Below are 55139 nucleotides of genomic sequence, written 5' to 3'. Positions count from 1 at the left end.
CGAGTGGTCTGCAGGATCCGCAGATCGCGATCTTCACCACCACGTCGGGCAAGCACGTCGACGTGGAGGTGTTCGTCACCACCGCCGTCGCCTACGAGGTGCGCACCGAGGTCGTCGCCGAGAAGGGCAGCGCGATGATCGGCCTCGACGTCGGGTTGATCCGCAAGACCGCACCGGGTGTCTCCGGTGGGCGCATCACGGCGGATTTCCGCGAGCGCTTCGGTACTGCCTACGACCTCGAAGTACAGCGCTGGGTCGACGCGGTGCGCGCCGGCGTCAACGTCGACGGGCCAACCGCGTGGGACGGCTACGCAGCCGCTGCCGTGTGCGCCGCGGGCGTCGAGTCGCTCAAGAGCGGGCTACCCACCGACGTCACGATGGTGGACCGAGCCTCGGTCCCGGGTGCCTGACGCCAAGAATCCAAGACCATGACCGACCGCATCTCGAAGCACGGAAAGTGATATGACCCAGACAATTTCGCATTGGCTCGACAACGCCCCGTTCGCCGGCACCGGCACTGCCACCGCGCCGGTGACCAACCCGGCCACCGGTGCGGTCACCGGTCAGGTCGCGCTGGCCACCGTGGAGGATGCCCGCGCGGTCATCGACGCCGCCGCCGTGGCGTTCCCGGCCTGGCGTGACACCTCGCTGGCCAAGCGCACCCAGGTGCTGTTCAAGTTTCGTGAGCTGCTCAACGAACGTAAGGGCGAGCTGGCCGAGATCATCACCAGCGAGCACGGCAAGGTCGTCTCCGACGCTTTGGGTGAAGTGTCTCGCGGCCAGGAAGTCGTCGAATTCGCCTGCGGCATCCCCCACCTGCTCAAGGGCGGATTCACCGAGAACGCCTCCACCAAGGTCGACGTCTACTCGGTGCGCCAGCCGCTGGGGGTGGTCGGGGTGATCTGCCCGTTCAACTTCCCGGCCATGGTGCCGATGTGGTTCTTCCCCATCGCCATCGCCACCGGCAACACCGTGATCCTCAAGCCGTGGGAGAAGGACCCGTCGGCGTCGCTGTGGATCGCCGCGCTGTGGGCTGAAGCCGGCCTCCCGCCCGGTGTTTTCAACGTGCTGCAGGGCGACAAGACCGCCGTCGACGAACTACTGACCAACCCCACCGTCAAGTCGGTGTGCTTCGTCGGGTCCACCCCGATCGCCCGCTACGTCTACGCCACCGCCACCGCGCACGACAAACGCGTCCAAGCCCTCGGCGGTGCCAAGAACCACGCGGTGATCCTGCCCGACGCCGACCTCGACCTCGCCGCCGACGCCATGGTCAACGCCGGCTTCGGTTCCGCAGGCGAACGCTGCATGGCCATCAGCGCGTGCGTCGCGGTCGGGCCGATCGCCGACGACCTCGTCGCCAAGATCGCCGAACGCACCACCCCGCTCAAGATCGGCGACGGCACCAAGGATTCCGACATGGGCCCACTGGTCACCAAGGCCCACCGCGACAAGGTCGCCTCCTACATCGACGCCGGCGAAGCCGACGGCGCCAAGATCGTCGTCGACGGCCGCCACGTCCAAGCCAACGGCGGCGCCGAAGGGTTCTGGCTGGGCCCCACCCTGATCGACCACGTGACGCCCGAGATGAGCGTCTACACCGACGAGATCTTCGGGCCGGTGCTGTCCATCATCCGCGTCGAGACCTACGACGAGGCCCTAGAATTGATCAATGCCAACCCGTACGGCAACGGCACCGCGATCTTCACCAACGACGGCGGCGCCGCCCGGCGCTTCCAAAACGAAGTGCAGGTCGGCATGATCGGCATCAACGTGCCCATCCCCGTCCCCATGGCCTACTACAGCTTCGGCGGCTGGAAGGCCTCATTGTTCGGCGACAGCCACGCCCACGGCATGGACGGCGTCCAATTCTTCACCCGCCAAAAGGCCATCACCAGCCGCTGGCTCGACCCCAGCCACGGCGGCATCGAACTCGGCTTCCCGCAGAACCAGTAGATCAGGACAGGATCAGACGTGACGACTACTGATATCGCCCAAGAGGTTTCGACTGATTTGGCAGCGAAGGCCGCCCGTCACCTGTGGGGACACTTCGCGAAGCACGGTGAAGGCATCACACCGCCCATCATCACCCGCGGCGAAGGTGTGACCATTTGGGACGACAAGGGCAAGAGTTACATCGACGGCCTTGCAGGGCTTTTCGTCGTTCAGGTGGGCCATGGCCGCAAGGAGCTCGCCGAGGCCGCCGCCAAACAGGCCGAGACGCTGGCGTTCTTCCCACTGTGGTCCTACGCCACGCCCAGTGCGATCGAATTGTCCGAGCGCGTCGCAGGCTATGCGCCCGGTGATCTGAACCGGGTGTTCTTCACCACGGGCGGCGGCGAGGCCGTCGAGTCGGCGTGGAAGCTGGCCAAGAACTACTTCAAGCTGGTCGGCAAACCCGGTAAGCACAAGGTGATTTCGCGCAAGACCGCCTACCACGGCACCCCGCAGGGCGCACTGGCGATCACCGGCCTGCCGATCTTCAAGCAGCAGTTCGAACCGCTGACCCCCGGTGGCTTCCGCGTGCCGAACACCAACTTCTACCGCGCACCCGAACCGTACGCACACGACATCAAGGCGTTCGGCCGGTACTGCGCCGACCGCGTCGCCGAGGCCATCGAGTTCGAGGGCCCCGATACCGTGGCGGCCGTGTTCCTGGAGCCGGTGCAGAACGCGGGTGGATCGATCCCGCCGCCGCCGGGGTACTTCGAGCGGGTCCGCGAGATCTGCGACGAGTACGACGTGCTGCTGGTATCCGATGAGGTGATCTGTGCCTACGGCCGCATCGGCTCGATGTTCGCGTGTGATGACTTCGGCTACGTGCCCGACATCATCACCTGCGCAAAGGGATTGACGTCGGGTTACTCCCCGATCGGCGCGATGATCGCCAGTGACCGCTTGTTCGAGCCGTTCAACGACGGCAAGACGACCTTCGCCCACGGCTACACGTTCGGCGGGCACCCGGTGTCGTCGGCGGTGGCGCTGGCCAACCTCGACATCTTCGAACGCGAAGGCCTCAACGACCACGTCAAGGAGACCGCACCGGCGTTCCGCGCGACGCTGGAGAAGCTTCTCAGCCTGCCCATCGTCGGTGACGTCCGCGGCGAAGGCTTCTTCTACGGCATCGAACTCGTCAAGGACCAAGCCACCAAGGAAACGTTCAGCAACGACGAGTGCACTCGCCTGCTCCCCTGGCTCACCACCGAACTCCTCGAGGCCGGGCTGTATTGCCGCGCCGACAACCGCGGCGACCCAGTGGTCCAGGTGGCGCCACCGCTGATCAGTGGGCAAAAGGAGTTCGACGCCATCTACGAAATCCTGCACGGGGTCCTCAAGGAGGCAGGCCGACTGCTCTAGAGCGTCGATCGTGTCTTAGTTCGCCGGAGCTAGGACGAACACGCGGCTCGTCCAACCCTGCTTCGGCTCGGAGACCTCACGACGATCTGTTGACAACACGAACGTACGCACACGCCGATACCGCTCCGGCGGGTCGTGGAGGGGCAACAGATCATCTCGACGCGGGTCGGAGGTGCCGTGGGCGAGGAAGTTGGCGCGGCCCTGGGTCAGGCTCACGTCGGAGTTGGGGCCGCCGTAGACCTTGTCAGCGTCGTCGTTGTCCGTGCCGTCATCCTCCCACCAGCAGACGTGGCAGATGTTGTAGGCGCCGCGCTCATCCAGGGTCGCATAGCCGCAACACGGGCACACCTGGGCGGCTGGCTCCTCCCCCACGACCTCGTCGACTTCGATTCCGAGCGCTCGCGCGCGGTCGCGGAGGAAGTCGTTGACCGTGAGCCGGTAGCGGGTGCGAAGCCACATCAGCAGCACGGCATCGTACCGAGGCGAGGAGGCCGGATGTTGGAGCTCACGATCTTCAAGCTCGCGGCGAACGTCGCGGGTCAGCGACAACCACGCCGGGTGCTCGCTCCAGTTCTCGCGGCACATGACCTCGAGCTGCCGTTGGCGTTCGGCGGCGGTGACACCGCCGAGCTCGATCTGCGTGATGTGTTCGACGATCTCATCCCGCGCAACGGTTCTCATGTCTAGGCGACCTCGGTCTCAGGTGATCCCCCAGGAAAGGTGCGCTCACTTCGCATCACCCGAGAGCCGTCCACAACTTCTGATCATTGCTCCTCGTCGCTCGCTACGCGGGCACATTCCACACATGCCCTTGGCTGCCGACAGCGCCCGTCGCGCGACTATCCTTCGGGCCGTGCTTGATTCGTTGTGGTCCGCCGCTACCCGTAATCCGTTCCTCGAAGCGGTCCGCGACGGGACGATCACCGACTCCGCGTTCGACCGGTGGCTGGTGCAGGACGCGCTGTTCGTCAGTGATCTGCTGACGTTCCAGGCTCGGCTGCTGGCACGAGCGCCGCGTACCGCTCAGGCGGTACTCGCCGGTGGCTGCGTGGCGCTGGTCGCGGAGCTGGACTGGTTCGAAGAACAGGCCGCGCGGCGGGGCATGGACCTGGAGCAGCCAGCGCTACCGGCAACACTCGGCTACCGCGAACTGCTGGCGCGACTGGACGCCGCGCCGTACGAGGCGGCGGTGACGGCTCTGTGGGTGCTCGAACGGGTGTATCTGCTTGCCTGGGGCTTTGCCGCGTCAGCCACCTCCCCGTTCGGTGAGTTCGTCGAGCACTGGACCGTGCCAGCCTTCGCCGACTACGTCGACGCGCTCGGCGCCCTGGCCATCCCGGACCGGCACGACGAGCTAGTCGCGGACGTGCTGGCACAAGAGGTGGCGTTCTGGGACATGGCGCTGGCCTGACGCTGCCCTCGCGCAGCGCCCGCCGCTCAATCGGCGGCGGGCACCGAGTGTGAGTTGGTCGTCGGCTCGGTCGGAGCCGTATCGCCGGAGCGGCTGGCGAGCATGGCAGGCAGGTCGATGCCGGAGGACTTGAGGGCCTCCACCGTCTTCGACACCGCCAGCGGACTGATGCCGAGCAGACCGCCGAGTGCGCCCTGGGCATCGTCGGGTCCGCCGATGATCGAGAGTCGCTCGATCTCGGCCAGCGGCATCGCCGCGGCCTCGGTGGCCTTGACCATGGCGGCGAGCACGTCGGGCAGTGTCTGCAGCCGGGCCGCTTCCGCGGTGTAGCTGTTCAATGCGACGGCGATCTCCGTCTTACCGGCGGCCTCGGCGACCAGCTTGGCCTTGATGCCGTCGGCCTCGGCCTGTTGTTCGACGCGCAGCGCGTCTGCGGCGGCCTTGCGTGCGTCGGCGGCGGCCTGCCCGGATACACGGGCTGCTTCGGCTTCGGCCTGAGCGGCCAGGATCGCGGCCTGGCGCATGCCTTCGGCGCGGGCGATATCGGCCTGACGCTGCGCCTCCGCGGGGGCGATGACGTCGGCCTGCAACGCGGCCTGGGCCTGTTCACTGCGCCGCTGCTCCACCTCGGTGCGGGCCTGCACCCGCGCGGCCTCGGCCTGCTCGGTGGCGATGCCGACGTCCTTCTGCGCGCGGGCATTCGCCAGCGGCCCGGCCTGGTCGGCCTGTGCGTTCTCGGCCTCGGTCTGCGCGCGCAGCCGGGCCAGCTCCACGTCGCGCTTCTGGTTCGCGGTCGCGATCGCCGTGTCGGCTTCGGCCTGGGCGATGGACCCCTCCTGGCGGGCCTTGGCCGACTGCACCTGGGCGTCGCGTTCGGCCTGGGCGGTGCCGACCGCGGCGTCGCGCCTGACCTCGGCGATGCGGCGCTGACCGAGCGACTCCAGGTATCCGTTGCGGTCGGAGATGCCGGCGATCTTGAGGACGTCGACCTCCATGCCGATGCGGGCAAGGTCGCTGCCGGCTTCCTCGACCACGCTGCGGGCCAGGGTGTCGCGGTTGGAGTTGAGGTCCTCGACGGTCATGGTGGCGGTGATGCCGCGCAGGCTGCCGGCCAGGATGTCGTTGATCTGGTTCTGCAGGGCTTGCAGGTCGGAGGTGAGGAATCGCTGCACGGCCGTCTGCACGGCTTCGTCGGCCGAGCCGATGCGGACCAACCCGACCGCCTCGACGTTGACGGGTACGCCGTTGTTGGACAACGCATTCTGCAGATTGATGCTGACGTTGAACGGTTCCAGGCTCATGATGTCGACCCGTTCGAGCCCAGGCATACGGAACCGCGCACCGCCTCGGACCACCTTGGGCTGACCGCGGCCGGTGAACACGGCCACCTCGTTGGGCGGCACCTTGATGTAGTTCTTGACGTAGACGAGGGGCAGCACGACGAGCAGCAGCAACGCCGCGACGACGGCGATGATGACGATGAGCAGTGTGGACACGACGTTGCCTTTCAGTGGGTTTCGAGCGAGGGAATCAGAGGTCGGGTACGGCCACGACGTGGATGTAGTCGGCGTCGACGTCGGCGATGTAGACCGGGGTCGCCTTCGGAAGCGGGTCGGTCTCGGTGCTCTTGGCGCGGGCACGGACCCGGTTGCCGCCGGTGTCGACGAAGCTGACCTCACCCCAGCCGCCGGCGGGTAGCTCGAGAGTGACGGTGCCGAGCAGTCCGATGTAGGACGCGCGTCCCTGGTGTGAGTTGGCTTGCTGGCGGCGGATATACGGCATCACGACGGCGTGCAGTACGGCGATCAGCGCCACCGCGCTGAGGGCTGCAACGACGCCGGAGCCAACGTCGCCCAGACCGGACCAGTCGGCCACCAGCCCGCCGGTGCCCGCGCCGAGCAGCGCCGCGGACATCGAGGTGAGGCTGAGGAACGGTAGACCGTCGCCGTGCCCGAAGTCGAAGAACAGCGCCGAGAGGACGCCAAGGGCGCCGACGGCGAACGCCGCGAGAAACAGGACGGTCATCGCCGATCCTCGCGTTCGGGTTCGATGCGCGCGACCGCAGTGGCCGGATGGTGAGGTTGCTGCAGTTGCACGATCCCGACCTTAGAGGGTTTCGGCTGGGTCGTTTGACACTTTTATCCGGGCAATTCGGTCCGACACGTCGCGTTCGGATGCTCGCAACCAGATCGGCTCCACCCCAACGCGATGGCGCACGCCGACGGTCGGTGAGGTGGCGCGGGTCGACTATCCGCCCACTCCGTTGTCGAGATTCAGGTGAGTGCCGAAGTACCACGGGACGCCGACGGTTGTCGCCATGGCGACGATCGCGAAAGCGAGTACGGCGATGAGCAATCCGACGGTCCGCGTCCTGGCCTTGATCGGCACGAGGACGAGAACGAGAAACAGCACGCCGAAACCCGCGAGCACCCACACGAGGATCCGCAGCGGCACACTGACGGCCTTGTCGTAGTCGGTGAGGTGCCCATCGGGAAAGCCCGCCATCGACACGTCCATGTGCGTCGTGAAAGCCAGCACCAGCGCGGCGACGGCACAGACCAGGCCGACGATCGTTGCCGCGGTCCTCATCGGCGCGGTACGCGCTGTCACTGCATGCCATTGATGCCGGAGACCATTGCGGATCCCCCATCTCGGAAAAACGCTGGCGCCGAAGCTATTTCGGTCGACATCCCTGTGTGCACCCGACCTGAAGGTCAACCCGTCATTTCGCCAACTCCGGCGGCGTGTTGACGAAGCGCCACGTGTGGCTCCCGTCGAACATGTGTTCTAATGGACTAGCCCGCTCACTGCGGGCGATATTCAGAAGGAGATCGCCGCAACGATGACTGTAGACACTCTGGCACCAGAAGCGCCGGCCACCGACTCCGACACTCCAGATATGTTCGTTTCCCCTGCCGAGTCCTCCACCCCGGAGAGCACCCCGGCGCCCGCCGCGCCCGCCGCGCCCGCCGCGCCCGCCGCCGAGCCTTCCGCCGAAGAGAAGCCCAAGAAGGCTCCGGCCAGGAAGTCACCCGGCAAGAAGGCCAAGACGCTGGAACTGACCCTCACCGTCACCGGTACCGCCGACGGCGAATGGACCGCTGAGCTCAAGCAGGGCACCACCTTCCTCGCCCGCGACCTCGCGGTTGCCGCCGCCGCAGTCTCTCGCGCGGCCAAGGAACTGCACGAGGACCTCTCGACGCCCATCGACGAGGTGATCGAAGCGGCGCGCGCGCAGCAGGCCGCGAAGGTCGCCGCGCTCGAAGCCGAACTGGAAGCCGCGCGCAAGGCCCTCGCCGAACTCGATTCAGGTCCCGATAGCGCAAGCTGATCGTCGACACGGCGACCTAGGTTCGCCTCATCACTCTCGAGAGCGAGTGCCGATGACTCAGTTCGCCGGTAAGCGTCAGAAGTGGTTCGTCGACAAGCCCGACGGATCGAGGATCATCGTGCGCGCCGCATACGATCCACGGAATTTCGCCTTCCCCGCTCGCGAGTTGGAGCACTTCGACCACATTCGCAGCAACAGCGGGACTTACGGCGGTTCCGAAGACGTCCTCGACGTATACGACGGAGCGCTGAGCTACTACCGCCAGATTCGCCGCTTCGAGCGCGACGGCAAGCGCTGGATTCTGCTGCAGCACTCCAGTGAGTGCGCCGTGGAAGTGGAGCTCACCCGCCAGCAGCTGGGCGAAATCCGACCGCTCCCACCGGAGGAGGCCTGGCGGCTTGCCCGGGATCTGGATCAGCAGGAGACGCGCTATCCCATAGAAGTCGAACCGGGTTCGCCGTTGCCATGACGGTGAGGGGCGTCGGTCGTCACCGAGTGCGAGCCTCGGCGGGGCCCGCCGGACTGAGGGTTAAGGGTGGTCCCGGCTGGTATCGAACCAGCGACCTTCCGCGTGTGAGGCGGACGCTCTCCCACTGAGCTACGAGACCTGGGAGACGCACCGATCAACGATCGATGGGACGTCAGAGATTAACACGGACGGCGTCGCGGCCGAGAATCGCGACGACCGACCCCGACCGACATCGCGACGGTATGGTCACCGCCATGACGCTGCGGGCTGGCCTTATCCTCCTCGGCCTCGGCGCGAGCCTGCTCGCCGGTTGCGGTGACGCAGCCACGGTCACCGCGTCATCGACCTCCTCGATGCGACCGGCGACCACCGCCGACGTTGCGCCGGTCGAGTCGTCGACCGGCTCCACCGCCAAGGAGGCGCCGGGCACCACCGAACCCGAGGAGGACGAGTCCGAACTCATCGGATTCACGTCGCCCAGCGGCAACGTCGGCTGCTTCATCGACGCGCACTACGCACGCTGTGACGTCTTGGAGCGTGACTGGACTCCCCCGCCCCGGCCGGCCGACTGCGAGTTCGACTACGGACAAGGCATCGGGCTCTCCCCCGGCGAAGAGCCGGAATTCGTGTGCGCCGGCGACACTGCGCTGGGCGGCGGCGAGCCCCTTGCCTACGGCGAGTCGATCTCTGCCGGGGTGCTGCGGTGCGATAGCGCGGAATCGGGCATCACGTGCCGCGACACCAAGTCCGGGCACGGCTTCGCGATCGCGCGCGAGGCGTATCGGGTGTTTTGATCGCGATCGCCCGGAGCGTGGAGGTGATTTGTGCGGCCACACTCGGGTGGACTATCGTTTCGGTTCGCGACGGGCGACGATCTCGCCCGTGGCATTGCGGATGTAGCGCAGTTGGTAGCGCATCACCTTGCCAAGGTGAGGGTCGCGGGTTCGAATCCCGTCATCCGCTCGAAGGTGCAGTGGCATCAAAACCCCAGCGGTGGAGTGGCCGAGTGGTGAGGCAACGGCCTGCAAAGCCGTGCACACGGGTTCGATTCCCGTCTCCACCTCCGAGAATGTCCCGGCGCGATTAGCTCAGCGGGAGAGCGCTTCCCTGACACGGAAGAGGTCACTGGTTCAATCCCAGTATCGCGCACCAGTTAGTTTGCAGTTCCCGGCATGTATCTAGCCCACTTCGCAAACCGCGAGCAATATTCAAGCGATGGCGCCCCCGAAGCGACACGCCTTGGTGGTCGCAGACCTGCTCGCGATTGATATCCCACCGCCACATGTTGGGCCAAGTACGCGAAAATCGATTGACGCTTCTGAAGCACCTTGGCTATCTCCACTCCCGATGAATCCGAACGTGACGCGAGGATGTCGGAAATGACTAGTGCCCGGTGTCGAATTCGATCGGTAGGGTAACGGGTCCACTCAGTGCAGTGAGCGGCTTCCAAGGCGCCGGACCGGTGCGGTGGGCGTTGGGCATGCGCTCCGCCATAACGGCCAGGGCTTCGGCGAGCTCCAGTCGGGCGAGGTTCGCACCGAGGCAGTAGTGCACGCCAGCGCCGAAGGTCTGCATGGCGGGTGCGCCCTGACGGGTGATGTCGAGGCGATCGGCGCCGTCGTACACGGCTGGGTCGCGGTTCGCGGCGGCGGTGTTGGCGAGGACGAGTGTGCCAGCTGGGATCAATACGCCGGCGAGTTCGACGTCCTCGAGTGCCACCCTGAGAGTGGAGCCTGCGATGGGTGAATGCCGCATCGTCTCCTCCACCGCATTCGTCGCGAGTTCGGGACGCTGACCCAGCAGTGCCCATTGGTCGGGGTGATCGCACAGCGCGTGCACGGAGGCGGCCAGCTGGTTTCGGGTGGTGTCGGTGCCGGCCATCAGCAGGCCCGCGACCAGCATCCGTAGCTCATCGCCATTGAGGTGATCGCCGTGGTCCTCGGCGCGGATGAGTTCGGAAGTAAGGTCGTCGGTCAGTGTGTGGCGGCGGTGGGCGACCATATCGTCGACGTAAGCGTCGAGTTGTTCCCACGCCGTCAGGATGGTCTTCTCATGGGCGGCGACGTCCCAGTCGAAGGCCTTGAAGATGTCATCAGTCCAGTCCGAAAACAGCTCCCAGTCCTCGGCCGGCGCGCCTAGCAGTGCGCAGATGATCGGGATTGGGTATTGGCGGGCGATGTCGGTGACGACCTCGCAACGCCCGACAGGGGTGAAGCGGTCAACCAAATCGGTGATCACGTCGACGATCGTCGTGCGCAGTCGCGTTGTGGCCCGCGGCGTGAACGCTTTGGACACGAGGCGGCGAAGCCGGTGGTGCTCGGCCCCATCGAGGCTGATCAGGTTTGTCGCGACCCGCTCCCAAATCGGGCCAGTTGTGATGCCTTGGGAGGCAAGGAACATGCCTTGCGGAATCCGGAATCGTGGGTCGCGTAACACGCTTCGCACCAGTTCATGGGTCAGCAGCTCCGGCCCGTGGGTGCCCATGGCGATCGGTGCTCGAGTGCGGGCCTGCGCGATGAGCCGGTGGGCCTCGTCTGGGTTGTCTACGTGCTCATAGGCCAGGATTGGGAGCCCCGCGTCGAAGACGTTCGGGCAACCGCGAGTAGGGATGGTGTCGACGGTCATGATGGCCCCTCGGATCGAATGAGTCGTTAGTGGATTAGCGGTCGCCTGTATCTGACGTCATCGTTGCTCGACTCCCCTTCGGACAAACCCGTAGTGAGCTACGGATCTCTTCGTCGTGGCCGTCACTGGTTTAGTTGGCGGTTGCTGGGCGGTGCTGTGGTGGGCGGTTCTAGTCTGTTGGGGTGCGGTTGATGTGGCCGTTGACCGGCCGCTCGGGGGAACTGCGGCGTATCGATGCCGCGGTCGTGGATCCGGATTCGTCCGGGATCATCGTTTGCGGAGCCGCAGGCGTGGGTAAGAGCCGGCTCGCGCGTGAAGCACTCAATGCAGCCGCGTCGACGGGATGCGCTGTCCGTTGGATCGTGGGGACGTCCTCAGCGCGGATACTTCCGTTGGGTGCACTCGCACAATGGGCAGAACCCGCGGTCAGTGACAATCTCGACTTGGTCCGCGGCGTGATCGCCGCCCTGACTGCTACACCACCAGGCGAGACGGTCGTGCTCGGCGTCGATGATGTGCCCCTGCTCGATGATCTGTCGACGTTCGTTGTGCATCAGATCATTCAGCGCCGTGCCGCGAAGGTGGTCTTCACCATCCGCGACGGTGAACCGGTTCCGGCGGGGACGCGGGAGCTGTGGAGAGCCGGCCAGTTTGACCGCCTCGACCTGCAACCGCTGGCCCAGGCGGAGATCGGCCCGCTAGTCTCGTCGACGTTGAGCGGTCCAATAGATCCCCAGGCCGTCGAGCGTCTGTGGACCCTGACCCGTGGCAACCCGCTATATCTCCGAAACATCGTCGAGCAAGAGGTCGCCGACCAACGCCTCACACCAAGCGAAGGGTATTGGCGCTGGCTCGGCGACCCGGTCGTGCCGCCCAGCCTGGTCGACCTGATCGAAGAACGCATCGGAGCCCTGCCCACCCCGGTCAGCGACGTAATCGACGCCCTCGCGGTCGGCGAACCCATCGAACTCGGATCACTAACCCGGATAACCGACCCGACTACCGTCGAGCAGGCCGATACGCGCGGTCTCATCACCCTCAATCAAGTCGGAAACCGGATAGAAGCACGCCTCGGACACCCCCTCTATGGGGAGGTACGCCGCAGCCGAGCCGCCCCCACGAGGCTGCGACGACTGCGGGGGCTCGTCGCCGCCGAACTTGCCGGATCCGACGATCGCGACGACACACGAGTCGTGATACGCAGGGCGGCATTGACTCTCGACTCCGACCGCGAACCCGATACCGACCTGTTTATCCAGGCTGCCCGCGGCGCCGTCTGGCTCTGGGATATGCCGCTAGCAGATCGCCTGGCGGAGGCAGCCATAGCGGGTGGAGGTGCAGCCGAAGCCAGCTTCGTCCGCGCCTTCGGCTTATCGTGTGTGGGCCGCGGCCTCGAGGCCGACGCTGTGCTCGCAGATATCACCACCCGCGAGTTGACCGACGTCGAGCGTGCCAGACTCGCCTTTCTACGCGCCACCAACAGGATGTTCGTTCTCGCGGATCCCGAAGGCGCAAAGGAACTCATCGACGACGCTGCGCGGACTGCGACGCCGGGAGCCCAAGGCTGCGTCGACGCATTTCTTGCCGTCTACTGGGCGGCTATGGGCATGCCGGAAGCAGCCCGAACATCCTGCGAGAACTTCAGTTGGGACCAACTACCTGACCTCGTGGCAAAACGGCACGCGGCGTGGGCGATCGCCGTGGCGTCCGGAAGCTCGGGGCGTACCACCGAGGCTGCCGCCACCGCCGAGGCGGGATATTCCGTCCCGATACGCTCCTTCCTCATCCTCACCGACGCCCAAGCCAGTGCACAGCTGCTGGCCGGACGGATAGCCGAAGCCCAGCGGCCCGCCCGCCACGTCCGCGATCACAGCGCTCTTCCTGCCGATGCATATTCGCGACTCGCCACTGCACTGACAGGTCGAGTCGCCCTCGGCGCCGGCCAACTCGACACCGCATGCGCCCTGCTGCAATCGGTGGCTGACCGGTGGTTGATCGCTCCGGGTGAGACCACCGGTTGGAAGTACCGATGCCAAATCCTTTTGACGATTGCGCTCGCCATGCGTGGACTGGTTGAGGAAGCCAGCGACGCGCTTGCCACCCTGGCCGAGAGCCGCCATCCAGCTTGGCGGTTTCTCGATTATGAGTATGCGATCGCGAAAGCATGGGTGGCCGCTGCTCAGGGTGCGGTCAGTGAGGCGATCAAGATCGTGTTGGGTGCGGCCGAGACCTGCTCTGAGAATGGGCAATTCGCCGCGGAGGTGACGTGTTTGCAGACCGCCACCCAGTTCGGCGACGGTTCGAGTGCGCCGCGGCTGCGTCAGCTCGAAGCGATCGTCGAGGGGCCGCGTGCTCGTATCGCCGCCCGGTTCGCCGAAGCCTTGCACGCCAACGATGGTGATGAATTAGCCGCGGTATCAGAGCAATTCGAGGCGATGGGCGATCTGGTCGCGGCCGTTGATGCGGCCGCGCACGCCGCCATCGCCTACCGGGGCCACGATCGTCGCGGATCGGCACTGGGATGCGCTACGCGGGCCCAAGCGCTGGCCGAGCAATGCGGCGGCGCCGCCACCCCGGCGCTTCGCCAGGCCGCCGAGCCGTTGCCGCTGACCAACCGGGAACGAGAAATCGTGACGCTGCTCGGTGAGGGGCTGTCCAACCGTGACATCGCCGCACGGCTGATCCTGTCGGTGCGCACCGTCGAAGACCACATCTACAAGGCCATGACCAAGACCGGCACCACCAGCCGCGACGAACTCGCCGCACTGATACCTCGTCGCCAGAACCGACGCCGCAACAACAGCTCGGATCAACTCAACTGATCAACCACCGCCGCCCCGTCCAGCCACACATTCTCACGGCTGATCAGCCCGTCGCGGAACTCGAACACGTGCAGCATCCGGAAGGTGATGCGCCGTCCGTGACCGGCGAGCCCAAGCAGCGATCCGATGACAGTGCCCGTCATAACCTGGTCCAGGATCATCGCGTCACCGGCCACGTACCGGTGCAGCACCGTCCAGTTTTCGGCGCGGAAGTTCGCGGTGAGATACACGTAGAAATCTCGCGCTCCATCCTTGCCGTGGCTGGGACTGTTGGGGAACCCGATGACATCGTGCTCAATATCGTCGGCGTACACGGCCAGCGCACCGTCGATATCGCCGTGACCTTCGGCCCGCATATGGGAATCGACTAGCGCCTGCATCTGGCTGTCATCCATCGCCGCCTCCCCCTCATATTCCGGCACAAAGCTACCGCTAGTCCGTGTCGTCGTCGGCCAATCGGCAAAGCCGCGACAGGCGTGAGTTTGCGTATCCGTGCTACCACGCCGCAACGCAGCGAAAGACCCGTAGCGCACTACGGATATCGACCAACTCAGCACGATCAACGATTCCAGTTACGGAGCACCCAGTCGAGGCAGGACCCACCGTTCCACGGACAACAGCGACTGAGCACCGACATGACCATCGCAAACAAGCGAGGGTCGGCGCCGGTGACACCTCATCGCACATCGATCGGAACCACAAGGAGGGCCGAAATGACCACAACACGAGAGACATACCTTGGCGCACAAAACGTCGGTCTCCCCGAGGAAGCGCCGTCACGAGCGCCGATTCTCATCACAGAACACGATGTTGCGCTCAGCACGGCGGCGACGCTACGGCAGCCGATGACCACGCACTGGTGGATCAACGCGGCCTCCATTGCTGTGTCGGCCCTACAGAGGCTGGTTACCACGTCGGCGGCCGATACCCGCCCGCGGCGCTCTCACTGCCCGAAGCGCTACACATACATCGACAACGCACGCATGGGCCGGGAAATGGAACGACTCTAGGCACCGAGGTGCCGCGGGCATATACGAAGGAATGGTTTGGCCAACGGATGCTTAGGCAGACGACGTTCCGGACGTCGCGGTGCTCATGCACTTCAGCGGGGAGCGTGCATCCCACTTGACGCCGTTTTCCCCGACGGTGCCGTGTGCGGACCCGTCCGGGCTGACCTGCCCGCGCAGTTGCATCGATACCTGCGGCGACGTGAACATGACTGAGATCTGATCACCGGTCATCCCGCCGGTCACAGAGCCTATGAACTGACTCGGAACCTGGCCGCCGCCGAATCCGCTGTCAATGGCAAAGGTCGGGGGTTGATAGGACCCGCCCGGGCTGAGCGGGTCCAAACCCCCAAGGGAGGGACCGTTCGCAGAGAAACTGATCGTGTCTCCTCCTATTGCCTCCAACGCAAGGGCAGTGTTGCCGTTGAAGCCCACTGAGCGCACGACGCAGCTGGTGCGGCGGCAGCGACCGCCGGCGGCAAACCTGCGATCAGGAGCCCTGCTGCAACGGTTGCGATGACTGGTAAGCGATTCATGATGTAGCCCTTCGTCTCAATTGGAAGCCTCGTACGAACTTCGTTGTGGGACAAAGCTATGACGGTGCATCGGGTGTGGCTCGCTTGTGCGCGCAACCCGCGTATCCGCAGCTTCTTGCGCTTCTGCGCATTCTGCTCACCAACGCCAGACGTTCTCCAACCAGCCCAGACAGTGACTCGCCGGTCTGTATGCACTGGCTCAATCCCGTTGCCGTGCAACGATTCGGACAGCACGTGAAGTGCGCCTTCCACTTACGCATCAACGCTCGCCTCACACCACATCGCGATTTGACGAGCCCGTTGCCGGCGGGCCGGATGCGCGTAGCTGACATTTTCAGCTGGACGTCGCCCCTACAAGCGCGGCGATCGGATCGCTAATCGACCCACGCCCGCCCCCTCAGAAAATCTTCCAAAGAACTTCCGCGAGGATGTCGAGAACGGCCTGGCGACTCCGTCCCAGGGGTGGATGCGGCCACCGGGACCGCACGAAGGGAGACCAAAATGGCGAAGTACCTGATGCTCAAGCACTACCGCGGCGCCCCCGAGGCGGTCAACGGCGTTCCGATGGACCAGTGGACCCCGCAGGAGGTCGAGGACCACCTGAAGTACATGAACGATTTCGCCGCCCGCCTGCAGGGCACCGGCGAGTACGTCGACAGCCAGGCGCTCTCCCCCGAGGGCACGTTCGTCCGCTACGACGGCGAGGGCCGGCCGCCCGTCACCGACGGCCCCTTCGCGGAGACCAAGGACCTGATCGCCGGCTGGATGATCATCGACGTCGACACCTACGAGCGCGCCCTCGAACTCGCCGGCGAGCTGTCCGCCGCCCCCGGAGCCGGCGGCAAGCCGATCCACGAATGGCTCGAGCTGCGCCCGTTCCTCGGCGCACACCCGACCGTCACCGAGTGACCGGACTCCCGGGCCGTTGAGGTGATGGACGAACTGCTGCTGCGGGAGCTGACTCCCGCGGTGATCGGCGTCCTCGTCCGCCGCGGAGTCGACTTCGCGACGGCCGAGGACGCCGTGCAGGAAGCACTCATCCAAGCCACGCAAACCTGGCCGGACGATCAGCCCGCCGACCCGAAGGGCTGGCTGGTCACCGTGGCGTGGCGCAAGTTCCTCGACGGGCACCGCGCGGAGGCCGCGCGCCGCGACCGCGAACAGCGGATCGCGGTCGAGCCGCCGCCCGGGCCGACCGAGGCCGCCGACGACACGTTGCACCTCTTCTTCCTCTGCGCGCACCCGTCGCTGCCCCCGGCGTCCGCGGTAGCCCTCACGCTGCGCGCCGTCGGCGGCCTGACCACCCGGCAGATCGCCCAGGCCTACCTCGTGCCGGAGGCCACGATGGCGCAGCGGATCAGCCGGGCGAAACGCACCGTCCGCGACGTGCGGTTCTCGGAGCCGGGCGACCTGACGACGGTGCGACGCGTGCTGTATCTGATCTTCAACGAGGGCTACACCGGCGACGTCGACCTGGCGGCCGAGGCGATCCGGCTCACCCGCCAGCTGGCGGCGATGAGCGATGACCCCGAGACCGCCGGGTTGCTGGCGCTGATGCTGCTGCACCACGCGCGACGGGCTGCGCGGACCCGAGACGACGGCAGCCTCATTCCGCTGGCCGAGCAGGACCGCGCGCGCTGGGACACCTCGCTCATCGCCGAGGGCGTCGCCACTCTGCAGAAGGCACTGAGCCGCGACCGGCTTGGCGAGTTCCAGGCGCAGGCGGCGATCGCTGCCCTGCACGCCGACGCCCAGCGCGCCGAGGAGACCGACTGGGTGCAGATCGTCAGCTGGTATGACGAGCTGCTCCGGCTCACCGAAAGCCCTGTCGTGCAACTCAATCGGGCCGTCGCGATCGGCGAGGCCGACGGCGCGGGAGCAGGCCTCGCGGCCCTGGCCGACGTCGATCCGAGCCTTCCCCGCCACACCGCCGCCTCCGCGTACCTCCACGAGAAGGCGGGCGACCTCGTCACCGCGGCCCGGTTGTATGCCGATGCCGCCCGGTCCGCGTCCAACCTCGCCGAACGCCATCACCTCACGCTGCAGGCGGCCCGGATCAGTCAAGCACTGCGCGGGTGAGCCCGTCGGCGATCTTGGTTTCGCCAGCAAACGTCCGGGTACCAGGTGGACGGCGACGGCACCCGAGAATCCGCGCCCGCTGACTGGTTGGGTCAGTGAATGCAGCACCCAATCAGTCGGAGGAGTTCACATGAGGGCTCGTCGCATCACTCATTCCCTTGGCGCCGTGGTGGTCACCGCGTGGGCAGCGCTCATCGGCGCGGCCGCCCCACCCGCGTCCGCCGAGCCGTGTCCCGACGTCGAGGTGGTGTTCGCCCGGGGCACCGGTGAGGCGCCCGGTGTCGGCGGCATCGGGCAAGCGTTCGTCGATGCACTGCGCGCGCAAGCCGGCAACCGGTCGGTCAGCGTGTATCCGGTCAACTATCTGGCCAGCAGTGAATTCGACAACCGCGAAGTCTTCGCCGGCACGGTCGTCGACGGGATTCGCGACGCGGGTGCCCACGTCGAATCCACGGCGGCGAACTGTCCGAACACCAGGATCGTGCTCGGCGGTTACTCCCAGGGCGCCGTCGTCGCCGGCTTCGTCACCGCTGCTGCCGTCCCGGAGGCCGTACCTGCCTCCTACCGCCAGTACATCCCCAACCCGATGCCCTCGTCGGTCGCCAACCACGTTGCGGCCGTCGCCCTCTTCGGCAAGCCGTCGGGCGAGTTCCTGCGCCAGTACGACGCGCCGCCCATCGACATCGGCCCGCTGTACGTACCCAAGACCATCGACCTGTGCGATCCCGGCGACACCATCTGCAACGGCGCGCCCGGCGGCGGCCCCACCATCGCCCACGCCATGTACGGCATGAACGGCATGACCAACGACGCCGCGGCCTTCGCCGTAAGTCACCTGTAAACCCCGCCAAAAGTTGTCGGAATCTCCTCCGCCCGTCGCTCCTACATGTGAACGCAGCCACGAAGGCCGCGGGAAGCAGAGGAGCGGTCGCAATGAACATGCAATACGCACAGGCAGTCGTCGCTCACGAGAAGGCACTGCTCCGCCGCTTGACTACCACGCACGCGAACGCCCCGACGTCGACGCGCATCCCCTGGTCGGAGTCGCTGCGGGTCCCGGCGTTAGTCGGCGCGGCTCGCAGCCTCGAGTCCGGCAACGATGGTGAATAGGCCACTGATGATTTCGGCCAACAACGCCTCGTCGCCGTGGCTGCGCAGCTTTTCGTAGAGCGCCATCGACTGCGGAGCGTCGGCCGAAGGGCGTGCGATGTTCAGCTTCACCTCGCCAATGATGACGCAAACGGCCCCATCGACCGTGGGAAAACAAGGAACAAGTGCGGAGGGCCGCGACGGGTTTCGGCACGCACACCGAGAGGAACCCTCACTCGGTACCGACATCCAGTGAAGGGACATGCAAATGAGTGCCGTCGACAAGGCAAAGAACAAGGCCCAGAACCTGGGCGGTCAGGCCAAGGAGGCGCTCGGAAACGCCAGCGCCGACAAGCAGACCCGCGACGAGGGCAAGCTCGACCAGGTGAAGGCCAATCTGAAGGACGCAGGCGAGAAGGTGAAGGACGCGTTCAAGTAATCGCGCCACGCCCGGTGCTCGGCCCGTCATCCTGGGGGTGACGGGCCGAGTCATGAGGCATCCTTGGCTGCGTGGACGTCGATTCCCTGCTGCAGACCATCCCGCCCATCGCGGTGTACCTGGTGGTCGGGGTGATCATCGGCATGGAAAGCCTGGGCATTCCGCTGCCCGGCGAGATCGCACTCGTCAGCGCCGCCCTGCTGGCCTCGCGGCACACGCTCGACATCAGTCCCGTCGGCGTCGGCGCAGCAGCGACCATCGGGGCGATCGTCGGAGACACCATCGGCTACAGCATCGGCCACCGCTACGGCATGGGACTGTTCGAGCGGTTGGGACGGCGCTTCCCGAAGCACTTCGGCCCCGGCCACGTCGCGCTGGCCAAGCAGTTGTTCGCGCGGTGGGGTGTCGGGGCGGTGTTCTTCGGCCGCTTCATCGCACTCCTGCGGATATTCGCCGGGCCGCTGGCCGGCGCGCTGAAGATGCCGTACCCACACTTCTTGGCCGCCAACGCAACTGGCGCAGTGTTCTGGGCCGGCGGCACCACCGCCGTCGTCTACTACCTCGGACTGGCCGCCGAGAAATGGCTGTCCCGGTTCTCCTGGGTCGCGCTCGTCGTCGCCATCGTGATCGGCGCGATCGCCACCTTCCTACTGAAGGAACGCACCGCGCACGCGATCGCCAAGCTCGAGGACGAACACGACTGGGAAACCCTGCGCCACCGCTGAATTCGTGAAGCGCCGCGAGGTACTAGGGCGACTCGGACGGGCAGTAAGACGCCGTCGCCGCGCCCACGAAGAAGCCGCTGTCCTCGACACTCATGCCACTCACGTTGGCGACCTGCCTGGTGGCGTCGAGCAACGAATTGCCCTGTCCCAGAAGGTCACACACCTGCCCGGCGACCTTGATCGCCTCCTTGGCGGAGGGGTATGCGATGCCCTCGTCGTCGAGGACCCCGATGAAGACGTCATCGGTGCCATCGGCATGGGTTGGGGATGCCAAACAGGTCGCCATCGCGACACCGGCCCCCACCAGTGAGAAAACGAGACTTCCGCGCATGGCAATCTCCTGTCAATCTGCTGAGAGCGGACGTTACGGCAGGTCAGGCGGTTGCACAGGTCTTTTGTCACAAATGCCGTTGCCGCCCGACGGGCCGCCGATCGTCAACTCGCGGTTGACGATCACGCAGCGTCAACCTAGAGTTGACGCATGACCGAACCCAGCAAGATCACCAACCCCGTCCGCCTCGACGACCTCATCACCGCGATCAAGAAGGTGCACGACGAACCACTCGAACAGCTGACCGACGCCGTGCTCGCGGGCGAAGCGCTCGGCGAGGTCGCCGACCACCTGATCGGCCACTTCGTCGATCAGGCCCGCCGCTCCGGCGCCTCGTGGACCGAGATCGGCAAGTGCATGGGCGTCACCAAGCAGGCCGCACAAAAGCGGTTCGTCCCGAAGGCCGGTCCGTTCGACAAGGCGGACCCGATCGATCCGAACGAAGGGTTCAACCGGTTCACGCCGCGGGCGCGCAGCGTGGTCGTCGAATCGCAGAACAAGGCGTATGCGGCGCGCAACAACGAGATCCAGCCCGCGCATTTGCTGCTCGCGTTGTTCACCGACCCGGACTCACTGGCCGCGCGGCTGCTCGCCGGCCAGGGCGTCGACGCGGACGCCGCCACCGCCTCGGTGACGCTGCCGCCTGCCGTCGACGAAATGCCTGCGCTGATCCCGTTCAGCGGTTCAGCGCGCAAGGTGCTGGAGCTGACGTTCCGCGAGGCACTTCGCCTGGGGCACAACTACGTCGGGACTGAACACATCCTCCTCGCACTGCTCGAGGCCGAGGACGGCGACGGCCCCCTGCACGCACTCGGCGTCGACAAGCAGCGGGTCGAGGACGAGCTCGTCGCGGCGTTGCAGTCGATCGTCGAAGGCAAAAAGGAATGAAATCGGCGCTCGCGCGGTAGAACACGTACATGAAACTCGACGACTCCGCCCGCGCGCTCATCGGAAACGGCGCCGACGCCACGCTGGTCACCATCAACTCCGACGGCAGTCCGCACGCTTCGCTGGTCTGGGTGGCACTGCAGTCGACGCCCGAGGGCGACGAACTCGTCAGCGCACACCTCTACGAGTATCGGAAGACCCGCAACGTCCGCCGCGACCCGCGCGTGGCGGCCACCATCCTCGCTCCCGCCGTCCCTGGCCAGCAGACGCAGTATCTGTCGATCACCGGGACGGCGCGGATCGTCGAGGGCGGCGCGCCGGAGCTGCTCACCGAGCTGGCCGAAGCGATGCTCGGCTCGAGCGAGCACTTCCCGCCACCCAATTCGCCGGCAGGGCTGCTGACCCGGATCCGCATCGAGAAGGTGGGCGGCCTCGGTCCCTGGGCCTCCTGACCGCCGATCCCTTCCTGGCCGCCGCGGCGGTGTGCCAAGATGCGAGTCAGCAAAGGAGGGGAACATGAGTCGCTGGACCGCACTTCTCGTCGCCCTGGTCGCGGCCGTGGGCCTGGGAGTGGCGCCGCCGGCTGCCGCCGCGGGAACACCCATCGGCAACCTCGGTGACACGCTGCGCGTCGAATACAAGGGCATCGTCGCCGACGTGACCGTGCACGACGTCCTGCCCACCGACCCTCCCCCCGGCTACACGCCGACCGGCTCGCCGCGCTGGCGGGATCAGGGCGGGCCGTGGCGCGCGCCGATCACCGTCCACGTCATCTCGGCACCGAACCCGTTCATCACGGCGATCGCGTTCTCCTTCAACGGCGTCACCCCCTACGCCGACGCGTACGCGCCCAAGAACACCGACGCCCCCGACGCCCTGCAGTACGCGCTGCAGAACGCGCCGCCCGGCTCGACGGTCAACGGTGCCGTGTACTGGCAGGTCTACCGCGACCTCGTCACCAACGTCGTCCTGCTGAACCCGCAGACGGGCACCCATCTCGCGCAGTGGAACATCTGGCAGCCGGGAACGCCGCTACCCTGAGGCACCATGACTGCCCAGGTCGCCTCCGCGACTGAGCGCGACCTCCCCGAACTGGCCGACGTCGCGGCACGCACCTTCCCGCTGGCGTGCCCGCCGAGTGCCACGCCGGACAACGTCGCGGCATTCATTGCCGACCACCTGTCGCAGGCCCGGTTCTCCGAGTACCTCACCGACCCCGATCGCGCAGTGCTGACCGCACGCGTATCGGAGCGAATCGTGGGATACGCCATGCTGATTCGTGGTGTCCCCGACGACGCCGACGTCCAGCGCGCCGTGCCGCTGCGGCCGGCCGTCGAGCTGTCCAAGATGTACGTGCTGCCCGACGCACACGGCGCGGGCGTCTCGGCCGCCCTGATGTCGGCGGCAGTGGAACAGGCGCGCGAACTGGGCGCCGCCTGCGTGTGGCTGGGCGTCAACCAGGAAAACCAACGCGCCCAACGGTTCTACGCCAAACATGGCTTCGCGGCCGCCGGCACCAAGACGTTCCGGTTGGGCGAAGGCATCGAGAACGACTACGTGCTGGTGCGACCGCTCTGACGACCGGCGTGGGTCAACGCCAGTAGACGCGACTTGGCCCTCAGGTACTTCTTGCGGAACCCACCCGCCAGCATCTCGTCGCTGAAGATCGCGTCCACCTTGGCGCCCGACGCCACCACCGGGATGCCGGCGTCGTAGAGGCGGTCGGTCAGCGACACCAGCCGCAGCGCCACGCTCTGGTCGTCGAGGACGTGCAGCCCCGTGACGAAGACCTCCGTCACGCCCTCGATGAGCGCCAGGTAGCGCGACGGATGCATCGTCGCCAGATGAGCGCACAGCGCGTCGAAGTCGTCGAGCGTCGCGCCCGGCACGTCGGCCGCGCCGGCACGAACCTCGTCGTCGGTCGGTGGCTGCGGGGCCGGCGGCAGGTCGCGATGCCGGTAGTCCGGCCCCTCGATCCGCACCGTGGTGAAGATCTTCGCCAGCGTGTTGATCTCGCGCAGGAAGTCCTGCGCGGCGAACCGGCCCTCCCCCAACTGCTCAGGCAACGTGTTCGACGTCGCCGCAATCGACACGCCGCGCTCCACGAGTTGCGAGAGCAACCGCGAGATCAGCGTCGTGTTGCCCGGATCGTCGAGCTCGAATTCGTCGATGCACACCACGACGTAGTCGGCGAGCAGTTCGATGCACTCGACGAAGCCGAAAACCCCTGCCAACTGGGCGATTTCGCCGAACGTCGCGAACGCCGCAGGCCCGGCATCGGCGGCGGCGAGGTCATAGTAGGTCGACGCCAGCAGGTGCGTCTTGCCCACGCCGAACCCGCCATCGAGGTACACGCCGACGCCCGGCAGCACCTCGCGCTTGCCGAACAACTTCTTCTTGCCGGCCCGCCGCTGGATGGCCTGCTCGCAGAATTGGCGGCACGCCTGCACCGCCGCGGTCTGCGACGGCTCGGCCGGATCCGGGCGATAGGTGTCGAATCCGACGTCGGCGAACGTCGGCGGCGGCACCAGCTGCGCGATGAGCCGTTCGGGCGTCACGCTGGGATGTCGATCGGTCAGATGAGCGACAGCGCTGGACCCGTGCATGCAGGCACCTTATCGACGTGTTGAAATTGACCCCGTGCCCGATCCCGACCCTGCGACACAGCTCACAGAGCTCGGTACGGTCGGAGCGACGTTCGACACCGACGACACCCGCCTCGCGGCGATGTACTCCTACCCCGAGAACCTCGAGCGCTGCTGGGTGCGGGCCAACATGATCGCCAGCCTCGACGGTGGCGCCACCGACGACGGCAAGGCCGGCGGCCTGGCCGGTCCCGGCGATCGCGCGCTGTTCGCGCGGATGCGTCAGGAGGCCGACGTCATCCTCGTCGGCGCGGCCACGGTGCGCATCGAGAACTACTCCGGCGCCCAGATGTCCGCCACGCAGCGGCAGGACCGGCAGATGCGGGGCCAGGCCGAGGTGCCGCCCATCGCCGTCGTCACCCACAGCGCCGACTTCGAGCACGACGCCAAGCTGTTCACCCGGGCCGAGGTGCCTCCGCTGATCATGACCTGCCGCGAAACGGTGGCCGACGCGCGACGACGGTTCGGCACGCTCGCCGAGGTGGTCGACGCCTCCGGGCGCCACTCCGACCGGGCCGACCCCGCGACCATCCTCGACATCCTGAACGGTCGGGGCCTGCGTCGCGTCCTCACCGAGGGTGGCCCGTCGCTGCTGAGCCTCTTCATCGAATTCGACCTGCTCGACGAACTGTGCGTGACCCTTGCGCCGCTGCTGGTGGGCGGGCAGGCCCGACGGATCGCCACCGGGTCGGGCGAATCGCACACCAGGATGCGTCGTAGCCATCTCCTCACCGACGACGAGGGCTACCTCTACACCCGATACGTCAAGGCCAACTGAGTACCGCGGGTGGCGGCTGGCCGGGACACCGACCGGCGATCGCTACTGTGGTCACCATGCGTCGGCCTCGTCAGCTACTCCGGGCCCTGTGCCTGTCGACCGTGGCGTCGGTCGTCGTCGCCGGTTGCGCACCCGGGTTGGCCGCAAACCCGCGGTACGCCACCGACTCCGGGGCCCATCCCCAGGGCCAGCAGCAGACCACCAGCACCAAGCCAGGCCCGCCTGCGATCGCCGCGCCCAAGAACGACCTGTCGTGGCGGGACTGCACCTCGCGGGTGTTCACCGACGCCGGCGTGCAGGCTCTGCCCGGCGTATCGCTGAAGTGCGCGAACTACGACGCCGACCTCGATTCTCTCAACGGCGCCACCGGCACCCTGAGCATCGGCGTCGTCAAGGCCACGTCGGCGGCCACCCCTCCCGACGCCGGCCCCCTGGTGATGACCACCGGCTCCGACCTGCCGTCATCGGTGCAACTGCCAGTGTGGCTGTCGCGCAACGGAACCGACGTACTGAAGACGCATCCCATCGTCTCGGTGGACCGCCGCGGCATGGGCATGTCCGGTGAACTGGACTGCCGGGACCTGTTCGACCGGCAGGAAATGCTCGACCAGGCGCAGTTCGAGTCCGGCGACGACCCGGTCGCCAACCTGGGCGCGATCGTGCAGACCGCCACCACGAGCTGCACCGACACCATCGCGCCCGGCGACTCGGCCTACGACAACGCGCACGCCGCCGAAGACCTCGAGCGGCTGCGCAGCACCTGGGACGTGCCGACGCTGGCTCTGCTCGGCATCGGCAACGGCGCGCAAGTGGCCCTCGCCTACGCCGGTTCGCATCCGAACAAGGTGTCGCGGTTGATCCTCGACTCACCGCTGCCGCTGGCCATCGCCGCCGAGGCGGCCGCCGAACAGAGGGTCAAGGGCCAGCAGGCCGCGCTGGATGCGTTCGCCGCGCAGTGCTCCGCCGCCAACTGCCCGCTGGGACCCGATCCGAAGGGCGCGATCGACGCCATGATGCAAGCCGCGCGGAACGGCGGCGGGCCCGGCGGCGTCTCGGTGGCCACCCTGGCCGACGCCATCTCCACCGCGCTCGGGTTCCCGCGGGGCGACCGGGCCAGCTCCACCACGGCGCTCGCCAGTACGTTGGCCGCCGCCCGCGACGGCGACGACAACCAACTCAACAGCCTGATCAACCAGGCCGAGACGCTTCGCCAGAGCGACGGCCAGTTCGTGAACTCCTGCAGCGACGCCCTCAACCGCCCCACCCCCGACCGGGTCCGCGAACTGGTGGTCGCCTGGGGCAAGCTGTACCCGCAGTTCGGCAGCGTCGGAGCACTGAACCTGGTGAAGTGCTTGAACTGGCCCAGCGGATCACCGCCGCAGGACCCCAAGGACCTGAAGATTCCCGTGCTGCTGCTCGGCGTGCAGAACGACCCGATCGTCGGCAATGAGGGCGTCGCCGCCGTCGCCGCCACCATCATCAACGCCGGCGCACAGAACCGCCGCGTGATGTGGCAGGGCATCGGCCACGGCGCCATCGTGTACACGCCCTGCGCGCTGCCGCCCGTGCTCGGGTACCTCGAGTCGGGCAACCTGCCTGCCACCGACACGTACTGCCCCGCCTAGTCAGCGGCCCATCAGCGCCGTTATAGGGTGCGCTGGTGGCGGTACCCGACTCTCTGCGCAGCGCCTTCGGGCCCCGAACCTCCCCATCGAATGCGGCGACCGTGCTGCGGTCGGTGCTGTGGCCCATCGCGATCCTGTCGATCATCCATCGCAGCTACGTGCTGGCCACCAACGGCTACATCACCGACGACTTCGGGCCGGTCTACCGTGCCGTCGTCAACTTCAAAATGGGCTGGGACATCTACAACGAGCACTTCGACTACGTAGACCCCCATTACCTGTATCCGCCCGGCGGGACCCTGCTGCTGGCGCCGTTCGGCTACCTGCCGGTCGACGCGTCGCGGTACTGGTTCATCACGTTCAACACCATCGCGATCCTGCTGGCCGCCTACTTCCTGTTGCGGCTGTTCAAGTTCTCGATGGCCTCGGTCGCCGCGCCCGCGCTGCTGCTGGCGATGTTCTGCACCGAGAGCGTCACCAGCACACTGGTCTTCACCAACATCAACGGCTGCATCCTGCTCTGCGAGGTGCTGTTCTTCCGGTGGCTGCTCGACGGGAAGGTCAACCACCAGTGGCTGGCCGGCGTGGCCATCGGCCTGACGCTGGTGGTCAAACCCTCGCTGGCGCCGCTGCTGCTGCTGCCGCTGCTGAACCGGCAGTGGCGCGCGCTGGTTCCGGCCTTCCTGGTACCCGTGGCCTTCAACGCCGCCGCGTGGCCGCTGGTGAGCAACCCGATGGACTTCGTCCGCAACACGGTGCCCTACATCCTCTCCACCCGCGACTACTTCAACAGCTCCATCCAGGGCAACGGCATCTACTACGGCCTGCCCGAGTGGCTGATCCTGTTGCTGCGCATCGTCTTCGGGTTGCTCGCGGTCGGGAGTCTGTGGCTGCTGTACCGCTACTACCGGGAGCGCGACCCGCTGTTCTGGATGCTGACGTCGTCGGGCGTGCTGCTGATCGCGACGTTCCTGGTGACCGCGCTGGGTCAGGGCTATTACTCGATGATGCTGTTCCCGTTCCTGATGACGGTGGTGCTGCCCAACTCGGTGATTCGCAATTGGGTGGCGTGGCTGGCGATCTACGGCTTCATGACCATGGACAGGTGGCTGCTCGGGCACTGGCCGACGACGGGACGCGCACTGGAGTATCTGCGGATCACGTACGGCTGGTCGCTGATGCTGGTCGTGGTGTTCTGCGTGCTGTACTTCCGCTACCTCGACGCCAAGGCCGAGGGACGGCTCGACGAGGGCATCGATCCGGCATGGCTGACGGAGGACCGAGAGCGCGCTAGCGTGAAGGCATGACTTCTCAGCCGAAGATCGAGCTGACCGACGACGAGTGGCGCAAGAAGCTCAGCCCGGAGGAGTACGCGGTATTGCGGCAGGCCGGCACCGAGCGGCCATTCACCGGCGAGTACACCGACACCAAGACCGAAGGCGTCTACCAATGCCGGGCGTGCGGCGCCGAGTTGTTCCGCAGCACCGAGAAGTTCGAATCCCATTGCGGCTGGCCGTCGTTCTTCGACCCGGCCGACTCCGATGCGGTGATCCTGCGGCGCGACGAGTCGCTGGGGATGACGCGCATCGAGGTGGTGTGCGCCACCTGCCACAGCCACCTGGGCCACGTGTTCGAGGGCGAGGGTTACCCAACGCCGACCGATCAGCGTTACTGCATCAACTCGATTTCACTGAAACTGGTGCCGGCGGACTAGTCGACGAGAGGAGCTCGAACAGCTCCGACGCCGTGAGCGGCGGGCTGAAGTAAAACCCTTGGGCGACTTGGCAGCCGTACTCGCGCAGCCTGACCGCCGTTGCCTCGTTCTCGATGCCCTCTGCAACGGTTGCCACGCCGAGCAGATGGGCCAGATCAAGGACTGCCTCCACGATCGCTGCGGCCCGCGGATCCACGAGGATCGACGCAATGAAGTCCCGGTCGAGCTTCACTTCGTCGATCGGCAGGTCACGTAGATACCACAGCGCCGAATAGCCGCTGCCGAAATCGTCGATCGCGACGCGCATCCCGTGCTCTCGCAAGCTGTCGAGCACCATCCGGGTCCGGTCCATGTTGTCCAGCAGAAGGTCTTCGGTGATCTCGATCGTCAGCACATCTGGTGTCAGGTCACGTTCGGTGAGGGCATGCACGATTCGGTTCGGCAGATCGAGGTCGCCCAATGACGGTGCGAAGACGTTGACCGCAATCGGCACTCCGACACCCTGCGAATGCCAGTGGGCGACATCGTCGAGAGCCTGGGCGAGCACGAGTTCGGTGACGGAGTGCATCAAACCGTGCTCGCGGACCAGTGGCAGGAAGTGGTCCGGACCCAGCAGGCCGCGTTCCGGGTGTGGCCACCGAACCAATGCCTCGACGCCGACGATCTTCCCGTCGCGCAGGTCGAACTTCGGCTGGTAGACGACGGTCAAGCCCAGGTTGTCGATCGCGTGGCGCAGTTGACCCAGCAGCCTCACCGCGACCGCTCCCTCGCGTGCTGCGCTTTCACTGACTTCCCTGGCCAGACCCAGCTCGCTCGGGCCGATCAAGTGCATGTCGGGCGTGAAGGTCTGCACACCACCGGTCCGCGACCTCTTGGCCGAATACATGGCAATGTCGGCCTGCTTCAGCAGCACGTCGGCGGAGACCTCGGGGTCGCCGGCGGACGCCACGGCAAGTCCGATGCTCGGTCGCAGCAGCAGGTCGTGCCCCTCGACGGGCAACGGGCGATCGAATGCCTTCAACACTCGATGCGCGACAAGCCTTGCGTGGTCGGCTCGGCCCTCCATCAACACGGCGAATTCGTCGCCGCCCAGCCGGGCGACCGTGTCTCCCGTCCGCACGCAGCCGACTATCTGTTCGGCCGCGAGGATCAGCAAGGCGTCTCCCGCGGGATGCCCGAGGCTGTCATTGACGAGTTTGAAGTCGTCGAGATCCAACGACATCACCGCCACCGACTGCTGGTCTCGCTGGTGCAGTTGCATCGCATGCGTCAGGCGGTCGTTGAACAACGCCCGGTTTGCCAGGCCAGTCAGGGGATCGCGCAATGCCTGATCGGCCACCAGAGCCAAGAGCCGCTGGTTCTGGCCGACCACGATGTATTGCCGTGCCAGAACCAGGACCACGAGCAGAAGCGACGTGACGAGTATTGGGCCCAGACGGGGTGAGGGCATGAACGTCAGTAGGCACACCAGCACGGCCAGCGCCAAGGGCGGATACGGCAACCACAGCGATGCCTGCGAGGGCACCTCCACCGCATGGTCGTCGGGATGGGGAGCCTGTCGACTGACCAACGCGGCGCTGCCAAGCGCCACCAATGCCGCCACCCAGCCGACGTCGATGACGTTGGCACTGACGTGCGCCTCGTGGGCCGCTACGAACACGTAAGCGCTGTCCGACAATGCGTTCAACACGTTGCCGATCAGCAGCAAGCTCAAGGTCACGCGGTGTCTCGTTTGCGCCCGACCCAGCACCAACAGAGCCACGGTGACGACGACGAGGTCGCTCACTGGATACGCCAGCGAAACCGCCAGTGCGAGCGCGGTCTCACCGCCCGCTTCGTACACGTCCTGAAGGACGAGCAACCAGGACACCTCGAAGAAGGCGCAGGTGATGATCAGGCCGTCGAGGACGAGACGGGCGCGGGACTGTCGCGAATACCCGGTGGGAAACAACACCAACGCCAGGCACGCACCAAAGGGAAACATCAGGTAGCCGGCGTCGGCCAGCGATGGGAACGGAATCTCCTGCTCGAGGACCAGTTCGTAGTAGCCCGAGAGGGCGTCACCCGCAACCCATCCGAGCAGACCGAAGGTCAGGCAGATCCACGCGATGCGTTGCCTGCCCTGCGCCGAGCGCGCCGCCAACACCGCGCAGAACGCGGAGAACACCGCAAAACTCAGCAGTCCGACGACGTCAACTACTCGGACGGTCGCCTCGCCGCCCCATCCCCTTGTCAACCATGCCGCCAGGCCGATTGCCGTCACAGTCGCGAAGCTCACGACCCACGCGACCTTCGACATCAGCAAAGGTTAGCAGCAACATATCGCTGTTGGCTGACATCGGTGGACAACTCAGCGGACCGCTCGTTGCAGACTCGCGATTATTCGATGTCATGCGGCCGGATTTGCGAGGTTCTGCGATTGCCGAACAAGGTGACACGGGCTCGGCCAGCCATGCCGAATCGACGATTCAGCAAACTCTGCTAAGGCAGCCGCGCGACGAGTTCCTCCACGCCGACCCGCGGTCCGGTGAAGAACGGCGTCTCCTCGCGGACGTGGCGGCGCGCGTCGGTGTATCGCAGCTTCCACATCAATTCGACGATGCGGCCGAGGTCGGGTCCCTCGAACGCGAGGATCCACTCGTAGTCCCCCAGCGCGAACGCAGGCACCGTATTGGCCCGCACGTCCGGGTACTCGCGGCCCGCCATGCCGTGCTCGACGAGCATCTTGCGCCGCTCGTCGTCGGGCAGCAGGTACCACTCCAGCGACCGGACGAACGGATAGACGCACAGGTAGTCGCCCGGATCCTCGCCCGCGATGAACGCCGGGACGTGGCTCTTGTTGAACTCGGCGGGACGGTGCAGCGCCACCACGCTCCACACCGGCTCGCTGGCCAGGCCCAGCGTCGTGCGCCGGAACGCCCGGTACGTCGCCTGCAGATCCTCCACACGCTCGGCGTGCGTCCACATCATGAAGTCGGCGTCGGCACGGAAGCCCGCCACGTCGTACAAGCCGCGAACCACCACCCCGCCGTCCTCCTGTTGCTTGAGGAACGTCGAGATCTCGTCGACCAACCCAGCCCGCTCGTCCCCCAACGCCTCCGGCTGAACGGCGAACACCGAGATCATCATGTATCGGGTCATGGAATTGAGGGCGTCGTAGTCGAGCTTGGCCATGACTCCTATCTTGCCACTGTCGCGACGGCCAACGCCGCGGCGGCCCTGGTGCCCGACGCGATGCAGGCCGGCACACCGATGCCGTCGAGATACCCACCCGCGACCACTAGGGTCGGCGGCAGTCCCGCCCGGATCTCGGCGACCACCCCGGCATGCCCCGGCCCGTACTGCGGCATGGCGTCGATCCACCGCTGCACGTGACAGTCGACGGGGTCCTGGTTGATGCCGAAGACGTCGGCGAGGTCCGCGGCCGCCCAGGACAGCAGGTCCTCGTCGCCGGTGTCGCGGGCCACCCGATCACCGAACCGGCCGAACGACACCCGTACCAACTCGGCGTTGCCGCGCTGACCCCACTTGCGCGACGTCAGCGTCATCGCCTTGGCGCGCAACCGTTCTCGGCCAGCGACCAGCACCCCGGACCGCTCGGGCAGCGGCGTGCCGCCCGGCAGCGCCAGCACCACCAGCGCCGTCGAGGCCACCTCGATGCGTTGGGCCGCCGCCGCGGTCCGTGGGGCGACGTGTTCGACGAGGCGGGGCAGCCGGGGCGCAGGCACCGCGAGCACGACGCCATCGGCGTGCCAATGCACGCCCTCGTCGTCGAGCAGGTCCCACCCGCCCGCCTGCGGATCGATCTGCTTGACGGCGACCTGCGCCCACTCGATTCCGGCACGCCGGACGAGCTCGTCGAGCAGGACGCGGTAGCCGCCGTCGACGGCCCCGAACACCGATCCCTGGACCGGGGGTGGCAGCGCTTGGCGCACCGCCTCGGTGAGGGTGGGCGCGCCGTTGTCGAGTGCCGCGGCTACGGGGGGCACCGCCGCCCGCAGGCCGATCGTCGCGGCCGATCCGGCGTACACCCCGGCCAGCAGCGGGTCGACCGATCGCGTGACGACCTGTTCGCCGAAGCGGTCGCCGACGAGTTCGGCCACGGCCGGGTCGGCACCGCGGCGCCACGACAGCGGCCGGTTGGCTTCGTCGACGATCCGCGCGACCGTCGCCTCGTCCACCAACCCCGCGACGGACGAGGCGTGCGCAGGAATGCCCTGCACCGTGCCCTGCGGCATCTGGTGCAGCCGTCCTCCGCTGAAGATCAGCGGCCGCACCCCCGTCGTGCCGATCTTCCGGCCGGCCAAACCCAGTTCGGCGAGCAGTGCCGGCACCTCGGGACGACGGGCGATGAACGCCTCGGCCCCGACGTCGACATGCTGGCCGCCCACCCGCTCGGTGCGCAATGCACCCCCGAGGCGGTCGGCGGGGTCGAAGACCGTGATCGACGCCCCAGGCCCGGCCGCGACCCGCAGCCGGTACGCGGCGACGAGACCCGAAATGCCGCCGCCGACAATGCAATACGCGGGACTCACAACGAGTGCACCAGCGCGACGGCGTCCGTCACGACGCCGGGGTCGGTGGGCGGCAACACCCCGTGACCCAGGTTGAACACGTGCCCGGCGGCGCCGGCATCGACGGCGCGGCGACCGTCCTCCACGACCGAGCGCACGGCCCGGTCCACCACCGGCCAGCCGGCGAGCAGCACCACCGGGTCGAGGTTGCCCTGCAGCGCGACACCCGGTCCGACGCGAGCCGCCGCATCCACCAGCGCCGTGCGCCAGTCCACGCCGACGACCGTCGCCCCGGCCTCGCGCATGGCGCCGAGCAACTCGGCCGTCCCCACCCCGAAGTGCGTCATGGGCACACCGTCCCCGGCAAGCGTGGAAAACACTCGGGCGCTGTGCGGCAGCACGTACTCGCGGTAGTCGGCCAGCGACAGCGTGCCCGCCCACGAGTCGAACAGCTGGATCGCGTCGACGCCAGCGTCCAACTGGGTGCGCAGGAATTCGATGGTGATGTCGGTCAGCGCGGTCATCAGGGCGTGCCAGATGGTCGGCTCGCCGAACATCATCGCCTTGGTGCGTTCGTGGTTGCGGCTGGGACCGCCCTCCACCAGGTAGGACGCCAATGTGAAGGGCGCGCCCGCGAAGCCGATCAGCGGCACGTCGCCGAGGGCCGCCACCAGCAGTGACACCGCGTCGGCGACGGGCGCGACGGTGTCGCGGTCCAACGGCTTGACGGCCGACACGTCACCGGCCGTGCGGATCGGGTTGGCGATGACCGGCCCGACGTCCGGCACGATGTCCAGGTCGATGCCCGACGCCCGCAACGGGACCACGATGTCGGAGAACAGGATGGCGGCGTCCACGCCGTGGCGACGGACCGGCTGCAGCGTGATCTCGGTGATCAGCTCGGCGTCGAAGCACGCCTGCATCATGGTGTTCTTTGCCCGCAACGCCCGGTACTCGGGCAGCGAACGGCCGGCCTGCCGCATGAACCACACCGGCACGCGGTGCGGTTTGCGGCCATTGGCCGCGGCCAGGTAGGGCGACTCGGGCAGGTCACGGCGGTTGCTCATCGCCGACCATGCTGCCATGTGGTAACTCTTCGGCGCGCCTGCGCCGCCACCTGCCTGAATCGGCTAGCGTCAATCGCCGTGACCTCCGCCGAACCGGCTCAGTTCCGCGAAGCGGTGGCGGCGATGAATGCCACCACCGTGCGGCCGGAGATCGAGCTGGGACCGATCCGCCCGCCGCAGCGGCTGGCACCGTTCAGCTACGCGCTGGGCGCCGAGGTCCGCCATCCCGAGACGGCGATCGTGCCCGAACGATCCGAAGGTGACGCCTTCGGCCGACTGATCCTGTTGCACGATCCCGAGGGCGCCGAGGCATGGGACGGCACCATGCGACTGGTCGCCTACATCCAGGCCGATCTGGATTCCAGCGAGGCCGTCGATCCCCTGCTGCCCGAGGTCGCGTGGAGCTGGCTGGTCGACGCACTCGAGTCGCACCAGCAACTCGTCACGGCACTCGGTGGCACCGTTACCGCGACCACGTCGGTGCGGTACGGCGACATCTCCGGTCCGCCGCGCGCCCACCAGCTCGAACTGCGCGCGTCGTGGACCGCGACCACCCTTGAGTTGGGTCCGCACGTGCAGGCGTTCTGCGAGGTGCTCGAGCACGCTGCCGGCCTGCCCCCGGCGGGCGTCACCGACCTGCACTCCCGTACGCGCGCGTGAGATGACGGACGCACAACCACCCGAGGACGACGTCGAACCGGAGGCCACCCCGCTGCTGGCGCCGGCCGACGGCGTGCCCAAACTGGCGGTGTATCCCAGCGAAATCGCCGACGCTGCAGAACTTCTCGCATCCGGAACCGGACCATTCGCCATCGACGCGGAGCGTGCGTCGGGCTTCCGTTACTCCAACCGCGCCTATCTGGTGCAGATCCGCCGCGCGGGCGCCGGTTCGGTGCTGATCGACCCCGTCAACCACGGCGGGGATCCGGTGACGACGATGGCGCCGGTGGCGGCGGTGCTGGCGCAGGACGAGTGGGTGCTGCACGCAGCCGATCAAGACCTGCCGTGCCTGGCCGAACTCGGCATGATCCCGCCGCGGCTGTACGACACGGAACTCGCGGGCAGGCTGGCCGGCTTCGACCGGGTGAACCTCGCGGCGATGGTGGAGCGTCTGCTCGGCCTGCACCTGGTGAAGGGCCACGGTGCGGCCGACTGGTCGAAGCGCCCACTGCCCGCCGAGTGGCTCAACTACGCGGCGCTGGACGTCGAGGTGCTCCTCGAACTGCGGGATGCGGTCGCGGCCGTGCTCGCCGAACAGGGCAAGAGCGAATGGGCGGCGCAGGAATTCGAATACCTGCGGACCTTCGTCGCGCCGCCGACCCGGCGCGACCGCTGGCGGCGCACGTCGGGCATCCACAAGGTGCGCAATCCCAGAACCCTGGCCGCCGTGCGGGAGCTGTGGACCACCCGCGACCGCATCGCGCAGCGCCGCGACATCGCGCCGGGCCGCATCCTTCCCGACGCCGCGATCATCAACGCAGCGACCACGGACCCCGACACGGCGGAGAAGCTCACCGCGCTGCCGGTGTTCGGTGGTTCGCGTCAGCGCCGCAGTGCACAGGTGTGGCTGGACGCGCTCGCCCGTGCCCGTGTCACGGAGGATCTGCCGACGGCGGCCGAGCCGCAGAACGGCCCTCCACCGGCGTCCCGGTGGGTGCGGCGCAAGCCCGAGGCGGCAGCGCGGCTGGAGGCGGCCCGCACGGGCTTGACCGCTCTGTCGCAACGGGTTTCGGTGCCGTCGGAGAATCTGCTGACGCCCGACACCGTGCGCAGGCTGTGCTGGGATTGGCAACCGCCCGAGAATTCCGACGACGTCGCCGCCGTCGTCGACGCGTTCCTGGCCGAAGCGGGTGCGCGGCAGTGGCAGCGGGACCTGACGGTGCCGGTGTTGGCGGCGGCACTGGTTACCACACCCGCTGCGCCGGACGAGGACGCGCCGGCGGACACGCCCGGGTCGGAGCCCGCACCCGACGAGTGACCGCGACGGGTCCCGTTCTTACGCTGGCAGCGCTGTGACCGACTTTTCCAGCTTCAGCCCGGCGTTGGTCCAGTCTTCCTTGCCACCCTCGTAGGCGTAGACGTTGTCGTAGCCAAGGCGGACGAGACGCTCGGCGGCGATGCGCGAGTTGGAGCAGCTGGGCCCCGAGCAGTAGGTGACGATGACCGATGCGTTCTCGGGAATCAATTGGCTTGGGGCGGAGTCGATTGCGTCGAGGGGCAAGTTCTTGGCGCCGGGTAGGTGACCATCGTCGTAGTAGCTCGGAGGTAGGGCTTCCAGGAGGACGAAGCCGTCCTGGGTCATCCTGTCTTGCAGATCTTCTCGCGTGATGACGTTCGTCATGTTGCCGGCCTCTCGTTGCATTTGCGTGCGGACGCACATAAATATATGTGCCTGCGCACGCACATGCAAGCCCGGTACGCTGTCACGCATGGCGCGTGCTGGGCGAAATGACGATGTGGTCGGTGTTTGGTCGGCGCTGTTGCGCCTTCATGCCGCGCTCGTCCCCGTGGTCGATGCCGAGGTGACGAACGCGACCGGCACCCCACTGGGGAGCTACGACATCTTGTTGGAGTTGTATGCCGCACCAAATCACCGTCTGACGATGACCGAGTTGGGCAACGCGGTGGTGTTGAGCCGCACCCGCGTGAGTCGCGTGGTCGACGAGTTGGAAGCGGCCGGCCACGTGACACGCGTTCGCCACCCCGATGACCGGCGGTCGTCCTATGCCCAATTGACCGATGCCGGGATTGGCGTCTTTCGGAAGGTGGCCCCCGTCTACCTGCGGAGCATTCGCGCAACGCTGGGCGAACTGCTCTCCCCAGAGGAGGCTGCTACCGTGCGCTCCATCTTGGACGGCGCATTGTCACGGCTAACCCCCTAGGTTGCGAAAGTCGCTGTCAGGTGGGCAATTCCAGTATCGGTCGAGCCGGGCTACTGGGACGAACCCTCCGCGCTGACCCGATCCACGTGCGCCAGGAAGTGGGTCAGCACCGCGTCCGGCGCCTCGATCTGCGGCCAGTGGGCGATGTCGTCGGCGAGCATCACCACGTCGGGCTTAGGGATGACCTCGAGATACCGGTCGGCCATGTGCTTACCCGAGTTCGGGTCGATCGGCCCGTCGATCAGACGCATTGGCACCGCGGTCTCCCGCATCGCGCGGACCCAGCGGTTGCGGTGGACGTACCGATCGTTGATGAATCTGCCGACCTTGTGCATCACCCGGGTGCCGTCGTTGTAGGCCAGGATCTGGTGGAACTGCTCCAGCATCCGCGGCGTCGGCTTGGTGTTGGGTCCAAACATCTGGTCGAGGGTACGGTCGGCGATGCGCCGCGACGCGGAGGTACCCTGGAGCCGACTGGTCATGTCCCCCAACGGGGTTCGCGACATCAGCTTCTGCAGCGGCCGCGGCGTGTAGGCCTCGTTGAACAGGCCACCGTTGAGCCACGTGATCGACTCGATGATCAACGCACCGTACGCATGGTCACTTTCCTCGTAGCGCGCCAGCAACTCCTGGCCGACGGAATCGCCAAGGTCGTGGGCCAGGACGTGAACGGTGTCCACGCCGAGGTGCCACAGCAACGCCTCGTGCATGTCGGCGTGGTCGTGCACCGAATACTCATAGGCGACCGGCTTGTCGGAGAATCCCATTCCCAGCATGTCCGGGGCGATGACGGTGAACCGCTCGGTCAGCGTCGGCCAGATCTGCGCCCAATCCCACGAGTTGAACGGATAGCCGTGGATCAGCAGCAGCGCGGGCCCCTGGCCCTCGACGCGATAGAAGATGTCGAAACCGAGATAGTCGAAGTGTTTCCCGGATGCGTGCCATCGCTCGAGTTCGGCGTCCATGGCCCGCAGCCTATGCGGCGGCTGCGGAATCGCCAGTGCTGGCCACTACTCTTCGATCAACGCCAGGACGGACGGCGACACCGCTGTACCGGGCGGCACGTGCGGCGAGGATACGGGATCTCCATACGTCCAACGGATCGGCAGCGTCCCCGTCCACAGGTTTGGGTCGTCGTTTTCCGAGGGGCCCGGCACGCCCGGCGGCTGGTGTCTCACCTTGACCGTCCAGTTCCCTTCGGTGATGTCCATCGCCAGCGCCGTCGTCGCAGCGATCTGCTTGCGGTTGCTGTGCACCGGTACCTCTGCGGCACGACCCGGCAGCGTGCACTCCATCAGGATGGCGAGTGCATTGACCGCATCCTCGCCGCCCAGCTCGCGCAGGTTGCCGTGCACGACGGCGGATCGGTAATTGGCGCTTGAGTTGAACCCGTCGTGGGCGTACACCCACCCGTCGACGTGTGTGACCGCCAATGCAGCAGCCGCTCCTTGAGCGACGTGTCGCAGCGCCCCTGCACCGACCGATCCGTGCAAAACGATTCGGTCGCGGTCGCGTCCGTAGAGCATCGGTACGACCAACGGCCTCCCGTCGACGACCGTGCTCAACGTCGCGACGTGATGGCCCGCATCCAACACGTCGAAGAGGTCCGACAGCTCTGTTCGAGCGCGCTCCTTGTGGCGATTGACTTGGCCATACCTGCGATCGTTCATGAATCCACTGTCTGCGATTCTGGTCTGCCGTTCAAGGCCAGTATGATGCAAACTCGGAAACCAGAAAGGGGACCTGACCAATGGCGCGGGTAGCTCGCCGCAGCGATCTCGTCCTGCACCTCGATCAGGGTGTGGACGGCATGGCACCGCGGATCGCGCAGGCCCTTGTCTCCGCGATCGCGGACGGTCGGTTGACTGAGGATGACGTCGTTCCCCCGTCGAGGACCTTGGCAACCACCTTGGGAGTCTCGCGCTCGGCCGTGGTGGCCGCCTTCGAAGAACTCGTCGCGTGCGGTCTCCTCGAGGCAAACCCGGGCGGATCGACGAGGGTCGCGCCTGGTGCTGGCCCGGCCGCCCGTGCCGGTGTCTTCGCGCGCCCCACCGACCCGCCATCGCGAGAATCGCTGCCCGAGAGGCATTCTGGAGCGCCGATTGAGTTCAACTTGCTCCCCGGCCAGTCCGACGTGTCCTTGCTGAATCAGCGTGACTGGCGCGCGGCGTGGCGCACTGCCACGAACGCCAGCCTCGATCCTCAGTTGATCCGTCCGGATAGTGGTGTGCGTTCGTCGCTAACCGACGAACGGCTTCGCCGGTTGCGCGTCCACGTCGTCGACCACGTACGCAAGTACCGCGGCATCGTGGCCGAGGCCGATCAGGTGTTCGTCTTTCCAAGCGTGTGCAGCGCGGTCGCAGACATCGCCGATGTCGTCGTACCCAAGGGCAAGACGATCGCCTTCGAAGATCCTGGCTACGCCAAGGCAAGACAGGCCCTCCGCATGCGTGGTCATCGGGTCCGCTCCGTTCCGGTCGATCGCGATGGCATGTGCACCGACGAGCTATTGGGCGACGACGCCGCCGTCTACGTCACGCCGGCTCATCAATATCCCTTGGGCGGTCGAATGTCGGCGGACAGACGAAGACGGCTCAGCGAGTGGAGCGTCGACTCCAAGGCCATCATCTTCGAGGATGACTACGACGGAGAGTTCCGCTACGACGTGCCGCCCACCACGGCGCTGCGGGGTATGCGGGACATGGCAGATCACATCGTCTATCTCGGCACGACGTCGAAGATCATCAACCCCGATCTGCGTTTGACGTGGGCCATCGTGCCCGCATTCGTGGCTGATGAGTTGAGGCGTCGCCACACGGCAGGCATCGACACCGTCGGCGCGTTGTCGATCGCCTTCGTCGCCGAGTTCCTTGCCTCCGGAGCCCTGGCCCGGCATCTGGCCTCGGCATCGAGAACCTATGCAGCGCGGCGCAATCGATTCACCGACGCCTGCCACCGTCACCTGCCCGGCGTCGACGTCATGGGTATCGACGCCGGGTTGCACGTAGTTTTGCCACTCGACGATGCCCAGGCCGACGACGTCGCCCTCGTGCAGTTGCTTCGGCGGCGTGGCGTGGCCTGCGCGGCGCTCAGCACGACCTACGAAGACTCCACCCGCCGCCGATCAGGGCTCATTTGTGGTTACGCACTGTTGCCCGAAACGAAGTGCGATGCCGCCGCCGCGCTCATCGCGGAGGCAGTCCGCTCCTAGTCGATGCGGTTGCCGACGGTCTCGGCGTCCGCACTGCCGAGCGCGGCGACCCAACCCGTGATCTGGCGGGCGACGTGCTGATCGGTCAGACCGACCTCGGTCAACACCTCGGTACGCGAGGCGTGATCCTGGAATTCCTGCGGCATGCCGACGTCGCGGCACGGCACGTCGATCTCGGCGCGGCGCAACGCCTGCGACACCGCAGAACCGACACCTCCGTGCACGCCGTTGTCCTCGACGGTGACGACCAGCTTGTGTGCCGTTGCCAAGTCGCCCATGACGTCGGGCACGGGCAGCACCCACCGCGGATCGATGACGGTGACGCCGATGCCCTGCTTCTGCAGCCGCTCCGCCACCGACAGCGCCATCGAGGCGAACGGTCCGACCGCCACCAAAAGCACGTCGGCCGAAAGCCCGTCGGCGGGCACGGCCAGCACGTCGACACCCGAGCGGCGCTCGACGGCGGGAATGTCCTCGCCGACGTCGCCCTTGGGGAACCGGATGGCCGTCGGGCCGGTCTTGACGGCCAGCGCCTCCCCCAGTTCCTCGCGCAACCGGGCGGCGTCGCGCGGGGCGGCGACCCGCATGCCGGGAACGATGCCAAGGATCGACAGATCCCAGATGCCGTTGTGGCTGGCGCCGTCGGGCCCGGTCACGCCTGCACGATCGAGCACCATGGTGACGGGCAGTTCGTGCAGCGCGACGTCCATCATGATCTGGTCGAACGCCCGGTTCAGGAACGTCGAGTAGATCGCCACGACCGGGTGCATGCCACCCATCGCCAATCCCGCGGCAGACGTCATGGCGTGCTGCTCGGCGATGCCGACGTCGAAGAACCGGTCGGGATACCGCTGCCGGAACGCACTCAACCCGGTCGGGCCCGGCATGGCGGCGGTGATGGCGACGATGTCGCGGCGCTTCGCCGCGCGCTTGATGAGCTCGTCGGAGAACACCGACGTCCAACCGGGCGCGGCCACCGACGTGGAGAGACCGGTCTGCGGGTCGATCACCCCGGTGGAGTGCATCTGCTCGGCTTCATCGGCCTCCGCCGGCCCGTAGCCCATGCCCTTCCGGGTCGCGACGTGCACGATCACCGGAGCGTTGAAGCCGCGGGCGTGGCGCAGCGCCACCTCGACAGCGTGCTCGTCGTGGCCGTCGATGGGGCCGACGTACTTCAGCCCGAGGTCGGTGAACATCACCTGCGGCGCCAGCGCGTCCTTGATGCCTGCCTTGACGCTGTGCATGCACTGGTAGCAGAGCTCGCCGATCAGCGGCACGCCGCGCACTGTGTCGCGGCCCCTCTCCAAGAGCTTCTCGTACCCGGGTTGCAGCCGCAGACCTGCGAGGTGGTCGGCGAAGCCGCCGATGGTCGGGGCGTAGCTGCGCCCGTTGTCGTTGACGACGATGACCACGGGTCTGCGCGCGGCGGCGATGTTGTTCAACGCCTCCCAGCACATGCCGCCGGTCAGCGCGCCGTCACCGACGACGGCGACCACGTGGCGGTTGCGGTGACCGTTCAACTCGAAGGCCTTGGCCAGTCCGTCTGCGTAGGACAGCGCCGAACTGGCATGGCTGGACTCCACCCAGTCGTGCTCGCTCTCACTGCGCGACGGGTAGCCCGACAGGCCACCCTTCTTGCGCAGATTGCCGAAGTCCGGGCAGCGACCCGTGAGCATCTTGTGCACGTACGACTGATGACCCGTGTCGAAGATGATCGGGTCGTGCGGCGAGTCGAACACCCGGTGCAGCGCGAGCGTCAACTCGACGACACCGAGGTTGGGGCCGAGGTGCCCACCGGTTGCAGCGACCTTGTGGATCAGGAAATCGCGGATTTCCGCAGCCAGATCGCTCAGCTGAGGTTGCGACAGGTGCTGCAGATCAGCGGGGCCGCGGATCTGTTCGAGCATTGGGCCAGTTTACCCACGCGTAGACAAGACAGTCGTGTCAAGGGCGGTAGATGTCGGGCACACCGTCGTGGTCGGCGTCGACCGTCTCCAACTCGTGGATGCGGCGGTACACGGCGTTGCGGCTGACGAGAACCATGGCCGCCAGCACGCCTGCGACCACGGAACCGAGTAGCACGCCGATCTTCGCGTCAGCCCCGGCTGGAGTTCCGTAACCAAAGGCCAGCTCGCCTATCAGCAGCGACACGGTGAACCCGATGCCGGCGAGCAGTGCGACACCCGCCACGTCGCGCCAGGCCAAATCCTCGTCCAAGGTCGCGTGAGTGAACTTGGCCAACAGGAACGTGGTGATGAACACGCCGAGCGGCTTGCCAAGCACCAACGCGACCAACACGCCCATGGTCACCGGATGCAGCAGCGACGCGCCGAGGCCATGCCACCCACCGACCGTGACGCCGGCGGCAAAGAATGCGAACACGGGCACCGCCAACCCGGCGGACAACGGCCGCAGTCGATGCTCGAAGCTCTCCGCAACGGAGTTCTTCCCCAGCACCGGCACCACGAAGCCGAGCAGCACACCGGCCACCGTGGCATGCACGCCGCTGGCATGGACGAGCGCCCAAGTGGCCACCGCCAGCGGGATGAGCAGCCACCAATGCCGTATGCCACGCTGCACGGCCACCGCGAAGAGGCCGGCCGGAATCAACGCCAACGCCAGAGGGCCTGGCGCGAGGTGGTCGGTGTAGAAGGCGGCGATGACCGTGATCGCGAGTAGGTCGTCGACCACCGCGAGCGTGAGCAGGAACGTCCGCAGAGCGGTGGGCAGGTGCGTCGACAGGACCGCGAGCACGGCCAAGGCGAACGCGATGTCGGTGGCGATGGGTACCGCCCAGCCATCGAGGTTCTCCGGCTTGCCTGCCGCGAGGTTGATCCCCATGAAGACCGCGGCAGGCACGATCATCCCGCCGACGGCGGCGGCGATCGGCAGGGCGGCGCGCGCGGGATCGCGCAGATCGCCCGCCACGAATTCCCGTTTCAGCTCCAGCCCCACTACGAAGAAGAAGATGGCCAGCAGCCCGTCGGCGGCCCACTCACCGAGGGTGAGGTTCAGGTGCAACGCCGCCGGACCGATCTCGAACTCGGACAGGTCGTGATACGCCTCCGACCACGGGGAGTTCGCCCACACCAGCGCCGCCGCGGCAGTGATCAGCAGCAGCACCCCGCCAACGGTCTCGCGCCGCAAGATCTCGGACAGCCGTTTGGTCTCCGGCCACGAGCCGCGGCTCAGCATGCGCATAGGCATGCGTCGATCCTAGCGGTGCCTGCCTGCGGTGCCGCACCGAGATGCTGCGTGCCAAATCGGTTGACATGGAAGGTGGTTCGTCACTTCCCGGCGAAACCGCCAGGCGCGCTGCGGAAGCGGGCGAGCGCTCCACGGTTCATCGAGGAGACCACGGTGAGCGCCGGGCGGGATGACTTCTTGTCACAACCAGCGCCGGTTCCTCGCAGGATCGGAGTCATCGGGCCCGACGCTAGCTCCTCGACGGCCGACGCCATGAGAAATCGCCGCGCGGCCTGATCGCCATATCCGGTTGCTCCGCGTGGCCATTTGCGGCATGTTTACGGGTGGAGCGCCGGGAAGTCTGGTCGGCAGTCGCACCGCCGGTGACGACTCGAACGAAACCGTGGGAGTCCTGCGTGGCGCTTGTCCTGGCTTTTGGTGTCGTGCTTCTGATCAGCGTGTCGCTGTCCGGGCTTGCGGCGAGGACCGTGCTGTCTACGGCGCTGATGTTTCTGGTCGCCGGCGCCGTCATCGGGCCGGGCGGTCTCGGCATCGTCGAGATCGGCCCCGACGACCCGATAATCTCACTGCTCGCCGACGTCGCATTGTTTACGGTGCTGTTCACCGACGGACAGCGGGCGAATCTCCGTGCGCTGAAGGCAAATTGGCGTTTGTCTGGGCGCGCGCTCGGCCTCGGAATGCCGATGACGATGGTCGGAATCGCCGTTCCCGCGCACTTCCTTGCGGGTCTCGACTGGCCGACCGCGCTCCTGATCGGTGCGATGCTCTCCCCCACCGATCCCGTGTTCGCGGCAGCGCTCGTCGGCCGATCCGACATTCCCCTGCGGCTACGGCGACTGCTCAACGTCGAGTCCGGCCTCAACGATGGCCTGGCCCTGCCGTTCGTGTTGATCTTCCTGGCAACGGCGCAGCATGCCGACTCCGAAGTAACAACCGTCGGTGTGGAATTGCTGCTAGGTCTTCTCATCGGGTTCGCAGTGTCCGCATTGGTGGCACTGGCGTGGCGGACGAACATCCTCACTGCCGAACCACGGTTGCAGGCATTGGGTGCGGTGGCGATTGCTGTCGTGGTGTACGGGGGGTGCCACTTGACGCACGCCAACCCCTATCTGGCCGCATTCGCGGCAGGATCAACGCTGGCCACACTCGATCACGTGGCCGCCGATCAGTTCGAGCCGTTCGGCGAATTGCTCTCCGAACTAACCAAATTCGCGGCCTTACTGGTGTTCGGGGCGCTCATCACGCCCGACCGGTTGTCTCACCTCGGCTGGGGTGGGTGGTTGCTCGCCGTGGTGGCGATCGTCGTAGTCCGACCCGCCGCGCTCCTGCTCTCCCTTCTGCGGACCGAACTGCCCCGCAGCGAGCGCCTGACTGCCGCCTGGTTCGGGCCCAAGGGGTTCGCATCGGTCGTCTACGGCCTATTGGCACTGCAGTCCGGCATCGCCGACCGCGAGCTGGTATTCGATCTCGTCGCGGTCACCATCGCGTTGTCCATCGTGCTGCACTCGTCCACCGACGTGCCCGTCGCGCGGATGCTGCGGATAGAACCGCCGGACAATCTCCCCACCGGACGAGCCGAGGTCGACCCAGCCTCGCACGCGAGCGGAAAGTCGAAGGTGACTACGCAAGATGACGATTGACACCCGAGCATGGTCGTATCGTGCTGGTATGCACGCCGAGCAGATGGCCGAGGACTTCCCCGTCGTATCCATCGACTCGAATGCGCTCGACGCGGCCCGCATGCTCGCTGAACACCGCCTGCCCGGCATCGTGGTGACCGACAGCGCGGGCAAGCCGTATGCGGTGCTGCCCGCTTCGCAGGTCGTGCGGTTCATCGTGCCGCAGTACGTGCAGGACGATCCCTCCCTGGCCGGCGTCCTGGACGAGTCGATGGCAGACCGTGCCGCAGACAAGTTGAGCGGCAAGACGGTACGTGACGTGCTTCCCGACCATCTGCTAGACGTCCCGGCGGCCCACGCGGACGACACCATCATCGAAGTGGCCGCACTCATGGCCCGGCTGAGGAGTCCACTGATAGCCGTGATGAAGGACGGCAAGATGCACGGGGTGATCACGGCATCCCGCCTCTTGGCTGCAGCGTTGAAGCATTGATCGCACAGCCTGAGGAGTCGCGGCCATGACGGGCGTCGCCATCGCGGTGTTCGTGGTTGCCTACGTGCTGATCGCCAGCGACCGCATCAACAAGACACTCGTAGCCCTATGTGGCGCCGCCGTCGTGGTCGCGCTCGGAGTGGTCGGATCCGAAGACGCCTTCTACTCCCGTGAGACGGGAATCGATTGGGACGTCATCTTTCTGCTGCTGGGCATGATGATCATCGTCAGCGTGCTGCGGCAGACCGGCGTCTTCGAGTACGTCGCGATCTGGGCCGCCAAACGCGCGAAGGGGTCGCCGCTGCGGATCATGATCCTGCTCGTTCTGGTGACGGCGTCCGCCTCGGCCCTGCTGGACAACGTCACCACGGTCTTGCTGATCGCACCGGTCACTCTGCTGGTCTGCGACCGACTGGATATCAACGCCGCGCCGTTCTTGATCGCCGAGGTGTTGGCCTCCAACATCGGTGGCGCGGCCACCCTGGTCGGGGATCCGCCGAACATCATCATCGCCAGCCGCGGCGGACTGACGTTCAACGACTTCCTCGTACACATGGCGCCGATCGTGATCATCGTGATGGCCGTGTTCGTGGTGATGCTGCCGCGCTTGTTTCGGGGTTCCTTCGAGGTCGACCCAGCGCGCGTCGCCGACGTGATGGCTTTGGAAGAGCGCGAGGCGATTCGCGATCCGGCATTGCTCGTCAAGTGCGGCGTCGTCCTGGCGCTGGTGTTCACCGCTTTCATCGCGCACGGCGTGCTGCACATCGAGCCATCGATCGTCGCGCTGCTCGGCGCGGGCGCCCTCATCCTGCTTTCCCGTTTGGACCGTTCCGACTACCTGTCCGGCGTCGAGTGGGAGACCCTGCTGTTCTTCGTGGGACTGTTCATCATGATCGGCGCGCTGGTGAAGACCGGCGTCGTCGACCAGATGGCCCGGGTGGCCACGGAGGCGACCGGAGGAAATGCTCTGCTGACCGTGATGCTGATCCTCGGGGTGTCGGCGCCGGTGTCCGGCATCATCGACAACATCCCGTACGTCGCGACGATGGCACCGATCGTGAGCGAGTTGGCCGCGGGGATACCCGATCCAGCTCACTCGCAAGCGTTGTGGTGGGCCCTTGGCCTCGGCGCCGACTTCGGCGGCAACCTGACCGCCATCGGCGCCAGCGCGAACGTGGTGATGCTCGGAATCGCCCGCCGCACAGACAATCCCATCTCCTTCTGGGACTTCACCCGCAAGGGCGCCATCGTCACGGTCATGTCGGTCGCACTGTCGGCGGTTTACCTCTGGCTGCGATACTTCGTCTTGATCTAAGTGGAGTGACCACGGTGTGTAACCAGGCGGTGCACTCCCCTCGTCGAAGTGCGCGTTCAGGGCTTGTCGGTGGCTCGCCGGGACTCGGCGCGCTGCTTACTGATCTTGTCGGACAATCGCTGCTGCGCGGCGGTGAATGCCCGGGCGCCCTGGATGAGCGCGGCGCGGTCTTGGTTGCTCATGTGGTCGGCGACTTCACCGAATGTGCGGATGCGCAGAGCGACTAGCTCGTCGAGAATCGCGCGGCCGGCGTCGGTGAGCTCTAGCAGCGTGGATCGCCGATTACTCGGTGCGGGGCGACGCGTGATCAGGCCGGCCTCGGCGAGGCGGTCGCTAAGCCGGCTCGCGGTGGAAGGCACCATGCCGAGGTCGTCGCCGAGTTCGCCGACCATGCTCGGGCCGCGACGGTCGAGAGATTGAAGTGCCCGCAGCGGAGCCAGACCGACACTGGTTTCCATCTGTTCCAGTACGGAGACGTTGAGCGCGAGCAGTCCTCGAGTTGCCTGTTCGAGCCTGACGGAGAATTCCTCGGACTTCACCGACCCATTGGACTGCCGGGGCTTTCTCGTTGTCGTCACGTGCCGCCTCCCTCCACGCCGGCGAATACATCCTGCTAGCACTATATGCGGCTGGCATCGCATGCAAATTGGATATTGTGCGATATGCACCAATGGGCGTAGCGTGGAATGCGCCGGGGCCGGGCGGATTTAACTCGCCCCACGCCTGCCGCCGCCGATCAGGCATGCGATTGGCGGTTCACCCGTTGACTGGCAGGTCCTTTCGGGGCTATCGCCGGATCAGAGGAGGCATCGATGAAGATCGTGAAGACGGTTCGTCCACCATCGGGGCTGAGCCGGGCGCTTCTCCGCGCACCGATCTACCTCTATCGGGTGAGGTTGGGATGGCTGTTCGGTAAGCGCATCGTGCTGCTCAATCACGTCGGGCGAGTCTCCGGCGAACAGCGCCAGGTCATCTTGGAAGTCGTTGAGCACAACGCAACAGATCGAAGCTTCGTGGTCGCCTCCGGATGGGGTCCCACCGCCGCCTGGTACCGCAACATTCTTCACACACCCGAAGTCAGCATCCAGGTTGGTAGGCACACGATCCCGGTTACGGCGGTACCGCTCGCTGCCGACGAGGGGGCTGAAGTCTTCGCTCGATACGCTGCCCGACACCGCGCCGCGGCAACGCACCTGCTTCCTCGGGTCATGGGATTTTCGGTCGACGGGTCAGAGGCCGACTTTCGGGCGGTTGGGCAGCGAATGCCGTTCGTCCGGTTGGCTACCCGGGATTGAGGTCGGTCATGCCTCACCCGGTAGGGCCATCCCGCAGGGCAGACAGCAGCGGCTCGCATTGAAGACGCTCAGGTGGTGGACGAGATGAAGATCGCGATTAGCGGAGCGGGTGTCGCGGGACCATCGCTCGCACACTGGCTGCACCGAACCGGCCACGAGCCAACGTTGATCGAGCGGTCGCGGCACTTTCGTACCGGCGGTTACGTGGTCGATTTCTGGGGCGTCGGCTACCGCGTCGCGCAACTGATGGGGATCGAGGCGGCTGTCTGCGATGCCGGCTACCAGGTGCAGTCCATCCGTTCCGTTGGGCCCGACAATCGAGTGCGGGCCAGCCTGGGCGTCGACGCGTTCCGGCGCGCGGCGGGCGCCGGATTCACCAGCCTGCCGCGCGGCGACCTGGCCGCGGCCATCTACGCCACGATAGAAGATGACGTCGAAACGATCTTCGGCGATTCCATTACCGCGATCAATGAACACCCCGATGGCGTGAGTGTCAGCTTCGCGCAGGCGAAGTCCCGGGAGTTCGACCTCGTCATCGGTGCCGACGGGTTGCACTCGAATGTGCGCCGGCTGACGTTCGGGCCCGAGTCAGACGTCGAACATTATTTGGGCTGCCTGGTCGCGGCCTGCGTTGTCGAGGGTTATCGGCCCCGCGATGAACTCGTCTACGTCACCTACAGCCAGCCAGCTCGATCTATCGGGCGGTTCACCCTGCGGGGCGATCGCACGCTGTTTCTGTTCGTATTCCGTTCGACCAACGCCGCTGATCCTGGTGAGCTGGAAGCGCGTAAGGCGCTGCTACGTCGTGAATACGGTGATGGGGGCTGGGAATGCCCACAAATCCTCGCCACACTGGACGACGTCGACGATCTGTACTTCGATGTCGTCAGCCAGATCCGGCTGGATCGCTGGTCACGGGGCCGAACCGCGCTCGTCGGCGACGCTGCCGCCTGCGTCTCACTGCTGGCCGGCGAGGGCACCGGTCTGGCGATGACCGAGGCCTATGTGCTCGCGGGCGAATTAGCCTGCGCCGGTAGGGATTACCGGCGAGCCTTCGACGCCTACGAGACGCGACTGCGCCCTTTCGTTGAAGGCAAACAGGCCGCTGCCCAGAAGTATCTTCCCGTCTTCGCGACCCAGACCCGACTCGGGCTCTGGTTTCGCGATGCGGCAATGCGGGCGATGAACTTCCGCCCACTCGCCGAGCTGCTCCTCAGCCGAAGCTTGCGCGACGACTTCGAGTTGCCCACCTACCCGAGCCTGAGCGCATGACCAGGCCGGGGACGAACACCGCCAGCGTTGGGGATTGCCGACCTCCAGCAGGTCGAAGTCAGCGGTGCGCCGACGCTCGGCGCCCGCGTCCTATCCCCAACGTGAGCTCGTGTGCCAAGAAGTGACGAAACATCGCACACGGGCTCACGTTCGGCCTCGCAAATGATTTAAGTGTGCTTGGCAAGGAAGCGACGGAACAGCGGCCACGCGACCGCAAGGTTGTAGGCCACGCCGCCCAACAGGTACGGCCACCACGCGCCGTGGTCGCTGGCGACCCAGAACGCCTTCGCGGCCCAATACGGCGGCAGCACACCGAATGCCAGATTCCAGTCGGAGTCGATGAACCACGGCAGGCAGGGCAGGCCGGCGATCAGCATGCCGAGGGCTCGGAGTGCTGCCAGGCCCTGAATCTTGTTGTTGGCCATGACGACGATGAGCAGCAGGCTCACTACCGCCGACAGCCCGGAGAGGAGCCCGATAGGGATGAGGGCCGGCACCAGGCCGGGCTCGAGGATGCCGCTGAACGACATCGTCGCGATCACGTAAATCGTGGTGATCACCATGACGGTCGCGGCGCGATAGACGAAGAGCGTTGACAGCGGAACCGGGGTCACCCGCAGTGCAGTCAGGGTTCCGGCGTCGACCTCGTCCAGGACGAGGAACGCCGCCAGCCCACCGACGATGATGATGCTAGTCAGCAGGAGGAAAGCGGTAAGAATCAACGGGTAGTACGGAACCAGGTCGAACCCGTTGTGATTGGCCAGCGTCGAGGTGAAGCGTGGTGTCAACAGCGCGACGCCGGTAGTCCAGATGACGGGGGCGAGAACGATCATGACCAGCAACGGATCGCGGTACGTGCCGCGAAGGTCATTGCGGCCGAAGGCGATCAAAGCTCGTGCAGGTGCCATTACCCACCTGCCCTTGCGGTGACGTACCGAGCGAATGTCGCCTGCGCAGCCCAGCACAGACCCGCGATGCACACGACCGGGTAGGCCACCGCGTAGACGACCTGCCACGTCTCCAACGTCAGTTGATCGAAGGCGGCCCCGAACAGGAGCAGCGGCCCCTGCGTTGGGATCAGGTACAGCAACGGGTTAGGCAATACGCCCGAGTACTCCAGTATTGGTGGGACCATCATCAGCGCCAGCGGGATGGTCGCCGCCAAGAACCAGTCGCTGATCGACGCGAACGGCAGCGACGAGATGAAGCCAACCAACAGCATCAGCAAGGTTCCGAGCACCGCACCGACCACGACGGGCACCACGTGATAGCCGAATCCATGGCCAATCGTGGGCACGGCCAACGCGATAAACAGTGAAATCAGCACCAGAAGCGTCAGTTTCGCGGTCAGGTACTCCCAGAACCGCAGCGGCGTCGACAGGACCGCACCGATGGTGCGCTCTTGCTTCTCGAAGAACACCGCGCCGGCGATGAAGAAGAACCCCACGATGCAGGTATCGCCCAACAGCATGTAGGGCTCGGCGACCCGGCGCAGGGTGGCGGGCATCGGCAGCAGGACGGCCAACCAGATCAGTCCGGAGAAGAGTGCGGCGTGAAGGAAGCGCTGCCGATTCTGCAGGGTGGCTTCGAGCCGAAGCGCACTCACCAGTCGCGTCATGACAACCGCCGTCCGGTGACCTCGACGAAGACGTCGTCCAGGCTGGCTTCCCTGCTGTGGATGGTCTCGACGTGGTGATTGCGCAGGACGTCGTGAAACGCCGGGTCGTCGGCCAGGCCGTCCATCGCGAACTCCGCGGTCTCGAGACCGCCGTCGTTGCCGCGGTACTCCACCCGCAAAACACGTTGGCTCCGAGCGATCTTCAGCTCGGCAGGCGTGTCGAGCGCGACGATCTGGCCGTCGACCACGAAGGCCACTCTGTCGCACAACTCATCGGCGGTCGACATGTCATGGGTGGTCAGGAAGATCGTGCGGCCGCGGGCTTTCAGATCCAGGACCATGTTCTTGACCTTGCGGGCATTCACCGGATCTAGCCCCGAGGTGGGCTCGTCGAGGAACAACAGCTCTGGATCGTTGATCAGGGACCGGGCGAACGTCAGCCGCATCTGCATTCCCTTGGAGTACTTGCCAACTCGAGTCTTGGCATCGTCAGCCAGGCCGACCGCGTCCAGCAACTCCATCGGGTCCAACGTCGTGCCGCCGTATAGCGAGGCGAAGAAGCGCAAGTTCTCCACGCCGGTGAGCTTCTGGTAGTGGTTGGGCAGCTCGAACGAAACACCGATGCGTTGGTAGTAGTCCGGTCCCCACGCGAGCGGGTCCCTCCCCCACACGGCCGCCTCACCGCCGTGTCCGCGGAGCAGGCCGATGAGGAGTTTCTGCGTCGTTGACTTCCCGGCGCCACTGGGGCCCAGGAAGCCGAAGATCTCGCCGCGCCCGACGGAGAAGTCCATGCCGCACACGGCGGGTTCGGACGACTTCGGGTAAGTGAAGGTCAGGTCGCGGACGCGGATGACGTCAGTCGAAACGCTCGACGAAGTGGACTCCGGCGTGATGGTGGGCATAACGGGTTGATCGCCTTCCAGGTAAAGATGCGCCGGTCGAGCCGTCGTCACCGCATACGGGTACCAATCTCCGACCTGACTTCCCGGAACGCCGAAACTGACTATACTCAAACTTCAGAGATTATTGAAGACTCCGAGAGAATTGAGACCAATGTGGTGGTTGACCATCCCGAGTCGCAGCGGGCCGCCGAGCACCTCGCCCTCGTCCTCAGCGACCATGGCCTGCAGCGCATGACGGCCCGCGTGCTAGCCGCCCTGTTGTTCACCGAGCAGCCCAGCATGACCATGGGCGAACTTGCCGAGCGGCTCGACGCCAGTTCGGGCGCAATCTCCGGTGCCATCAAGATGCTCACGTCAGTCGGGCTGGCAGAACGGGTGCCCGTCCCGGCCAGCCGACGGGACCATTACCGGCTGCGCGGCGACGCCTGGGCGGTGTTGTACACCAACCAGAACGCCGTGATCTCGGCAATGCAAGCAGCCGCCGAAGACGGGATAGCGGCTACGGGGAGCGACAGCCTGGCGGGACGTCGTCTCACCGAAATGCGCGACTTCTATGCCTTTCTGCTCGACGAAATTCCCGCTCTGCTGGACCGTTGGCATAACCGGTCGACGACGTCCGCACCGAAGTGAGGAGCTCCGCATGGCCGTCGTCGATGTGAGCACCGAGATCGTGATTCGCCGGCCGCGCGAAGTCGTCGCGGCCTACGCGACCGACCCCGACAACGCCACGGCGTGGTACGTCAACATCAAGGACGTGCGGTGGGAGACACCCCGCCCGCTTCAGCTTGGCTCGAGGTTCACCTTCACTGCAATGTTCCTGGGCCGCAAGCTCACCTATACCTACGAGGTCACCGAACTGAAGCCGGAGCGTCGATTCGTCATGCGGACCGCGCAGGGACCGTTTCCCATGGAGACCAGCTACGAATGGGAGGACGCCGAGAGCGGCTCCACTCGAATGACCTTGCGCAACCGGGGCGAGCCGACCGGGTTCTCCGGCATCGCGGCGCCGATGATGGCACGCGCCATGAAGCGCGCCAACACCAAGGACCTCGAGCGCTTGAAGGCGATCCTCGAATCACAGGGCGCCTGAACTGCTCTCACGACCGGCTGAGCACCGCCACGCACTCGACGTGATGCGTCAGCGGGAACGAGTCGAACACGCGCAGTTCCTCGACGGCGTAGCCGTGCCCACGGTACAGGCCAACGTCACGTGCGAATGACGCTGCCTCACAACCGATGTGAATGATACGCGGCACACCGGCGGCGGCCAAGAGGTCGACGACCTCGCGACCGGCTCCCGTTCGTGGCGGGTCGAGCACCGCAAGGTCGGCTCGGCCCGGCTGTCCGGTCAGCGCACGGCGCACGGATTCGGTGACCACCGACACCTGCCCCAGGTCCGCCAGCGCCGCCCGCGCCGCACGTGCCGAACCGCGGGAGGTGTCCACGCTCAACACCCGTCCCGACTCCCCGACGGCCTCGGCCAGTACGGCCGCGAAAACCCCTGCCCCGCCGTACAAGTCCCACGCCGTCATGCCCGGACTCAGCCGAGCCCATTCGGCGATCAGTCCGCTGTACACGCCGGCGGCATCGCGGTGCGCCTGCCAGAACGCCGTCACCGGCACCCGCCACACCCGTTCACCCACGCGTTGCGTGGCCTCGTAGCGGCCCTCCACCACCTGGGTGGCCTTGCGGCCGCGGCCGGGTCCGGACTGCACCACGTGCCGCTCCCCGACGTCGTCGAGCGCCACGTGCAACTCCGCGCCTGCCGGCCACCGCCGTGCCTCCAGACCCGCGAGCATCCCCTCCGGCACCTGCGAGCATTCGAGATCGGTGACGAGATCCGCACTGTGGTAACGGTGATAGCCCGCACGGCCGTCGGCGGTGGTATCCAGCCGTACCCGAGTGCGCCACCCCGTCGCACCGGTCGAGCCGACCTCGTCGGCCATGCCCGTCCACTCATAGCCGCCGAGACGGCCGAGTTGGTTGGCCACCACGTCGCCCTTGATGCGCCGCGCCGCCTCCGGCGTCACGAACGCCAGGTCACAACACCCCGCGCCATCGACACCGGCGATGGGACACAGCGAGTCGACCCGGTCCGGCGACGGCTCGATGATCTCGACCGCCTCGGCGTGCCAATGACTTCCGCGCTCCCCCGTCACCCTGGCCCGAACCACCTCGCCCGGTAGCGCGTAGCGCACGAACACCACTCGACCGTCGTGGCGTGCCACGCAGCTGCCGCCGTTGGCCGCCGGGCCAACGGTCAGGGTCAAGACTTCGGTCAGTGAGTTCGTCACTCGAGGTAACCCCGCCGCGCGTCGCCCGGTGCCGATTGCGGTGCCAGGTTCTTCAGCCGCTCCGACGAATTCAGCTGCCAGGGAACGGACGTCACCATCACCTGGGGTTCGAACAGCAGTCGGCCCTTGAGCCGCAGTGCGCTCTGGTTGTGCAGCACCTGTTCCCACCAGTGGCCGACGACGTACTCGGGGATGAAGACCGTCACTACCGTACGGCGCGACTCCTTGGTGATCCGCTTGACGTAATCCAGTAGCGGACGGGTGATGTCGCGGTACGGCGACGCGATGACCTTGAGCGGGACGGTGACGTCCTCGCTGTCCTCCCACTTGCTCTGCAGCTCGCGGGCTTCCTTGTCATCGACGCTGACGTGGATGGCCTCCAGCACGTCGGGCCGGGTGGCCTTGGCGTACGCCAGTGCACGCAGCGTCGGCAGGTGCAGGTTGGAGACCAGCACGATCGCATGGTTGCGGCTGGGCAGCACCACGTCGCCCTGTTCGGCGGCCTGGCTCTCGAGTTCGCGCGACACCGCGGCGTAGTGCTTGTGGATCATCTTCATGATCACGAACAAACTGCTCATCGCCAGGATCGCAATCCACGCTCCCGCAAGGAACTTCGTCACGACCACCACCAGGAGGACCGCTCCGGTGCAGACGCAGCCGATGGCGTTGATCACGCGGGAACGTTGCATCCGGGACCGCTCGGTCGCGTCGGTCTCAACCCGCAACAGCCGGGTCCAGTGCCGCACCATGCCGATCTGGCTCAGTGTGAACGACACGAACACCCCGACGATGTACAGCTGGATCAGCGCAGTGACCTCGGCTCGGAAGGCCACCACGAAGGCGATGGCGGCGAAGGCGAGGAACAGGATGCCGTTGGAGTACGCCAGTCGGTCACCACGCGTGCTGAGCTGCCGGGGCAAATACCGGTCCTGGGCGAGGATCGAGCCCAGCACGGGGAACCCGTTGAACGCCGTGTTCGCGGCCAACACCAAGATCAGCGCGGTGACGCCGGCGATGGCGTACAGCCCCAACGGGAAGTCGTGGAACACGGCGTCCGCCAGCTGGGCGATGAGGGTCTTCTGGTGGTAGTCCGGCGGCGCGCCGATCAGTTGCTCGTGCGGCCGTTCGGCCATCTTCACGCCGGTCTCCTTCGCCAGCATGATCATCCCCATGAACAGGGTCACCGAGATGCAGCCGAGCAGCAAGAGCGTGGTGGCCGCGTTGCGGGACTTGGGCTTACGGAATGCGGGCACGCCATTGCTGATTGCCTCGACGCCGGTCAGCGCGGCCGATCCGGACGAGAACGCCCTGGCTATCAGGAACACCATTGCGAAGCCCAGCACGTCGCCGTGCTCGGAGTGCAGCTGGAAGCCCGCGGATTCCGCACGGAGCGGATGATCCAGCACGAGGATCTGGAAGAACCCCCAGGCCAGCATGATGTACATCCCGATCATGAAGGCGTACGTGGGAATGGCGAATGCCGTGCCGGACTCCCGGATGCCGCGCAGGTTCAGCGACGCCAGAATCAGAATGGCCAGCACCGCGAACAGCACCTTGTGTTGCGCGATGAACGGCACGG

Annotated in this window: 58 protein-coding genes and 4 tRNA genes (2 of these 62 only partly in view); 36 read left to right on the top strand and 26 right to left on the bottom strand. The window is 66.5% G+C overall.

Going from position 1 to position 55139, the window contains the following annotated elements; all coding sequences use genetic code 11:
• The 3 genes in view from N536_RS0105730 to N536_RS0105720 are tightly spaced (at most 52 nt apart) and all read left to right on the top strand, a layout consistent with a single transcriptional unit that may run on beyond the window.
• Nucleotides 1–410, top strand: the 3' end of a protein-coding gene (locus N536_RS0105730; RefSeq protein WP_029112732.1) for a Gfo/Idh/MocA family protein. The gene continues 610 nt to the left of window position 1, outside the view; only the last 410 of its 1020 coding nucleotides appear in the window; its start codon lies off the left edge, out of view; its stop codon occupies nucleotides 408–410.
• Between the two features lie 52 nt (nucleotides 411–462).
• Entirely contained in the window at nucleotides 463–1956 is a 1494-nt protein-coding gene (locus N536_RS0105725) for a CoA-acylating methylmalonate-semialdehyde dehydrogenase (RefSeq protein ID WP_029112731.1), read from the top strand.
• Between the two features lie 18 nt (nucleotides 1957–1974).
• The gene (locus tag N536_RS0105720) at nucleotides 1975–3357 is read left to right on the top strand and encodes an aspartate aminotransferase family protein (protein WP_029112730.1); all 1383 of its coding nucleotides are present in this window, start codon (nucleotides 1975–1977) and stop codon (nucleotides 3355–3357) included.
• A 15-nt stretch (nucleotides 3358–3372) separates the two neighbouring features.
• Here the strand turns inward: N536_RS0105720 and N536_RS40635 are convergent, their stop codons facing one another.
• Complete coding sequence (locus N536_RS40635; RefSeq protein WP_051574269.1) at nucleotides 3373–4038, bottom strand: CPCC family cysteine-rich protein; 666 nt, start codon at nucleotides 4036–4038, stop codon at nucleotides 3373–3375.
• A gap of 172 nt (nucleotides 4039–4210) precedes the next feature.
• On the opposite strand from N536_RS40635, the gene N536_RS0105710 reads away from it, so the two are divergent.
• Complete coding sequence (locus tag N536_RS0105710) at nucleotides 4211–4768, top strand: TenA family transcriptional regulator (RefSeq protein ID WP_029112729.1); 558 nt, start codon at nucleotides 4211–4213, stop codon at nucleotides 4766–4768.
• Between the two features lie 26 nt (nucleotides 4769–4794).
• Here N536_RS0105710 and N536_RS0105705 read toward each other — a convergent pair whose 3' ends face one another.
• The 3 genes from N536_RS0105705 to N536_RS0105695 form a co-directional block, all read right to left on the bottom strand.
• Nucleotides 4795–6264 (bottom strand): flotillin family protein, encoded by a 1470-nt coding sequence (locus tag N536_RS0105705; protein WP_029112728.1) that lies wholly within the window; start codon nucleotides 6262–6264, stop codon nucleotides 4795–4797.
• Between the two features lie 34 nt (nucleotides 6265–6298).
• Nucleotides 6299–6793: an NfeD family protein gene (locus tag N536_RS0105700; RefSeq protein WP_029112727.1), complete on the bottom strand. Its 495-nt coding sequence runs from the start codon at nucleotides 6791–6793 to the stop codon at nucleotides 6299–6301.
• A gap of 222 nt (nucleotides 6794–7015) precedes the next feature.
• Nucleotides 7016–7357: a hypothetical protein gene (locus N536_RS0105695; protein ID WP_029112726.1), complete on the bottom strand. Its 342-nt coding sequence runs from the start codon at nucleotides 7355–7357 to the stop codon at nucleotides 7016–7018.
• A gap of 253 nt (nucleotides 7358–7610) precedes the next feature.
• Between N536_RS0105695 and N536_RS0105690 the strand changes: the two genes are divergently transcribed.
• Both N536_RS0105690 and N536_RS0105685 read left to right on the top strand, forming a co-directional pair.
• Nucleotides 7611–8099: a DUF6319 family protein gene (locus tag N536_RS0105690; RefSeq protein WP_036435544.1), complete on the top strand. Its 489-nt coding sequence runs from the start codon at nucleotides 7611–7613 to the stop codon at nucleotides 8097–8099.
• 52 nt (nucleotides 8100–8151) lie between these two features.
• The gene (locus tag N536_RS0105685; RefSeq protein ID WP_029112724.1) at nucleotides 8152–8568 is read left to right on the top strand and encodes a hypothetical protein; all 417 of its coding nucleotides are present in this window, start codon (nucleotides 8152–8154) and stop codon (nucleotides 8566–8568) included.
• Nucleotides 8569–8635: 67 nt separating this feature from the next.
• Here N536_RS0105685 and N536_RS0105680 read toward each other — a convergent pair.
• Nucleotides 8636–8707: transfer RNA gene (locus tag N536_RS0105680), tRNA-Val, on the bottom strand.
• A 115-nt stretch (nucleotides 8708–8822) separates the two neighbouring features.
• Here N536_RS0105680 and N536_RS42870 point away from each other — a divergent pair.
• From N536_RS42870 to N536_RS0105660, 4 genes are all read left to right on the top strand, one after another.
• Nucleotides 8823–9362, top strand: a complete 540-nt coding sequence (locus N536_RS42870; RefSeq protein WP_231514425.1) for a DUF6636 domain-containing protein — start codon at nucleotides 8823–8825, stop codon at nucleotides 9360–9362.
• Between the two features lie 96 nt (nucleotides 9363–9458).
• Nucleotides 9459–9531, top strand: a tRNA-Gly gene (locus tag N536_RS0105670).
• Between the two features lie 29 nt (nucleotides 9532–9560).
• A tRNA-Cys gene (locus N536_RS0105665) sits at nucleotides 9561–9631 on the top strand.
• 14 nt (nucleotides 9632–9645) lie between these two features.
• Nucleotides 9646–9720: transfer RNA gene (locus N536_RS0105660), tRNA-Val, on the top strand.
• 231 nt (nucleotides 9721–9951) lie between these two features.
• On the opposite strand, the gene N536_RS0105655 is transcribed toward N536_RS0105660, so the two are convergent.
• Entirely contained in the window at nucleotides 9952–11193 is a 1242-nt protein-coding gene (locus N536_RS0105655; protein WP_029112722.1) for a cytochrome P450, read from the bottom strand.
• Nucleotides 11194–11384: 191 nt separating this feature from the next.
• Between N536_RS0105655 and N536_RS0105650 the strand changes: the two genes are divergently transcribed.
• A complete protein-coding gene (locus tag N536_RS0105650) occupies nucleotides 11385–14015 on the top strand; it encodes a LuxR family transcriptional regulator (RefSeq protein WP_231514439.1) in 2631 nt (876 codons plus the stop codon).
• On the opposite strand, the gene N536_RS0105645 is transcribed toward N536_RS0105650, so the two are convergent.
• Entirely contained in the window at nucleotides 14003–14410 is a 408-nt protein-coding gene (locus N536_RS0105645; RefSeq protein ID WP_029112720.1) for a nuclear transport factor 2 family protein, read from the bottom strand. The two genes, N536_RS0105650 and N536_RS0105645, sit on opposite strands and share 13 nt — an antisense overlap.
• Before the next feature lie 318 nt (nucleotides 14411–14728).
• On the opposite strand from N536_RS0105645, the gene N536_RS0105640 reads away from it, so the two are divergent.
• Entirely contained in the window at nucleotides 14729–15025 is a 297-nt protein-coding gene (locus N536_RS0105640; protein ID WP_029112719.1) for a hypothetical protein, read from the top strand.
• Nucleotides 15026–15076: 51 nt separating this feature from the next.
• Here the strand turns inward: N536_RS0105640 and N536_RS0105635 are convergent, their stop codons facing one another.
• Nucleotides 15077–15256, bottom strand: coding sequence for a hypothetical protein (locus N536_RS0105635; protein WP_155948437.1), 180 nt, complete (start codon nucleotides 15254–15256; stop codon nucleotides 15077–15079).
• Nucleotides 15257–16059: 803 nt separating this feature from the next.
• On the opposite strand from N536_RS0105635, the gene N536_RS0105630 reads away from it, so the two are divergent.
• The 3 genes from N536_RS0105630 to N536_RS0105620 all read left to right on the top strand — a co-directional run bounded on the left by N536_RS0105630 (nucleotide 16060) and on the right by N536_RS0105620 (nucleotide 18478).
• A complete protein-coding gene (locus N536_RS0105630) occupies nucleotides 16060–16467 on the top strand; it encodes a YciI family protein (protein WP_029112717.1) in 408 nt (135 codons plus the stop codon).
• A 24-nt stretch (nucleotides 16468–16491) separates the two neighbouring features.
• Entirely contained in the window at nucleotides 16492–17637 is a 1146-nt protein-coding gene (locus tag N536_RS0105625) for an RNA polymerase sigma factor (RefSeq protein ID WP_029112716.1), read from the top strand.
• Nucleotides 17638–17767: 130 nt separating this feature from the next.
• On the top strand, nucleotides 17768–18478 hold the full coding sequence (locus N536_RS0105620; protein WP_029112715.1) for a cutinase family protein: 711 nt from the start codon (nucleotides 17768–17770) through the stop codon (nucleotides 18476–18478).
• 221 nt (nucleotides 18479–18699) lie between these two features.
• Here the strand turns inward: N536_RS0105620 and N536_RS42070 are convergent, their stop codons facing one another.
• Nucleotides 18700–18858, bottom strand: a complete 159-nt coding sequence (locus N536_RS42070; protein WP_155948435.1) for a hypothetical protein — start codon at nucleotides 18856–18858, stop codon at nucleotides 18700–18702.
• A gap of 136 nt (nucleotides 18859–18994) precedes the next feature.
• Between N536_RS42070 and N536_RS0105610 the strand changes: the two genes are divergently transcribed.
• Both N536_RS0105610 and N536_RS0105605 read left to right on the top strand, forming a co-directional pair.
• Nucleotides 18995–19165, top strand: a complete 171-nt coding sequence (locus N536_RS0105610; RefSeq protein ID WP_029112714.1) for a CsbD family protein — start codon at nucleotides 18995–18997, stop codon at nucleotides 19163–19165.
• A gap of 71 nt (nucleotides 19166–19236) precedes the next feature.
• A complete protein-coding gene (locus N536_RS0105605) occupies nucleotides 19237–19890 on the top strand; it encodes a DedA family protein (RefSeq protein ID WP_029112713.1) in 654 nt (217 codons plus the stop codon).
• A 22-nt stretch (nucleotides 19891–19912) separates the two neighbouring features.
• Here the strand turns inward: N536_RS0105605 and N536_RS0105600 are convergent, their stop codons facing one another.
• On the bottom strand, nucleotides 19913–20221 hold the full coding sequence (locus tag N536_RS0105600) for a DUF732 domain-containing protein (RefSeq protein ID WP_029112712.1): 309 nt from the start codon (nucleotides 20219–20221) through the stop codon (nucleotides 19913–19915).
• Nucleotides 20222–20371: 150 nt separating this feature from the next.
• On the opposite strand from N536_RS0105600, the gene N536_RS0105595 reads away from it, so the two are divergent.
• The 4 genes from N536_RS0105595 to N536_RS0105580 all read left to right on the top strand — a co-directional run bounded on the left by N536_RS0105595 (nucleotide 20372) and on the right by N536_RS0105580 (nucleotide 22687).
• Entirely contained in the window at nucleotides 20372–21109 is a 738-nt protein-coding gene (locus tag N536_RS0105595; RefSeq protein ID WP_029112711.1) for a Clp protease N-terminal domain-containing protein, read from the top strand.
• 29 nt (nucleotides 21110–21138) lie between these two features.
• Nucleotides 21139–21561 carry a PPOX class F420-dependent oxidoreductase gene (locus N536_RS0105590; RefSeq protein ID WP_029112710.1) on the top strand — a complete coding sequence of 141 codons (423 nt, stop codon included), beginning with the start codon at nucleotides 21139–21141 and terminating at the stop codon, nucleotides 21559–21561.
• A 64-nt stretch (nucleotides 21562–21625) separates the two neighbouring features.
• Nucleotides 21626–22150 (top strand): hypothetical protein, encoded by a 525-nt coding sequence (locus N536_RS0105585; protein ID WP_029112709.1) that lies wholly within the window; start codon nucleotides 21626–21628, stop codon nucleotides 22148–22150.
• Between the two features lie 6 nt (nucleotides 22151–22156).
• On the top strand, nucleotides 22157–22687 hold the full coding sequence (locus N536_RS0105580) for a GNAT family N-acetyltransferase (RefSeq protein WP_029112708.1): 531 nt from the start codon (nucleotides 22157–22159) through the stop codon (nucleotides 22685–22687).
• On the opposite strand, the gene zapE is transcribed toward N536_RS0105580, so the two are convergent.
• Nucleotides 22663–23715, bottom strand: coding sequence for a cell division protein ZapE (gene zapE, locus N536_RS0105575; RefSeq protein ID WP_029112707.1), 1053 nt, complete (start codon nucleotides 23713–23715; stop codon nucleotides 22663–22665). The two genes, N536_RS0105580 and zapE, sit on opposite strands and share 25 nt — an antisense overlap.
• 34 nt (nucleotides 23716–23749) lie before the next feature.
• Here zapE and N536_RS0105570 point away from each other — a divergent pair, with 34 nt between their 5' ends.
• From N536_RS0105570 to msrB, 4 genes are read left to right on the top strand one after another with little or no spacing between them, the layout of a single operon-like run.
• Nucleotides 23750–24532, top strand: a complete 783-nt coding sequence (locus N536_RS0105570; RefSeq protein WP_029112706.1) for a pyrimidine reductase family protein — start codon at nucleotides 23750–23752, stop codon at nucleotides 24530–24532.
• Nucleotides 24533–24588: 56 nt separating this feature from the next.
• A complete protein-coding gene (locus N536_RS0105565; protein ID WP_036435648.1) occupies nucleotides 24589–26157 on the top strand; it encodes an alpha/beta hydrolase in 1569 nt (522 codons plus the stop codon).
• A 32-nt stretch (nucleotides 26158–26189) separates the two neighbouring features.
• On the top strand, nucleotides 26190–27464 hold the full coding sequence (aftC, locus tag N536_RS0105560; protein ID WP_231514437.1) for an arabinofuranan 3-O-arabinosyltransferase: 1275 nt from the start codon (nucleotides 26190–26192) through the stop codon (nucleotides 27462–27464).
• A complete protein-coding gene (gene msrB / locus N536_RS0105555) occupies nucleotides 27461–27871 on the top strand; it encodes a peptide-methionine (R)-S-oxide reductase MsrB (protein WP_029112703.1) in 411 nt (136 codons plus the stop codon). Before aftC ends, msrB begins: the two co-directional genes overlap by 4 nt.
• On the opposite strand, the gene N536_RS0105550 is transcribed toward msrB, so the two are convergent.
• The 4 genes from N536_RS0105550 to hemE form a co-directional block, all read right to left on the bottom strand.
• Complete coding sequence (locus tag N536_RS0105550) at nucleotides 27834–30170, bottom strand: bifunctional diguanylate cyclase/phosphodiesterase (RefSeq protein WP_036435646.1); 2337 nt, start codon at nucleotides 30168–30170, stop codon at nucleotides 27834–27836. The two genes, msrB and N536_RS0105550, sit on opposite strands and share 38 nt — an antisense overlap.
• Before the next feature lie 182 nt (nucleotides 30171–30352).
• Nucleotides 30353–31045 (bottom strand): hydrogen peroxide-dependent heme synthase, encoded by a 693-nt coding sequence (gene hemQ, locus N536_RS0105545; protein WP_029112701.1) that lies wholly within the window; start codon nucleotides 31043–31045, stop codon nucleotides 30353–30355.
• A gap of 5 nt (nucleotides 31046–31050) precedes the next feature.
• The gene (locus N536_RS0105540; protein WP_029112700.1) at nucleotides 31051–32406 is read right to left on the bottom strand and encodes a protoporphyrinogen oxidase; all 1356 of its coding nucleotides are present in this window, start codon (nucleotides 32404–32406) and stop codon (nucleotides 31051–31053) included.
• Nucleotides 32403–33452, bottom strand: coding sequence for a uroporphyrinogen decarboxylase (gene hemE, locus N536_RS0105535; RefSeq protein ID WP_029112699.1), 1050 nt, complete (start codon nucleotides 33450–33452; stop codon nucleotides 32403–32405). The genes N536_RS0105540 and hemE overlap by 4 nt, the downstream gene beginning before the upstream one ends.
• Nucleotides 33453–33575: 123 nt before the next feature.
• Between hemE and N536_RS0105530 the strand changes: the two genes are divergently transcribed.
• Complete coding sequence (locus N536_RS0105530; protein ID WP_231514436.1) at nucleotides 33576–34112, top strand: DUF3000 domain-containing protein; 537 nt, start codon at nucleotides 33576–33578, stop codon at nucleotides 34110–34112.
• A 1-nt stretch (nucleotide 34113) separates the two neighbouring features.
• On the top strand, nucleotides 34114–35430 hold the full coding sequence (locus tag N536_RS0105525) for a ribonuclease D (protein WP_029112697.1): 1317 nt from the start codon (nucleotides 34114–34116) through the stop codon (nucleotides 35428–35430).
• An 18-nt stretch (nucleotides 35431–35448) separates the two neighbouring features.
• Here N536_RS0105525 and N536_RS0105520 read toward each other — a convergent pair whose 3' ends face one another.
• A complete protein-coding gene (locus N536_RS0105520; RefSeq protein ID WP_029112696.1) occupies nucleotides 35449–35793 on the bottom strand; it encodes a rhodanese-like domain-containing protein in 345 nt (114 codons plus the stop codon).
• 88 nt (nucleotides 35794–35881) lie between these two features.
• On the opposite strand from N536_RS0105520, the gene N536_RS0105515 reads away from it, so the two are divergent.
• Nucleotides 35882–36334, top strand: a complete 453-nt coding sequence (locus N536_RS0105515) for a MarR family winged helix-turn-helix transcriptional regulator (RefSeq protein WP_036435540.1) — start codon at nucleotides 35882–35884, stop codon at nucleotides 36332–36334.
• A gap of 50 nt (nucleotides 36335–36384) precedes the next feature.
• Here the strand turns inward: N536_RS0105515 and N536_RS0105510 are convergent, their stop codons facing one another.
• Nucleotides 36385–37299 (bottom strand): alpha/beta fold hydrolase, encoded by a 915-nt coding sequence (locus N536_RS0105510; RefSeq protein WP_029112694.1) that lies wholly within the window; start codon nucleotides 37297–37299, stop codon nucleotides 36385–36387.
• Nucleotides 37300–37344: 45 nt separating this feature from the next.
• Nucleotides 37345–38004: a pyridoxamine 5'-phosphate oxidase family protein gene (locus tag N536_RS0105505; RefSeq protein ID WP_029112693.1), complete on the bottom strand. Its 660-nt coding sequence runs from the start codon at nucleotides 38002–38004 to the stop codon at nucleotides 37345–37347.
• An 80-nt stretch (nucleotides 38005–38084) separates the two neighbouring features.
• Between N536_RS0105505 and N536_RS0105500 the strand changes: the two genes are divergently transcribed.
• Entirely contained in the window at nucleotides 38085–39545 is a 1461-nt protein-coding gene (locus tag N536_RS0105500) for a PLP-dependent aminotransferase family protein (protein ID WP_029112692.1), read from the top strand.
• Here N536_RS0105500 and dxs read toward each other — a convergent pair.
• Complete coding sequence (gene dxs / locus N536_RS0105495; protein WP_029112691.1) at nucleotides 39542–41452, bottom strand: 1-deoxy-D-xylulose-5-phosphate synthase; 1911 nt, start codon at nucleotides 41450–41452, stop codon at nucleotides 39542–39544. The genes N536_RS0105500 and dxs overlap by 4 nt on opposite strands.
• Nucleotides 41453–41489: 37 nt before the next feature.
• On the bottom strand, nucleotides 41490–42752 hold the full coding sequence (gene nhaA / locus N536_RS0105490; protein ID WP_029112690.1) for a Na+/H+ antiporter NhaA: 1263 nt from the start codon (nucleotides 42750–42752) through the stop codon (nucleotides 41490–41492).
• A 395-nt stretch (nucleotides 42753–43147) separates the two neighbouring features.
• Between nhaA and N536_RS0105485 the strand changes: the two genes are divergently transcribed.
• The 3 genes from N536_RS0105485 to N536_RS0105475 are packed head-to-tail and all read left to right on the top strand — an operon-like array spanning nucleotide 43148 to nucleotide 46179.
• Complete coding sequence (locus tag N536_RS0105485; RefSeq protein ID WP_029112689.1) at nucleotides 43148–44392, top strand: sodium:proton antiporter; 1245 nt, start codon at nucleotides 43148–43150, stop codon at nucleotides 44390–44392.
• A 28-nt stretch (nucleotides 44393–44420) separates the two neighbouring features.
• Nucleotides 44421–44864: a CBS domain-containing protein gene (locus N536_RS0105480; RefSeq protein WP_036435538.1), complete on the top strand. Its 444-nt coding sequence runs from the start codon at nucleotides 44421–44423 to the stop codon at nucleotides 44862–44864.
• 25 nt (nucleotides 44865–44889) lie between these two features.
• Nucleotides 44890–46179: an ArsB/NhaD family transporter gene (locus N536_RS0105475; protein WP_029112687.1), complete on the top strand. Its 1290-nt coding sequence runs from the start codon at nucleotides 44890–44892 to the stop codon at nucleotides 46177–46179.
• Between the two features lie 56 nt (nucleotides 46180–46235).
• Here N536_RS0105475 and N536_RS0105470 read toward each other — a convergent pair whose 3' ends face one another.
• Nucleotides 46236–46757, bottom strand: a complete 522-nt coding sequence (locus N536_RS0105470; RefSeq protein WP_051574266.1) for a MarR family winged helix-turn-helix transcriptional regulator — start codon at nucleotides 46755–46757, stop codon at nucleotides 46236–46238.
• Between the two features lie 234 nt (nucleotides 46758–46991).
• Here N536_RS0105470 and N536_RS0105465 point away from each other — a divergent pair, with 234 nt between their 5' ends.
• The gene (locus N536_RS0105465) at nucleotides 46992–47474 is read left to right on the top strand and encodes a nitroreductase family deazaflavin-dependent oxidoreductase (protein WP_029112685.1); all 483 of its coding nucleotides are present in this window, start codon (nucleotides 46992–46994) and stop codon (nucleotides 47472–47474) included.
• Nucleotides 47475–47558: 84 nt separating this feature from the next.
• Nucleotides 47559–48746: an FAD-binding domain gene (locus tag N536_RS0105460; RefSeq protein WP_029112684.1), complete on the top strand. Its 1188-nt coding sequence runs from the start codon at nucleotides 47559–47561 to the stop codon at nucleotides 48744–48746.
• Nucleotides 48747–48913: 167 nt separating this feature from the next.
• Here N536_RS0105460 and N536_RS0105455 read toward each other — a convergent pair whose 3' ends face one another.
• The 3 genes from N536_RS0105455 to N536_RS0105445 are packed head-to-tail and all read right to left on the bottom strand — an operon-like array spanning nucleotide 48914 to nucleotide 51266.
• Complete coding sequence (locus N536_RS0105455) at nucleotides 48914–49654, bottom strand: hypothetical protein (RefSeq protein WP_029112683.1); 741 nt, start codon at nucleotides 49652–49654, stop codon at nucleotides 48914–48916.
• The gene (locus N536_RS0105450) at nucleotides 49654–50364 is read right to left on the bottom strand and encodes a hypothetical protein (protein WP_029112682.1); all 711 of its coding nucleotides are present in this window, start codon (nucleotides 50362–50364) and stop codon (nucleotides 49654–49656) included. Before N536_RS0105450 ends, N536_RS0105455 begins: the two co-directional genes overlap by 1 nt.
• Nucleotides 50361–51266: an ABC transporter ATP-binding protein gene (locus tag N536_RS0105445; protein ID WP_029112681.1), complete on the bottom strand. Its 906-nt coding sequence runs from the start codon at nucleotides 51264–51266 to the stop codon at nucleotides 50361–50363. Before N536_RS0105445 ends, N536_RS0105450 begins: the two co-directional genes overlap by 4 nt.
• 156 nt (nucleotides 51267–51422) lie before the next feature.
• Between N536_RS0105445 and N536_RS0105440 the strand changes: the two genes are divergently transcribed.
• A complete protein-coding gene (locus N536_RS0105440) occupies nucleotides 51423–51896 on the top strand; it encodes a GbsR/MarR family transcriptional regulator (RefSeq protein WP_029112680.1) in 474 nt (157 codons plus the stop codon).
• Nucleotides 51897–51906: 10 nt separating this feature from the next.
• On the top strand, nucleotides 51907–52356 hold the full coding sequence (locus N536_RS0105435; protein WP_029112679.1) for an SRPBCC family protein: 450 nt from the start codon (nucleotides 51907–51909) through the stop codon (nucleotides 52354–52356).
• Nucleotides 52357–52363: 7 nt separating this feature from the next.
• Here the strand turns inward: N536_RS0105435 and N536_RS0105430 are convergent, their stop codons facing one another.
• Both N536_RS0105430 and N536_RS0105425 read right to left on the bottom strand, forming a co-directional pair.
• Nucleotides 52364–53560, bottom strand: a complete 1197-nt coding sequence (locus tag N536_RS0105430) for a class I SAM-dependent RNA methyltransferase (protein WP_369798381.1) — start codon at nucleotides 53558–53560, stop codon at nucleotides 52364–52366.
• Nucleotides 53557–55139: the 3' portion of an APC family permease gene (locus N536_RS0105425; RefSeq protein ID WP_029112677.1), read on the bottom strand. The gene runs 415 nt beyond the window's last position; the window shows 1583 of its 1998 coding nt (coding positions 416–1998); its start codon lies off the right edge, out of view — the gene reads right to left on this strand; its stop codon occupies nucleotides 53557–53559. The genes N536_RS0105430 and N536_RS0105425 overlap by 4 nt, the downstream gene beginning before the upstream one ends.

Origin of the sequence: Mycobacterium sp. URHB0044 (assembly GCF_000620625.1) — a bacterium.
GTDB lineage: Bacteria > Actinomycetota > Actinomycetes > Mycobacteriales > Mycobacteriaceae > Mycobacterium.
Note: the sequence above shows the minus strand (reverse complement) of the source record. Positions and strands in the feature narration are given on the sequence as shown.

Bases quoted from the DNA above. Each gene is read 5' to 3' on its own strand.
- N536_RS0105725 (WP_029112731.1), top strand. From the start codon at position 463: ATGACCCAGACAATTTCGCATTGGCTCGACAACGCCCCGTTCGCCGGC.
- N536_RS40635 (WP_051574269.1), bottom strand. From the start codon at position 4,038: ATGAGAACCGTTGCGCGGGATGAGATCGTCGAACACATCACGCAGATC.
- N536_RS0105700 (WP_029112727.1), bottom strand. From the start codon at position 6,793: ATGACCGTCCTGTTTCTCGCGGCGTTCGCCGTCGGCGCCCTTGGCGTC.
- N536_RS0105695 (WP_029112726.1), bottom strand. From the start codon at position 7,357: ATGAGGACCGCGGCAACGATCGTCGGCCTGGTCTGTGCCGTCGCCGCG.
- N536_RS0105690 (WP_036435544.1), top strand. From the start codon at position 7,611: ATGACTGTAGACACTCTGGCACCAGAAGCGCCGGCCACCGACTCCGAC.
- N536_RS0105685 (WP_029112724.1), top strand. From the start codon at position 8,152: ATGACTCAGTTCGCCGGTAAGCGTCAGAAGTGGTTCGTCGACAAGCCC.
- N536_RS42870 (WP_231514425.1), top strand. From the start codon at position 8,823: ATGACGCTGCGGGCTGGCCTTATCCTCCTCGGCCTCGGCGCGAGCCTG.
- N536_RS0105655 (WP_029112722.1), bottom strand. From the start codon at position 11,193: ATGACCGTCGACACCATCCCTACTCGCGGTTGCCCGAACGTCTTCGAC.
- N536_RS0105650 (WP_231514439.1), top strand. From the start codon at position 11,385: ATGTGGCCGTTGACCGGCCGCTCGGGGGAACTGCGGCGTATCGATGCC.
- N536_RS0105645 (WP_029112720.1), bottom strand. From the start codon at position 14,410: ATGGATGACAGCCAGATGCAGGCGCTAGTCGATTCCCATATGCGGGCC.
- N536_RS0105640 (WP_029112719.1), top strand. From the start codon at position 14,729: ATGACCACAACACGAGAGACATACCTTGGCGCACAAAACGTCGGTCTC.
- N536_RS0105635 (WP_155948437.1), bottom strand. From the start codon at position 15,256: ATGACCGGTGATCAGATCTCAGTCATGTTCACGTCGCCGCAGGTATCG.
- N536_RS0105630 (WP_029112717.1), top strand. From the start codon at position 16,060: ATGGCGAAGTACCTGATGCTCAAGCACTACCGCGGCGCCCCCGAGGCG.
- N536_RS0105625 (WP_029112716.1), top strand. From the start codon at position 16,492: ATGGACGAACTGCTGCTGCGGGAGCTGACTCCCGCGGTGATCGGCGTC.
- N536_RS0105620 (WP_029112715.1), top strand. From the start codon at position 17,768: ATGAGGGCTCGTCGCATCACTCATTCCCTTGGCGCCGTGGTGGTCACC.
- N536_RS0105610 (WP_029112714.1), top strand. From the start codon at position 18,995: ATGAGTGCCGTCGACAAGGCAAAGAACAAGGCCCAGAACCTGGGCGGT.
- N536_RS0105600 (WP_029112712.1), bottom strand. From the start codon at position 20,221: ATGCGCGGAAGTCTCGTTTTCTCACTGGTGGGGGCCGGTGTCGCGATG.
- N536_RS0105595 (WP_029112711.1), top strand. From the start codon at position 20,372: ATGACCGAACCCAGCAAGATCACCAACCCCGTCCGCCTCGACGACCTC.
- N536_RS0105590 (WP_029112710.1), top strand. From the start codon at position 21,139: ATGAAACTCGACGACTCCGCCCGCGCGCTCATCGGAAACGGCGCCGAC.
- N536_RS0105585 (WP_029112709.1), top strand. From the start codon at position 21,626: ATGAGTCGCTGGACCGCACTTCTCGTCGCCCTGGTCGCGGCCGTGGGC.
- N536_RS0105580 (WP_029112708.1), top strand. From the start codon at position 22,157: ATGACTGCCCAGGTCGCCTCCGCGACTGAGCGCGACCTCCCCGAACTG.
- zapE (WP_029112707.1), bottom strand. From the start codon at position 23,715: ATGCACGGGTCCAGCGCTGTCGCTCATCTGACCGATCGACATCCCAGC.
- N536_RS0105565 (WP_036435648.1), top strand. From the start codon at position 24,589: ATGCGTCGGCCTCGTCAGCTACTCCGGGCCCTGTGCCTGTCGACCGTG.
- msrB (WP_029112703.1), top strand. From the start codon at position 27,461: ATGACTTCTCAGCCGAAGATCGAGCTGACCGACGACGAGTGGCGCAAG.
- N536_RS0105550 (WP_036435646.1), bottom strand. From the start codon at position 30,170: ATGTCGAAGGTCGCGTGGGTCGTGAGCTTCGCGACTGTGACGGCAATC.
- hemQ (WP_029112701.1), bottom strand. From the start codon at position 31,045: ATGGCCAAGCTCGACTACGACGCCCTCAATTCCATGACCCGATACATG.
- hemE (WP_029112699.1), bottom strand. From the start codon at position 33,452: ATGAGCAACCGCCGTGACCTGCCCGAGTCGCCCTACCTGGCCGCGGCC.
- N536_RS0105530 (WP_231514436.1), top strand. From the start codon at position 33,576: ATGAATGCCACCACCGTGCGGCCGGAGATCGAGCTGGGACCGATCCGC.
- N536_RS0105525 (WP_029112697.1), top strand. From the start codon at position 34,114: ATGACGGACGCACAACCACCCGAGGACGACGTCGAACCGGAGGCCACC.
- N536_RS0105520 (WP_029112696.1), bottom strand. From the start codon at position 35,793: ATGACGAACGTCATCACGCGAGAAGATCTGCAAGACAGGATGACCCAG.
- N536_RS0105515 (WP_036435540.1), top strand. From the start codon at position 35,882: ATGGCGCGTGCTGGGCGAAATGACGATGTGGTCGGTGTTTGGTCGGCG.
- N536_RS0105510 (WP_029112694.1), bottom strand. From the start codon at position 37,299: ATGGACGCCGAACTCGAGCGATGGCACGCATCCGGGAAACACTTCGAC.
- N536_RS0105505 (WP_029112693.1), bottom strand. From the start codon at position 38,004: ATGAACGATCGCAGGTATGGCCAAGTCAATCGCCACAAGGAGCGCGCT.
- N536_RS0105500 (WP_029112692.1), top strand. From the start codon at position 38,085: ATGGCGCGGGTAGCTCGCCGCAGCGATCTCGTCCTGCACCTCGATCAG.
- dxs (WP_029112691.1), bottom strand. From the start codon at position 41,452: ATGCTCGAACAGATCCGCGGCCCCGCTGATCTGCAGCACCTGTCGCAA.
- nhaA (WP_029112690.1), bottom strand. From the start codon at position 42,752: ATGCCTATGCGCATGCTGAGCCGCGGCTCGTGGCCGGAGACCAAACGG.
- N536_RS0105480 (WP_036435538.1), top strand. From the start codon at position 44,421: ATGCACGCCGAGCAGATGGCCGAGGACTTCCCCGTCGTATCCATCGAC.
- N536_RS0105475 (WP_029112687.1), top strand. From the start codon at position 44,890: ATGACGGGCGTCGCCATCGCGGTGTTCGTGGTTGCCTACGTGCTGATC.
- N536_RS0105465 (WP_029112685.1), top strand. From the start codon at position 46,992: ATGAAGATCGTGAAGACGGTTCGTCCACCATCGGGGCTGAGCCGGGCG.
- N536_RS0105460 (WP_029112684.1), top strand. From the start codon at position 47,559: ATGAAGATCGCGATTAGCGGAGCGGGTGTCGCGGGACCATCGCTCGCA.
- N536_RS0105455 (WP_029112683.1), bottom strand. From the start codon at position 49,654: ATGGCACCTGCACGAGCTTTGATCGCCTTCGGCCGCAATGACCTTCGC.
- N536_RS0105450 (WP_029112682.1), bottom strand. From the start codon at position 50,364: ATGACGCGACTGGTGAGTGCGCTTCGGCTCGAAGCCACCCTGCAGAAT.
- N536_RS0105445 (WP_029112681.1), bottom strand. From the start codon at position 51,266: ATGCCCACCATCACGCCGGAGTCCACTTCGTCGAGCGTTTCGACTGAC.
- N536_RS0105435 (WP_029112679.1), top strand. From the start codon at position 51,907: ATGGCCGTCGTCGATGTGAGCACCGAGATCGTGATTCGCCGGCCGCGC.